Annotated in this window: 65 protein-coding genes and 1 tRNA gene (2 of these 66 cut by a window edge); 35 read left to right on the top strand and 31 right to left on the bottom strand. The window is 64.4% G+C overall.

The annotated features are described in order from the left end of the window. A protein-coding gene (locus PKE80_RS12240) for a PIN-like domain-containing protein (RefSeq protein ID WP_271182683.1) crosses the window boundary here: on the bottom strand, positions 1 to 205 show its 5' portion. 188 nt of this gene lie to the left of the window's left edge; the window shows 205 of its 393 coding nt (coding positions 1-205); its start codon is at positions 203 to 205; the stop codon falls past the left edge of the window. Then, positions 202 to 885: a DUF433 domain-containing protein gene (locus PKE80_RS12235; RefSeq protein ID WP_271182682.1), complete on the bottom strand. Its 684-nt coding sequence runs from the start codon at positions 883 to 885 to the stop codon at positions 202 to 204. The genes PKE80_RS12240 and PKE80_RS12235 overlap by 4 nt, the downstream gene beginning before the upstream one ends. Positions 886 to 1,231: 346 nt before the next feature. On the opposite strand from PKE80_RS12235, the gene PKE80_RS12230 reads away from it, so the two are divergent. Next, positions 1,232 to 1,537 (top strand): hypothetical protein, encoded by a 306-nt coding sequence (locus tag PKE80_RS12230; RefSeq protein WP_271182681.1) that lies wholly within the window; start codon positions 1,232 to 1,234, stop codon positions 1,535 to 1,537. A gap of 398 nt (positions 1,538 to 1,935) precedes the next feature. Here the strand turns inward: PKE80_RS12230 and PKE80_RS12225 are convergent, their stop codons facing one another. From PKE80_RS12225 to PKE80_RS12190, 8 genes are all read right to left on the bottom strand, one after another. Continuing rightward, entirely contained in the window at positions 1,936 to 2,124 is a 189-nt protein-coding gene (locus tag PKE80_RS12225) for a hypothetical protein (protein ID WP_271182680.1), read from the bottom strand. 205 nt (positions 2,125 to 2,329) lie between these two features. Further along, on the bottom strand, positions 2,330 to 2,518 hold the full coding sequence (locus PKE80_RS12220; protein ID WP_271182679.1) for a hypothetical protein: 189 nt from the start codon (positions 2,516 to 2,518) through the stop codon (positions 2,330 to 2,332). A gap of 20 nt (positions 2,519 to 2,538) precedes the next feature. Continuing rightward, complete coding sequence (locus PKE80_RS12215; RefSeq protein WP_271182678.1) at positions 2,539 to 2,727, bottom strand: hypothetical protein; 189 nt, start codon at positions 2,725 to 2,727, stop codon at positions 2,539 to 2,541. Continuing rightward, a complete protein-coding gene (locus PKE80_RS12210) occupies positions 2,724 to 3,167 on the bottom strand; it encodes a hypothetical protein (protein WP_271182677.1) in 444 nt (147 codons plus the stop codon). Before PKE80_RS12210 ends, PKE80_RS12215 begins: the two co-directional genes overlap by 4 nt. Then, positions 3,164 to 7,399: a thermonuclease family protein gene (locus PKE80_RS12205; RefSeq protein WP_271182676.1), complete on the bottom strand. Its 4,236-nt coding sequence runs from the start codon at positions 7,397 to 7,399 to the stop codon at positions 3,164 to 3,166. The genes PKE80_RS12210 and PKE80_RS12205 overlap by 4 nt, the downstream gene beginning before the upstream one ends. A gap of 2 nt (positions 7,400 to 7,401) precedes the next feature. Continuing rightward, a complete protein-coding gene (locus tag PKE80_RS12200; RefSeq protein WP_271182675.1) occupies positions 7,402 to 8,097 on the bottom strand; it encodes a hypothetical protein in 696 nt (231 codons plus the stop codon). A gap of 278 nt (positions 8,098 to 8,375) precedes the next feature. Further along, complete coding sequence (locus tag PKE80_RS12195) at positions 8,376 to 8,813, bottom strand: hypothetical protein (protein ID WP_271182674.1); 438 nt, start codon at positions 8,811 to 8,813, stop codon at positions 8,376 to 8,378. Beyond that, positions 8,810 to 9,022: a plasmid mobilization protein gene (locus tag PKE80_RS12190; RefSeq protein ID WP_271182673.1), complete on the bottom strand. Its 213-nt coding sequence runs from the start codon at positions 9,020 to 9,022 to the stop codon at positions 8,810 to 8,812. Before PKE80_RS12190 ends, PKE80_RS12195 begins: the two co-directional genes overlap by 4 nt. A 189-nt stretch (positions 9,023 to 9,211) precedes the next feature. On the opposite strand from PKE80_RS12190, the gene PKE80_RS12185 reads away from it, so the two are divergent. Together PKE80_RS12185 and PKE80_RS12180 are read left to right on the top strand one after the other, a co-directional pair. Beyond that, complete coding sequence (locus PKE80_RS12185; protein ID WP_271182672.1) at positions 9,212 to 9,643, top strand: lysozyme inhibitor LprI family protein; 432 nt, start codon at positions 9,212 to 9,214, stop codon at positions 9,641 to 9,643. Then, positions 9,640 to 10,125, top strand: coding sequence for a hypothetical protein (locus PKE80_RS12180; RefSeq protein WP_271182671.1), 486 nt, complete (start codon positions 9,640 to 9,642; stop codon positions 10,123 to 10,125). The genes PKE80_RS12185 and PKE80_RS12180 overlap by 4 nt, the downstream gene beginning before the upstream one ends. A gap of 20 nt (positions 10,126 to 10,145) precedes the next feature. On the opposite strand, the gene PKE80_RS12175 is transcribed toward PKE80_RS12180, so the two are convergent. Then, positions 10,146 to 10,325: a hypothetical protein gene (locus PKE80_RS12175; RefSeq protein ID WP_271182670.1), complete on the bottom strand. Its 180-nt coding sequence runs from the start codon at positions 10,323 to 10,325 to the stop codon at positions 10,146 to 10,148. A 163-nt stretch (positions 10,326 to 10,488) separates the two neighbouring features. Beyond that, positions 10,489 to 10,701, bottom strand: coding sequence for a response regulator transcription factor (locus PKE80_RS12170; RefSeq protein ID WP_271182712.1), 213 nt, complete (start codon positions 10,699 to 10,701; stop codon positions 10,489 to 10,491). A 559-nt stretch (positions 10,702 to 11,260) separates the two neighbouring features. Between PKE80_RS12170 and PKE80_RS12165 the strand changes: the two genes are divergently transcribed. Beyond that, positions 11,261 to 12,340, top strand: a complete 1,080-nt coding sequence (locus PKE80_RS12165) for an IS630 family transposase (RefSeq protein WP_271182669.1) — start codon at positions 11,261 to 11,263, stop codon at positions 12,338 to 12,340. A gap of 236 nt (positions 12,341 to 12,576) precedes the next feature. Here PKE80_RS12165 and PKE80_RS12160 read toward each other — a convergent pair whose 3' ends face one another. Continuing rightward, the gene (locus PKE80_RS12160; RefSeq protein ID WP_271182668.1) at positions 12,577 to 12,702 is read right to left on the bottom strand and encodes a hypothetical protein; all 126 of its coding nucleotides are present in this window, start codon (positions 12,700 to 12,702) and stop codon (positions 12,577 to 12,579) included. A gap of 433 nt (positions 12,703 to 13,135) precedes the next feature. Here PKE80_RS12160 and PKE80_RS12155 point away from each other — a divergent pair, with 433 nt between their 5' ends. The 6 genes from PKE80_RS12155 to PKE80_RS12130 all read left to right on the top strand — a co-directional run bounded on the left by PKE80_RS12155 (position 13,136) and on the right by PKE80_RS12130 (position 16,008). Then, the gene (locus PKE80_RS12155) at positions 13,136 to 13,366 is read left to right on the top strand and encodes a hypothetical protein (RefSeq protein WP_271182667.1); all 231 of its coding nucleotides are present in this window, start codon (positions 13,136 to 13,138) and stop codon (positions 13,364 to 13,366) included. Continuing rightward, entirely contained in the window at positions 13,363 to 13,809 is a 447-nt protein-coding gene (locus PKE80_RS12150; RefSeq protein WP_271182666.1) for a hypothetical protein, read from the top strand. Before PKE80_RS12155 ends, PKE80_RS12150 begins: the two co-directional genes overlap by 4 nt. Next, positions 13,806 to 14,570 carry a hypothetical protein gene (locus tag PKE80_RS12145; RefSeq protein WP_271182665.1) on the top strand — a complete coding sequence of 255 codons (765 nt, stop codon included), beginning with the start codon at positions 13,806 to 13,808 and terminating at the stop codon, positions 14,568 to 14,570. Before PKE80_RS12150 ends, PKE80_RS12145 begins: the two co-directional genes overlap by 4 nt. Position 14,571: 1 nt before the next feature. Next, on the top strand, positions 14,572 to 14,796 hold the full coding sequence (locus PKE80_RS12140) for a hypothetical protein (protein ID WP_271182664.1): 225 nt from the start codon (positions 14,572 to 14,574) through the stop codon (positions 14,794 to 14,796). 2 nt (positions 14,797 to 14,798) lie between these two features. After that, a complete protein-coding gene (locus tag PKE80_RS12135; RefSeq protein WP_271182663.1) occupies positions 14,799 to 15,053 on the top strand; it encodes a hypothetical protein in 255 nt (84 codons plus the stop codon). A gap of 301 nt (positions 15,054 to 15,354) precedes the next feature. Then, positions 15,355 to 16,008: a hypothetical protein gene (locus PKE80_RS12130; protein ID WP_271182662.1), complete on the top strand. Its 654-nt coding sequence runs from the start codon at positions 15,355 to 15,357 to the stop codon at positions 16,006 to 16,008. Positions 16,009 to 16,045: 37 nt separating this feature from the next. Here the strand turns inward: PKE80_RS12130 and PKE80_RS12125 are convergent, their stop codons facing one another. From PKE80_RS12125 to PKE80_RS12110, 4 genes are all read right to left on the bottom strand, one after another. Next, entirely contained in the window at positions 16,046 to 16,597 is a 552-nt protein-coding gene (locus PKE80_RS12125; protein ID WP_271182661.1) for a hypothetical protein, read from the bottom strand. 41 nt (positions 16,598 to 16,638) lie between these two features. Further along, the gene (locus tag PKE80_RS12120; RefSeq protein ID WP_271182660.1) at positions 16,639 to 16,854 is read right to left on the bottom strand and encodes a hypothetical protein; all 216 of its coding nucleotides are present in this window, start codon (positions 16,852 to 16,854) and stop codon (positions 16,639 to 16,641) included. Between the two features lie 224 nt (positions 16,855 to 17,078). Beyond that, a complete protein-coding gene (locus PKE80_RS12115) occupies positions 17,079 to 18,818 on the bottom strand; it encodes a flotillin family protein (protein ID WP_271182659.1) in 1,740 nt (579 codons plus the stop codon). A gap of 39 nt (positions 18,819 to 18,857) precedes the next feature. After that, positions 18,858 to 19,475, bottom strand: a complete 618-nt coding sequence (locus PKE80_RS12110) for an OB-fold-containig protein (protein WP_271182658.1) — start codon at positions 19,473 to 19,475, stop codon at positions 18,858 to 18,860. 454 nt (positions 19,476 to 19,929) lie between these two features. On the opposite strand from PKE80_RS12110, the gene PKE80_RS12105 reads away from it, so the two are divergent. From PKE80_RS12105 to PKE80_RS12085, 5 genes are all read left to right on the top strand, one after another. After that, a complete protein-coding gene (locus tag PKE80_RS12105; protein WP_271182657.1) occupies positions 19,930 to 20,133 on the top strand; it encodes a hypothetical protein in 204 nt (67 codons plus the stop codon). A 289-nt stretch (positions 20,134 to 20,422) separates the two neighbouring features. Continuing rightward, a complete protein-coding gene (locus PKE80_RS12100; RefSeq protein ID WP_271182656.1) occupies positions 20,423 to 21,070 on the top strand; it encodes a YoaK family protein in 648 nt (215 codons plus the stop codon). 164 nt (positions 21,071 to 21,234) lie between these two features. Next, positions 21,235 to 21,534 carry a hypothetical protein gene (locus tag PKE80_RS12095; RefSeq protein ID WP_271182655.1) on the top strand — a complete coding sequence of 100 codons (300 nt, stop codon included), beginning with the start codon at positions 21,235 to 21,237 and terminating at the stop codon, positions 21,532 to 21,534. A 432-nt stretch (positions 21,535 to 21,966) separates the two neighbouring features. Next, positions 21,967 to 22,623 (top strand): hypothetical protein, encoded by a 657-nt coding sequence (locus PKE80_RS12090; RefSeq protein WP_309298986.1) that lies wholly within the window; start codon positions 21,967 to 21,969, stop codon positions 22,621 to 22,623. 100 nt (positions 22,624 to 22,723) lie between these two features. Beyond that, positions 22,724 to 23,641: a hypothetical protein gene (locus tag PKE80_RS12085; protein WP_271182654.1), complete on the top strand. Its 918-nt coding sequence runs from the start codon at positions 22,724 to 22,726 to the stop codon at positions 23,639 to 23,641. 111 nt (positions 23,642 to 23,752) lie between these two features. On the opposite strand, the gene PKE80_RS12080 is transcribed toward PKE80_RS12085, so the two are convergent. Further along, positions 23,753 to 23,829, bottom strand: a tRNA-Arg gene (locus tag PKE80_RS12080). Between the two features lie 91 nt (positions 23,830 to 23,920). Between PKE80_RS12080 and PKE80_RS12075 the strand changes: the two genes are divergently transcribed. The 13 genes from PKE80_RS12075 to PKE80_RS12015 all read left to right on the top strand — a co-directional run bounded on the left by PKE80_RS12075 (position 23,921) and on the right by PKE80_RS12015 (position 36,756). Beyond that, a complete protein-coding gene (locus PKE80_RS12075) occupies positions 23,921 to 24,421 on the top strand; it encodes an MmcB family DNA repair protein (RefSeq protein ID WP_271182653.1) in 501 nt (166 codons plus the stop codon). A 417-nt stretch (positions 24,422 to 24,838) separates the two neighbouring features. Next, positions 24,839 to 26,269: a DEAD/DEAH box helicase gene (locus PKE80_RS12070; protein ID WP_271182652.1), complete on the top strand. Its 1,431-nt coding sequence runs from the start codon at positions 24,839 to 24,841 to the stop codon at positions 26,267 to 26,269. A 206-nt stretch (positions 26,270 to 26,475) separates the two neighbouring features. Continuing rightward, positions 26,476 to 27,216, top strand: coding sequence for a sterol desaturase family protein (locus PKE80_RS12065; RefSeq protein WP_271182651.1), 741 nt, complete (start codon positions 26,476 to 26,478; stop codon positions 27,214 to 27,216). A 47-nt stretch (positions 27,217 to 27,263) separates the two neighbouring features. Beyond that, positions 27,264 to 27,626, top strand: a complete 363-nt coding sequence (locus PKE80_RS12060; RefSeq protein ID WP_268957450.1) for a DUF2141 domain-containing protein — start codon at positions 27,264 to 27,266, stop codon at positions 27,624 to 27,626. A gap of 40 nt (positions 27,627 to 27,666) precedes the next feature. Further along, entirely contained in the window at positions 27,667 to 28,968 is a 1,302-nt protein-coding gene (locus PKE80_RS12055; protein ID WP_271182650.1) for an MFS transporter, read from the top strand. Between the two features lie 92 nt (positions 28,969 to 29,060). Further along, the gene (locus PKE80_RS12050) at positions 29,061 to 30,392 is read left to right on the top strand and encodes a PAS domain-containing protein (RefSeq protein WP_271182649.1); all 1,332 of its coding nucleotides are present in this window, start codon (positions 29,061 to 29,063) and stop codon (positions 30,390 to 30,392) included. Between the two features lie 175 nt (positions 30,393 to 30,567). Next, entirely contained in the window at positions 30,568 to 31,929 is a 1,362-nt protein-coding gene (locus PKE80_RS12045; protein ID WP_271182648.1) for a M48 family metalloprotease, read from the top strand. 181 nt (positions 31,930 to 32,110) lie between these two features. Further along, positions 32,111 to 32,809 carry a DsbA family protein gene (locus PKE80_RS12040; RefSeq protein ID WP_248006054.1) on the top strand — a complete coding sequence of 233 codons (699 nt, stop codon included), beginning with the start codon at positions 32,111 to 32,113 and terminating at the stop codon, positions 32,807 to 32,809. A 36-nt stretch (positions 32,810 to 32,845) separates the two neighbouring features. After that, a complete protein-coding gene (locus PKE80_RS12035) occupies positions 32,846 to 34,009 on the top strand; it encodes a sensor histidine kinase (RefSeq protein WP_271182647.1) in 1,164 nt (387 codons plus the stop codon). Positions 34,010 to 34,055: 46 nt separating this feature from the next. Further along, entirely contained in the window at positions 34,056 to 34,853 is a 798-nt protein-coding gene (locus tag PKE80_RS12030; RefSeq protein ID WP_271182646.1) for a LytR/AlgR family response regulator transcription factor, read from the top strand. A gap of 332 nt (positions 34,854 to 35,185) precedes the next feature. Next, entirely contained in the window at positions 35,186 to 36,046 is an 861-nt protein-coding gene (gene nadC, locus PKE80_RS12025) for a carboxylating nicotinate-nucleotide diphosphorylase (protein ID WP_271182645.1), read from the top strand. Beyond that, positions 36,043 to 36,438, top strand: coding sequence for a ribonuclease T2 family protein (locus PKE80_RS12020; RefSeq protein ID WP_271182644.1), 396 nt, complete (start codon positions 36,043 to 36,045; stop codon positions 36,436 to 36,438). The genes nadC and PKE80_RS12020 overlap by 4 nt, the downstream gene beginning before the upstream one ends. An 18-nt stretch (positions 36,439 to 36,456) precedes the next feature. Next, entirely contained in the window at positions 36,457 to 36,756 is a 300-nt protein-coding gene (locus tag PKE80_RS12015; protein WP_271182643.1) for a hypothetical protein, read from the top strand. Between the two features lie 31 nt (positions 36,757 to 36,787). Here the strand turns inward: PKE80_RS12015 and PKE80_RS12010 are convergent, their stop codons facing one another. Beyond that, the gene (locus tag PKE80_RS12010) at positions 36,788 to 37,243 is read right to left on the bottom strand and encodes a nucleoside deaminase (protein WP_271182642.1); all 456 of its coding nucleotides are present in this window, start codon (positions 37,241 to 37,243) and stop codon (positions 36,788 to 36,790) included. Positions 37,244 to 37,356: 113 nt separating this feature from the next. Between PKE80_RS12010 and rpmB the strand changes: the two genes are divergently transcribed. Then, a complete protein-coding gene (gene rpmB, locus PKE80_RS12005; protein ID WP_008831830.1) occupies positions 37,357 to 37,641 on the top strand; it encodes a 50S ribosomal protein L28 in 285 nt (94 codons plus the stop codon). Between the two features lie 100 nt (positions 37,642 to 37,741). Here rpmB and PKE80_RS12000 read toward each other — a convergent pair whose 3' ends face one another. From PKE80_RS12000 to xseA, 4 genes are all read right to left on the bottom strand, one after another. Further along, positions 37,742 to 38,584 (bottom strand): esterase-like activity of phytase family protein, encoded by an 843-nt coding sequence (locus PKE80_RS12000; RefSeq protein ID WP_271182710.1) that lies wholly within the window; start codon positions 38,582 to 38,584, stop codon positions 37,742 to 37,744. A gap of 217 nt (positions 38,585 to 38,801) precedes the next feature. After that, the gene (locus PKE80_RS11995) at positions 38,802 to 39,692 is read right to left on the bottom strand and encodes a M23 family metallopeptidase (protein ID WP_271182641.1); all 891 of its coding nucleotides are present in this window, start codon (positions 39,690 to 39,692) and stop codon (positions 38,802 to 38,804) included. Positions 39,693 to 39,702: 10 nt separating this feature from the next. Continuing rightward, a complete protein-coding gene (locus tag PKE80_RS11990; RefSeq protein WP_008830887.1) occupies positions 39,703 to 39,906 on the bottom strand; it encodes a DUF2093 domain-containing protein in 204 nt (67 codons plus the stop codon). 27 nt (positions 39,907 to 39,933) lie between these two features. Next, positions 39,934 to 41,424 (bottom strand): exodeoxyribonuclease VII large subunit, encoded by a 1,491-nt coding sequence (gene xseA / locus PKE80_RS11985; RefSeq protein WP_271182640.1) that lies wholly within the window; start codon positions 41,422 to 41,424, stop codon positions 39,934 to 39,936. Between the two features lie 5 nt (positions 41,425 to 41,429). Between xseA and purD the strand changes: the two genes are divergently transcribed. Together purD and PKE80_RS11975 are read left to right on the top strand one after the other, a co-directional pair. Beyond that, positions 41,430 to 42,713, top strand: coding sequence for a phosphoribosylamine--glycine ligase (gene purD, locus PKE80_RS11980; protein WP_271182639.1), 1,284 nt, complete (start codon positions 41,430 to 41,432; stop codon positions 42,711 to 42,713). After that, positions 42,706 to 43,191 (top strand): hypothetical protein, encoded by a 486-nt coding sequence (locus tag PKE80_RS11975; protein ID WP_271182638.1) that lies wholly within the window; start codon positions 42,706 to 42,708, stop codon positions 43,189 to 43,191. The genes purD and PKE80_RS11975 overlap by 8 nt, the downstream gene beginning before the upstream one ends. Before the next feature lie 105 nt (positions 43,192 to 43,296). Here PKE80_RS11975 and PKE80_RS11970 read toward each other — a convergent pair whose 3' ends face one another. Both PKE80_RS11970 and PKE80_RS11965 read right to left on the bottom strand, forming a co-directional pair. Continuing rightward, positions 43,297 to 43,818: a 3'-5' exonuclease gene (locus PKE80_RS11970; RefSeq protein WP_271182637.1), complete on the bottom strand. Its 522-nt coding sequence runs from the start codon at positions 43,816 to 43,818 to the stop codon at positions 43,297 to 43,299. A 13-nt stretch (positions 43,819 to 43,831) separates the two neighbouring features. Beyond that, on the bottom strand, positions 43,832 to 44,824 hold the full coding sequence (locus PKE80_RS11965; RefSeq protein WP_008830882.1) for an adenosine kinase: 993 nt from the start codon (positions 44,822 to 44,824) through the stop codon (positions 43,832 to 43,834). A gap of 434 nt (positions 44,825 to 45,258) precedes the next feature. On the opposite strand from PKE80_RS11965, the gene PKE80_RS11960 reads away from it, so the two are divergent. Next, positions 45,259 to 45,717, top strand: a complete 459-nt coding sequence (locus tag PKE80_RS11960) for a hypothetical protein (protein ID WP_271182709.1) — start codon at positions 45,259 to 45,261, stop codon at positions 45,715 to 45,717. Positions 45,718 to 46,023: 306 nt separating this feature from the next. Here the strand turns inward: PKE80_RS11960 and PKE80_RS11955 are convergent, their stop codons facing one another. The 3 genes from PKE80_RS11955 to pdxH are packed head-to-tail and all read right to left on the bottom strand — an operon-like array spanning position 46,024 to position 47,819. Further along, positions 46,024 to 46,203, bottom strand: coding sequence for a hypothetical protein (locus tag PKE80_RS11955; protein ID WP_271182636.1), 180 nt, complete (start codon positions 46,201 to 46,203; stop codon positions 46,024 to 46,026). 60 nt (positions 46,204 to 46,263) lie between these two features. After that, complete coding sequence (locus PKE80_RS11950; RefSeq protein WP_271182635.1) at positions 46,264 to 47,199, bottom strand: cation diffusion facilitator family transporter; 936 nt, start codon at positions 47,197 to 47,199, stop codon at positions 46,264 to 46,266. Then, the gene (gene pdxH, locus PKE80_RS11945; protein ID WP_271182634.1) at positions 47,196 to 47,819 is read right to left on the bottom strand and encodes a pyridoxamine 5'-phosphate oxidase; all 624 of its coding nucleotides are present in this window, start codon (positions 47,817 to 47,819) and stop codon (positions 47,196 to 47,198) included. Before pdxH ends, PKE80_RS11950 begins: the two co-directional genes overlap by 4 nt. 170 nt (positions 47,820 to 47,989) lie before the next feature. Between pdxH and PKE80_RS11940 the strand changes: the two genes are divergently transcribed. The 3 genes from PKE80_RS11940 to fabI are packed head-to-tail and all read left to right on the top strand — an operon-like array spanning position 47,990 to position 50,681. Continuing rightward, positions 47,990 to 48,925 carry a DnaJ C-terminal domain-containing protein gene (locus tag PKE80_RS11940; RefSeq protein WP_271182633.1) on the top strand — a complete coding sequence of 312 codons (936 nt, stop codon included), beginning with the start codon at positions 47,990 to 47,992 and terminating at the stop codon, positions 48,923 to 48,925. Next, positions 48,915 to 49,856 (top strand): YihY/virulence factor BrkB family protein, encoded by a 942-nt coding sequence (locus PKE80_RS11935; RefSeq protein ID WP_271182632.1) that lies wholly within the window; start codon positions 48,915 to 48,917, stop codon positions 49,854 to 49,856. Before PKE80_RS11940 ends, PKE80_RS11935 begins: the two co-directional genes overlap by 11 nt. A 21-nt stretch (positions 49,857 to 49,877) precedes the next feature. After that, complete coding sequence (gene fabI / locus PKE80_RS11930; protein ID WP_036525594.1) at positions 49,878 to 50,681, top strand: enoyl-ACP reductase FabI; 804 nt, start codon at positions 49,878 to 49,880, stop codon at positions 50,679 to 50,681. 186 nt (positions 50,682 to 50,867) lie between these two features. Here the strand turns inward: fabI and PKE80_RS11925 are convergent, their stop codons facing one another. The 3 genes from PKE80_RS11925 to PKE80_RS11915 form a co-directional block, all read right to left on the bottom strand. After that, positions 50,868 to 51,722 (bottom strand): sulfite exporter TauE/SafE family protein, encoded by an 855-nt coding sequence (locus tag PKE80_RS11925; RefSeq protein WP_271182631.1) that lies wholly within the window; start codon positions 51,720 to 51,722, stop codon positions 50,868 to 50,870. Between the two features lie 236 nt (positions 51,723 to 51,958). Further along, on the bottom strand, positions 51,959 to 52,534 hold the full coding sequence (locus PKE80_RS11920; protein ID WP_271182630.1) for a hypothetical protein: 576 nt from the start codon (positions 52,532 to 52,534) through the stop codon (positions 51,959 to 51,961). A gap of 162 nt (positions 52,535 to 52,696) precedes the next feature. Next, a protein-coding gene (locus tag PKE80_RS11915; protein ID WP_271182629.1) for a demethoxyubiquinone hydroxylase family protein crosses the window boundary here: on the bottom strand, positions 52,697 to 52,904 show its final stretch. Its footprint extends 314 nt past the window's final position; 208 of the gene's 522 nt are visible here — the last part of the coding sequence; its start codon lies beyond the right edge, outside the window — the gene reads right to left on this strand; its stop codon occupies positions 52,697 to 52,699.

Raw genomic sequence — 52,904 nt, 5'->3', positions numbered from 1 at the left:
AAGGCCGCTTTTTCGCGATGTTGCGGTCGCCAGTTAGGACGCACCATCGCCCCTCTTTGCCAAGTAACTCAATCCACTCTTCGTCTTTCAGACTGCCTGTTCCGAACTTTTCGCGGATGTGCACAACGGTGTGCACACCCTCGAAAAAGGCTCCAAGACCTCTGGCAAGCCGAGGTGGGAGGTTATTGTCGACGAGGAGCTTCACGCCGCCTTGCGATTACCAATCCTGGCTTCGTAAGCCAGAGCATCGCGGATAAGCTTAGGACGGATCTCATATACCTTCGCGGCCGCCTCAATCGAGCCCTCAGCTTCCACGATTTCGACGACGCGAGCAGTCGTTATGCCGCTATCTGCCAGGATAGGCTGACCGAATGACCGAGCAGGATCCGCGACCACAGTCTTCTTCCCATGCAGCAGCCACCAGCGCTCCGCGCCCGAGGGGCCGAAATCGAGATCTTGGAGCGTAGGTTCAACGACGCGCTTGAAAACACCCTGACTTTTGCGAAGATCGATAAAGACCGGCTCGTCCAATCCCCGCGTAATTTCCAAGAAGATCGTCCTCCCGTCGGTCTTAAATTCCTGCGTCGAGAACGGGCGCTCGTCGCCGATGATCAAACGCGCGCGCTCGATGCAATTCCGAATTGTAGGCAGGCCGATCCGCCTTCCGCGAAGAGCATTCACAATTCGCGCCTCAACCAAGTCACGGAAACCAAGCAAAACGCCTTCGTCATCAGGGGTGTACTGGGGCTTCCACAGTGCCGCCTCTGCCTTGTCGTGGTGCTGATACCCCAGCAACCAACGACGCAGAGTGGCTGGACTCATCCCGACCATGCGGGCTGCTTCCAAAGGCGTATATGCGCCAATACCGAACTCTGCGTCTCTCATGGATGCTGTATAGGCACAGGACATCTCACCACGCCAAGGCTTTTGCGATGCCCAGCAGCATTAATAGCATTTGCGGGTAATGCGGGGTTTTGCGGGTATTATCCCAGCTCTTATATCTATTTTGTCACTGACAAATCCCCGCGTTAGGTAGGGAACATACCCGCAGATACCCGCATTACCCGCAAATCAGGGCCGGGCCATGAGCCTTCACAGTGTTGGGGATTCTTCCGGCCAACCTTGTTCGCTGGGACCGACTGTGCCCCAGTTCGTGCTGGTCACAGCCGTCTAGCGCCCGCCGGATTGACCGCTACGATACTCCCGATTCGGTTGGAGGAGGGGCGTGTTGATGCCAAATGGCGCATGGATGGTCAGGGTGAGGCACAACAAGGTCTCGGTGGGCATCTTCACCTGTGACCCAGACGACCTCGCCGACCTTGTGGATCAGGTCTGTGAACCGGGTGCCTGCGAATACAAGCCGATGCCGCCTGGTGGGTTTGTCTTTGGGGGCGAGGTCGTTCTGCATCAACTTGATGAAGCGTCCGAAGACACAGCCGTACATTTCAGTGACGCCTATCTCACTGAAGAATGGGTGCAACACGCCTATGAGGACGATGGCGACTGGTGGCCCATCCTCATTGCGGAGAACGACTGAGTATGTGGTGGCATGTGGCATGCGGGGCCCTCGCCGAAGGCAAACGCCTCGCGATCACCTACGACGGGTTAACTCGGGTCGTCGAGGTACATGCTGTCGGCACGACCGACGATGGCAATCCCATCATGCGGGCATGGCAGGTCCGAGGCGGCAGTCGGAGCGGAAGTCCTTCATCTTGGCGCCTATTCCGTCTTGACCGAACTTGGCAGTATGCCGTGCTCGACGAAAAGAGCGAGGCTCCTCGGGTCGGGTACAAGCGAGGTGACGCTGCGATAGCGCGCATACGCTGCCAGATTTAAACCGCCGCAGTTGCAAGGGCCTGCTGGATAGGCAGGCTCGCAGTTGACCGCGCAATCGGACCAGTGCCCCGTTTCGGGTGCCTCTTGGCTCATATGCTTTCACATGCCCACAATCCGCCGCAGCACGACCGCATCATTCGCCCCGAACGCGCCATGCTCAGACTCATAGGCAGCAATCGTGCCCTCACGGGTCTGACCGACATGCTGGACCACCCGGTGCCACGTGCGCCCGACCGGCGGGTTCATCGAAACTTCCAAGGCCTCGATACGGCGGATGTGGTTGTTCATTGGACAGTCCTTTCCTGAGGCAACCCCTTCGAGCGGCCATCGACTTGCTTGAGAATATGCCCCCACAGCCCTGACTTCTCTGTCGCGTTGCCTCCGGGCGCGAGTAGCCATGCCGTGGGATCGGCCTCGCGCGACAGGATGGCTTCGACCAACGCAGCGTCCGACATGCTGCCGCCCAAAGCTTCCAGTCTCTCTAGGCGAGCGCTCAGCCGAGGCATTGGTCGGTCTGGACAGCAAATGGGGGCCAGCGGCCATCGTCGAAGGTCGTCACGGCAATACGGCCTTCGCCGCCGCCAGGCACGACACCACGAAGCTGAATGCAGGTGATGGGTTCGGCCGACGAAGGTTGCGTCGCTTCCAGGCGTTCGACACGGCGGCGGATGGGGTTGGTCATGGTCGTTCTCCAGATTGGGTTCAGTGCAGTCGGGGAATCGGCTTATCGATCCAGACAGTGAGCGCGGCAGTGATGGGATCAGCCCCGCCGTCCGCCAGATGACGCTCTCGGGCTTGGTCCAAGGTCTCTCCGGCGTAGACGAGCACGGTAACGACGCCCGACGACGCAAGGGTCGTCTCCAGCTTCGAAATCCGACGTTCAAGGTTCATGCCCGCTTCTCCTCCAGTGCTGCGATGCGTGCCTCCAGATCCCCAGCCTCGACCAGCGACTTGTGAGCCGTCAGGAGAGCCATGACGCGCCCGGCCTCGTCAGGGGTTACCTCGCCCTCCGAAACCGCCTGCAGCAGCGCACAGGATGCCGAGACGGTATCTGCCGCCGTCTTGATGGGCGGGAGGTCAAACGTGATCGGGGCATCCTTGCGGGGAGGCGCAATGCGATCCAGGCAAAGGCGCATCGCGGTGGTGTCCCCAGCAAGGGCCATGTCGATAGCCTTCCTCGTCAGACCCTCGTGCTCGCCCTCCAGCAGCGTTTCGATCGCGCGCGTGGTCCTGTGCCGCGCGCCTTTCGGTTTGCCCCCGTGCTGGTTGCCTGCCGCGAAACGGCCATCGGAATTTCGCCCGGTATTTTCCGGGTTCTCCGTCGCGCTCATCGGCGAGAATCCAGATTGAACCCGGGCGGCGGGGGCGGCATCCCTTCCAGCGGATTGCGCAAGCCAGCGCCTTTGGCGCCGCCAAGGACGGGAGCACCGAAATAGCCGGGGAACGTGGTATGCAGATGGCCGTCATGGATCAGTTGGCGGGCCTGAGGGTACTTCTGCCTCACCTGTTCCCGGAGCCATTCCATGGACTTGCCGGGAGGGGGCAGCATGTCGAGCGCAGAGCCATCGAGATGCGCGCTGTTGTAGGCCGGACGATAGCCCCTGCGGCGAAGATCATCCTGATACTCGGGCGTCCGGTAGCCTGAGGTGAATTGAACACCGGGGATCGCTGATTGCAGATCCTGATAGACGTTCACCCCGCCGCTAGCCCCATCGATCGAGAAGCCGGGCGGAGGTGGAGGCGGTGCATCGACGGCACCCTTGGCAGCCGGGCCGCCGAACAGTTGCGCACGCGCTGCCTGCCGAGCGAGCTTCACGACCTTTGCGGCAGCATCCTCCTTTGCCTCGTCATCCATCTGGCCCCACTGCGGGGTCGAGACGAGCGCCGTCATCGCCTGGTGCGAGGACTGACCCGCCATCGCCACGTAGCGATCGTATTCCTGCGGCGTCAGTTCACGGTCGCCGATCTTCTTTGACGGATAGCCCGGCGCATAACTGAGCTGCAGCAGCGCCTTGTTGACGGGATCATTGAGCGCGGTGCTGACTGCCGAGGGCGAAAGGAAGTCCGGGCCAATGCCGCCCTCGCTCCTGATCTCCTTGCCCCAGATGTCGCGCCGGGGAAGCAGGGTTTCGCGCATGCCGGGGATGCGAGCCTTCAGGGCCTCGCCCATCGTCTCGACCTCACGCTGGGTCGGATCGAGGGTGCGGGCGGTGCCCGCAACGATGTTGGGCACCAGTAGGGAGCCAACGAGGCGCTGCATCATGTTGTCGGCGTTGCGCTCGGGGTCGCTCAGGGCTTCCACGAAGCCAGTCGCACCGGAGAGCCAGGTCTTGTTCGCAAGGTTCCCGAGGATGGAAGCTACAAGCAGTGTCGCCTTGTCCTCCTTCTGCCGGTCGCTCATGCCTTCGGGCAGGGTCGCCATATCGGCCGCCACGCCGATCGTGGAAGAGAAGGGATCGAGGCGGGCATAGCTGTAGTAGGTATCGCCGACCTTGACGCTGTAGGGCTTCCAGCCATCGGCATAGAGTAGCCGGCTCTTCTTCGGGTCCGAGGGCGCCGCGCCGGTAATCATGCCGCTCTGGGCCGCGTCGTACATCGCCGCGCCAAACCCGGTGCCGACGAGAGCCTTCGCCATTGCCAGATCGCGGCGCGCACCGCCGGCCACGTAATCCTTGCGCCATTCCGCCAGCAGCGGGGCGGCCGGGGAGCGCTCTGTCGCGAACTTGAGCAGATTCGTGGGCGTGCGGATGAACGGCAGGAAGAACTTCGTGACGATACTGCTGTTCGCCATGTTCGAGACGCCTTGGGCAAACGGCCCGAGCTTCGACTGGAAGGTGACGTAGCGCCCGTAATCCTCGGCGGAGTGCAGCATCTCATCAGTCGGGTTCGCCACGAGATCCGCAATCCGGTTGGCCGCCTCGTCGCCCTTCAGGCCCTCCTTGTGAGCCATCCGGGCTGCGATGCCGTTGAGTTCCATCCGACGCGCGATGCCTTTGAAGAACTCGTCCTCCGCCGTCAGCAAGCGGGTGGGCGTTCGGATCACTTCGCCCGCCATGCCTGGGATGGCCTTGTATTCCTGCCCTTCTACCTTGCTGACGAAGTCGGCAGGCTCGCCAGTACGCAGGGCACGCGAGAACAGACGGGCGCCTTCCTTTGCCCCCTGCACCAGCCCGAACATGCGCTGGCCGACCTCAGTGCCGGTGATGCGGTCCAGATCGGCGCTAGGGAGCACCTGACGGGCTTTGCCGATCGCCGACGCCGCTGCGTGTTCCGGCACCTGCGCGAGCGCCGTCAGCGTGTTGGAAGTGATGTTGACCGCGTGCGTCTGGGGAAAGGACAACAGGAAGTTGACGTACAGCTCAGTCAGCTTGTTCTTCCACGTCGGCTTGAGCGCCTTGTCGATGAGAGCGTTGAACTTGCCCGGCTCCAGTTCCTGCGCATCGAGGATGACGTTTGCCACGTCCTGAAGGGTGTCCTTGCCACCACCGCCACGCACCATCGCGGAAAGCACGTTGCCGCGCACGGCTCGGCTGTCGGCCATCATGCGGAACTGCGCCAGCGCCCGCCCGGCCTCAGCCGTCGCGCCCGCTACCTGTTCCTGAATGGCGACGTGCCGCACAAGCTTCTGGCGAAACGCAGCCAGCAGTTCATCGCCGGGGCTGTCCATGCCTTGGATGCGCTTCGCGGCGTTCACCAGTTCGTTGCCAGACTTCGCGAGGATCTGACGGGCGGCCAAGGCTTCCTCGGCGTTGAAGGCCTGCCCCTGGCGACGAGCCATCAGCGTCTCGGGCGTCATGTTCAGGTCAGCGGCGAGCCGCGCCGTCTCTTCCTGCGTCACCCGGCCGCGCGTGGCGGCATCAAAGCCAATCTCGCGCTCCACGGTCGTCAGCGCGCGGGAGATGTCCTGCGGGGTATCCAGCTTGCCGAGGTTGATGTTGCCCGCAAAGTCGGGAGCAGCAGGCCAGTCTTCGCTTGCAGCGATCGGCAGCACATCGCGCGGCTGAATGTCGCTGGCGCGCGCCTGCACCTGCGCCTCACTGAGCGGCTGACCCATCGGCTGCGGCCGTTCCATCGCGAGGTAGTCGGGCTGTCGCACTTCCTGCGAGATCGACGGCGACGGTTCCGCAGCCATGGGCATTGGAGCATCGTCCATCCTGAAACCAGGCGGGGGAGGAGGAGGCGCGTCCTGCATGGGAGCCGGAACGAGATCGTCGAGCGCGCCACTGGTCGGGGCGGCGTCATTGAAGCCTCGACCGAACATGCGGCCCACGAGCTTTCGCGCGCGGGGAGCACCATACTCCAGCAACTTGCCGCCCGCGACGCCGAGGGCAGCGCCCATCGGCACGCCGACCGCAGCCCCAAGCGCGCGTTCACTGACGGAGCCCTCAGTGCCGAGGAAACCCGTGGCGCCGCCATACGCAGCGCCGACGCGGGCCAGTTCGCCAACAGTCTTTGCTCGGGCACCGAACGGCACGAGGAGGCCGCCGGTCAACTCACCGCCCACGGTGGCGTAAGGGTGGGCGAAGTCGTCGAACCCAAGGATCGAGGCGTTCTGCTGCTGGTTGTTCGACCAGATGTCAGCGAGGCGACGATCACTGTTCCAGACGTTCTCGCGGCCTTCTGTGCCGCCCAGCATGTCTACGAAGGCCCCCGCCTCATCGAGGCCGCTGGCCAGCGCCCCAGAGCCTACACCGCGCGCATATGCACCGAGCGCGCCGTCGCCCTGATCGGTCAGAGGCCGAACGTAATCCTTGTAGCCTGCGGTGGCAGCGAGCCCGGTCTTCTCGATCTGCTCCCGCGCCCGCGTCACATCGGCGGGATCGGTGATGAACCCATTCTCCCTGGAGAATCGCACGACCTGCTCGACCGGAACCGTGGCATCGTTGACCATGCCAAGGAAAGCCTGCTCGACCTCGGGGCGCATCCCGGCGAGCGGCGTCGGCGTATCCCACCACTGCGCTACGGTTTCGTGTGATGGCGCAGGGAGAGGCGCTTTGCGATAGTCGGCGGGCATCTGGAATTTCGTGTCGTGGATGCCGAGGCCGTTGAGGCGGGCCAGGCGCTCCGCCTGCATGTATTCAAACCGGCGCTGGGGATCGGCAGCGAGGAAATCCGGGGCGGCAAGTGCGTTGCCACTCCTCGCCAGCGTAAGCCCGGCATCCTTCCCGCCGATGTCGATCGGCGCGACAGGACGGCGAAAGGACATGCCGACAGGGGAACCGATCGTCTGCGGCCCCTCGGTGAGCAAGCCCCCGAAGGCGTCACGTGACTGTTGTCCGATCGGAAAGGCGCGGCCCGATCGATCCCAGCCCTGCTGCGACAGTTCGGGCGCATCGACACCCCACAGCCTCAGGTTCTGCCCGGAGGACAGCTTTGCCGTGTCGCCGTCAACGGGGCGCACGACGATGTCGCCGGAAAGCGGCGGCAGGGTTGGCGCCTTGGGCAAAGGCTGATCGATCTGGAAACCCGGCGGCGGAGGCGGTGCGGCGGGTGCAGGCGCTGCCGACGACAGCGGGGGCGTGCCCTTGCCATCCAGACGAAAGCCGGGAGGGGGCGGCGGCAAGCTCACGTGGCGGGCACCCAGTCGCTGCCGTTCCATTCCACCTTCTGTCCGTTGGGCCCGGTCGCAGTCGGACGCCCCGACGAACGGCGCCCACCGCCAGACCCGGCGGTTGACAGACGGGGCGGAGGCGCATGCGTGTCGCGATAGGTCGGGCTGCCGCGCAGTTCCATCCGGTTGCCCTGGCGAACATCCTCCAGCTTGAGGCGGTTTCCTGATCGCAGGGCTTCCAGATCCCTATCGCCCTGAAGCGCGGTCGGACCGTTCGCCCGCAGCACGTAATCGACCATCGCCGTGTTGTAGCCAGGCGTGCCGGGCTGGAGACCCTGAAGGCGGGCGTATTCCTCGAAGTCCGGGGCGCCGTGGTAGATCGAAGCCGTCTCGCCCGTCGCGGGGTCGTAGGTGAGGCGATCCCGACCGATGGTGAAGGGCGCGGCAGCGTTGAGATCTGCCCCGTTCTGGCGCGACCAGTCCTCATGCTTCCACCGTTCGACCGCTTCCTGGGCACGGCGGCGGCTATCCTGCGATGAGTTACGGCGATCGGCCATGTTCTGGATCATGGCGTTGGCCCCAGCCTGGTTGCCACCTGCGGCCATCAACGCCGGGCCGACGATTGAAGCGATCGTCGCCCAGGTGGATTCCTTCTTTTCCGGCTGCACGAGGCGGGCAAGCGCGGCGTCGTAGTCGAAGGGCTGACGCATCGAGCCGCCCAGCGGGCTCGGCTGCTGAGCGCTATCGACGGGGACAGGACTCGCCTGAGAGCCAGCAGACTGCCCGCCAAATCCGCGACCGAACATGCCGGCTCGGGGGGGCGCATTTGGCGTGGGCATCGGGATGTTGGGCATGGGCGCGTGAGGTGTCGCCACGCTGCCATCCGCATTCCACGTGCCCCCGCCGTAGCCGCCGATAACTCCCGGTAGACCGATGTTATTGAGAAGATCCGGCGAGAGGCCGGGGATGTTCGTTTGGGTATTCCTCATCAGACAATCCCTCCCATCAAGGGCATGGCATCGGCGAGTTCGCGAGCGAGGAGAGCAGCGCGGGGGCTGGTGGCGGTGCTCAGACCGAGCAACACGTGCTCGGCATCTTTCGCGCCAGCATCAGCAAGACGCGAGGCAATGGCCAGCATCTCCGCGTCGGCATTGTCGGCCCAGAAGGCTTGATCGGGATGTTCGTGCGCGAGGTCGGAAACACACCCGAGCGCATTGAAGAGCAAACCGGCGTCGCTTTCATCGCCAATCGCCGCTGCAAGCCTTGCGAAGGTCAGACCCTCCATCAGGGCAAAGGGATCGTCGTTCGTCCTGAACAGCGTGATCCCGGACACCGCCAGTTGCCGCAGGGCATCAACATCGCCCCGCGCAGCACGCGGGAGAAGGGCGTAATCAGCCGAGGCCTCGATTTCGCCGGGCGCGGTCAATGGAGGTTGACCTTCTCGCGCACCATGGCGCGCAGGTATTCGGAAAGAGAGCACCCAGCGCTTCGGGCGCGTTCGCTTAGAGCAGCGACCACCGCCTCATTGGCACGGAATGTGACGTGCACGTTCTGCATTTTCGGCTCCACTGTCATCTCGACGTTGAGTGTTCCAACTGTAACACAAAGGGCCCGAAACTCAAGGAGTTCAGCCATTTCTCTATCCTTCGCCACCGTCCGCAAGCGTTCGGATCACGAATTTTTTTGCGGCGTGCGAATTGGCCGCTGTAGCTTTGGCCACGAAAGGTCGGGCATCTTCACAACGCCATCGGCATTATGTCGGCACCGACAGCTTAACGGGCTGCGCGACGCCCTGGCTCGCTTTGCTGCACCAACGGAGACGAGATGAGATTTTGCACCCAAGCGATCGCTTTATGCTGCGCCATCTCGGGAACGATGCCGGCTGCGGCAGCTGATCGGGAGGAGGACAGCACCGCCATTGCCCTGTCGCACTGCCTGGATGAACCGGCGAACAGTTCCACGGCTGGGCAAACTGGTTGCGTCACCACAGCGGAGCGTCGCTATGACGCCCGCATGAATGCTGCCTATCGAATCCTTATGGGCCGCTTGCCTGCAGCCTCGGCATCTCGCCTACGAGAATCGCAGCGTGCGTGGTTGTTGTTCCGCGATGCGGAGAGGAAGGCCCAAGCCGAGCTTTTCGGCCAGCGTCGCGGAACGATGTTCGTACCGATGGAGGCCGACGCCAGCGCGACTATGATCGGCGACCGGGCACGACTGCTCGAACGCTATGCCCGGATATTGGAGATCGACCCTTGAAGAGCCTGTTTCAAGCGATGTCGCCGCTCTTTCTGGCGCTGGCCGCAGGCCCGCTCCCGGCCGTAGCCAAAGCTGACGGATGGGCAGTCTGGGAGAGCGAACCTTTCCCCTTCTCGATCTGCTACCCGACCGATATTTTTCAGCAGCGTAGGGTGTCGGACACGGGTCACGCAATCGCGTTGGAATCGGGAGACAGCGCACAGCTGATCGCCGGGAGCATCGACTACACCCGCGAGACGCTGGCTGAGCCGCTCCGGATCGAGCAGGAAAGGCTGACCCATGTTGCCCTGATTGCACGGGGTAAGAACTGGTTTGTCGTTTCCGGGACGCGGGTTGACCAGGCCCTCTATACGAAGGCCGTCAGGGTCGGCGACCGGCTGATAGCGATGCGGTTTCGCTACCCCGAGAGCCTTTCAGCCAAGTATGCTCCGATCGTCGAGCGAGTCGCGGAATGCCTCAAATTTCCTGAGGATGCCTATTGAGGATTCCGGGGTGGTCGCGCCTACCAGCCCCGCAACGCTATGATGCGCGCTTTGATGGTCCTGCCATCGCGGCGCGTGCGGCCGGTGTGCTTGTGGTTCTTAAGGCTGATGCCGCCGCCGATGACGTCTTCGGAAGCTTCGGCTTTGCCGTCGATCGTCAGGTCGCAGGTAAGCTGTTCGTGATTTGCAGTTCGTGCCATGACGGGACCATGGCGCGAGGATCACCGTCTTTCGCGGGGCTGCATTTCGCTGAGTGATGAGCGAAATACAGCCCCGTGCAGATTATCAGAAGACATGGCGGCTTTTATGCGCGTGTGGCGCCAGGGCCGTTGTGCGCCCCTGAACGCAATCAGCAATCGGGTTTTAGATTAGACCGCCCGATACAACGTGCGCGATCATTTGAGCACGATTGCGTGCCCGGGTTTTCAGCCGGACGTTTTCGATATGTCGCTCTACTGTGCATGGCGCGATTCGCAGGTTCAGGGCTGCCTCCTTTGCCGAATATCCATCAGCGACGAGGCGGACGACCTCAACTTCTCGTCTGGTCAAAACCGGTCCATCATTAGCAAAGCGCATCATTATTACCCCCTTTTATTAACTGACTTATAAAGGAGGTAAGCAGTTTCATAATGCAATTGATATGGTGAAATCACCTATAGCAACGATTGCATTGCCTATTTCTGGCATAAATTTTTCAAACAGCAAGTTGAACTAGTGAACACTTTAGCGAGTTTCATAACTTAAGTTAAGTATTTTTTCGCACCCAGTCTCGCTGCCAAGTAGCTATAGCCGAAATCGAATCGTCCCAGACAGGAAGTGCTCAGTCAATGTTCAAGGCAAAGGACAGTGGGCATCTGTCAGTTCAGCGACTTTCCAACGTCACAAGGAGAGCTCTGGAGGCTCTCGATCGCTGCGTTCGTGAAAGCGAGCGCCAACTCAGCTATTTCCCGAGGCAAGGTGACGTTGCCCATTTCGCTACGTTCGAGTTGTTCGGCGATACAGCGTGCTACCGTCTGAGCAATTTCGAGCGTAGGTGCGTCCATGTCCAACATTTATAAGCTTTCTAGTGGTCAAGGTCTGACAGAAGAGTCCTGAAGTGGATTCCCGAAGCTTGCCGGTTGTGCGATGAGGGTGGATGCGCAGCGGTATCTCAATCAGCCTTTCCCCATGCGACCGAGACCGGCTCGATCGGATCATCAAGGACCGCAACTCGGCGCAGAAGCATTCATGGCGCGCCGAGATCGTGGTCCTGACGAGCGAGGGTGTCGGCACCAACGAGATCATGCGGCGAACTGGGACTTCGAAGACCTGCGTATGGCGATGGCAAGAGCGCTTCATGCAAGAAGGAGTCGAAGGACTGCTTCGCGACAAGACCCGTCCGTCGCGGATCCCGCCCTTGGCTCCCGAGGTGACCGACCGGGTCGTTGCTCGGACGCTCGAAGATCCGCCCGGCGAGACCACCCATTGGACGGCGCTGATGATGGCGAGCGAGGTTGGGATCAGCGTCAGTTCGGTGCAGCGGATCTGGCGATCTCATGGCCTGCAACCCCACCGCGTTCGCCAATTCAAGCTATCGAATGATCCGAAGTTTGTCGAAAAGCTTCGCGATGTCGTCGGGCTATATGTCTCGCCGCCCGCGCACGCGATCGTGCTGTCATTCGACGAAAAAAGCCAAATCCAAGCGCTCGATCGCTCGCAGCCTGGCCTCCCGCTCAAGAAGGGACGGGCCGGAACCATGACCCACGATTACAAGCGCAATGGCACAACCACGCTCTTTGCTGCGCTCAACGTGCTCGATGGCACCGTAATCGGCCGCAACATGCAGCGGCACCGTCATCAGGAATTCATCCGTTTTCTGAACCTGATCGAAGCACAGGTGCCCGCAGGAAAGGCGATCCACGTCATCCTCGATAACTACGCTGCCCACAAGCATCCCAAAGTGCGCGAGTGGCTCGGCCGCCACCCGCGCTTTACCTTCCACTTTACGCCAACCTCATGCTCATGGCTGAATGCCGTTGAGGGCTTCTTCGCCAAGCTGACCAACCGCCGTCTCAAACGCGGCGTCTTCCACTCGCTCATCGACCTCCAGGCGGCCATCAACCGCTTCCTTGCCGAGCACAATGAAAGCCCAAAGCCATTCGTCTGGACCGCAGACCCAGATAAGATCATCGCCGCCGTCAGGCGCGGGCATCAAGTGTTAGATTCCTCCCACTAGATGAGCAATCGATTTAACAACAACATATATGTCCGCTTGTTATCATATTTATTGAGAAAGATTATGTCCGTATCATACAGCAAATTTTGATGATCGGTAAAAAATAGCTCGATATTCTAATTACAGGTATTGCTCATTAAGAAACAGAAATGCGCATTATATTGTCAAATTTGGTGGCTGTGCTGAGCGATCAGGATTGACCAGCCCAGCTGGCACCAAGGAAAAGGACGCTTGCCTCAGTTTTCGTTCGCCGGCAGCGCATAATTGCTGATCAGGACCTCGCGCGCCGGGCGCGAGACCGCGCCCACGGTGTAGGTCGTGTCGATCGCGCCGACGGTGAAGCGACCGAAAGTCCCACGCACGCCCTCGTTGTCATTCAGCGACTTGAGGAACTAGCCCTTGATTGCCCCCGGTCGCTTCGCGAGCGTCACCGCCAACGCCCAGAAACACTTCTCATAGCCGATCACCAAGGGCTCCTGATCGACCATCACGACACTGATAACCCGCATCCCTTGGGTTCGGTCAATCGATCCCGAGAGCCCTCTTGACCAGGCGGCGGATGGCCTCCGGTCGGGAGGGCTGGTCGGGCTGCTTTTTTGCCCAAGCGTCTGCCGCCTCAAGCACCTCATCAGGAAGTCGCACCACGGAAGTAGGGGCCTTAGATGGCCTCCCCCTCTTTTTTGTAACAGAAATTCCTTGACCGGTCATCGAGAATTACTGTAACGAATAATCAGGCCGGATGGAAGCGCCAACTTCCGCCCGGCCCTAACCGAAACCGATCACTAGGAGATCGATATGGCTAAAGCCCGAGTACCGGCGGATTCCGCCGATAGCAATGTCGTGCCTTTCCGGCAGCGGACCGGAATTCCGGCCTACGCGGCTGGCGTCGCACCTTTCGACCCTTTCAATCCCGCCCATGTCGAAGCATGGAACGCTCTCTTCCAATTAGGCTGGAGTGAGGCCAAGTTCCGCGACAAGGAACGTCGTGAGCGCGCCAACCACACCGGAATGGAGGTGGTGCGATGAACCGGCGCAAGCTGCTAATCGCCGCGATGGTGGCACCCATAGCGACAGCCTTCCTTCCTTCCAGCGCACGAGCCCATGCTGACGATGCCCAAATTCTTGCGGCATGGTCCGATCGAAGCTCGGCATATGATCGCTACCACAGCCTTGACCGCACGGTTGCCGAAGGGCCCCAAGGTGATGCCATTTGGGCTGAAATCGACCGCGCGGAGCAGACCATCTGCGATGCTGTTGCGATGACTCCTGAAGGAGCGGAAATCCAGCTATGGGTTGCATTCCACCACACCGTGGGCGGGACCGTAGCCGACGATGATGCCATCCGGCGTCGAGATCTCAATCACTTCCAAGCGCAGTCCGAAGATCTGGATTGGAACGAGCGGATGGCCGTCGCCGCGCTAACGTCGATCCGCAACCTAAGCGCCGTTAGCGAGGAGGCTCGGGCATGACCTTCCAGTTCAAGCGCCATTCCAGCAGCGGTGACGTGGCCGAGGTCGCCTATGAACTGCCGGCATTGCCCGCCGGTGTCAGCGGCGATCTTTACCGCGCGATCCAGCGCTATGGCGAGGCGGTCAGAGAAGGGCCGGACGATGCTGATGAAGAGGCATTCCTGGCCGTAAAGGCATTCGACGCCAGGAACGTTCAGGACGTCATCGCAAAGCTGTTGTACCAGCTTCACTTCAACCATCGGGGCTTGGACGGGGAAACCAACACCCTCGTCATCATCGAAAACAACGAGACCGCAACGGCCGCGATCGAATTTGCCGCCGTCGCGCTGGATGAGCTTTATCGTCAAATCCCACAGTGTTGGGAATCGGCGCGCAAAGCCTACCACGCTGCGGTGCTCGCCGAAAAAGAGTACGATGACCGAGCCTGGTCCCCGGCCTACCACGTCTCAGAGGCGGGCGGCCCTCCAATCCCGGATGCAGTCAATTCCGAGTATGAGCGTCTGCAAGAAGTCCGCACGACCGCCGAAGACGTGCTGCTTACCGTCCCGGCGCCTTCCATCTCGGAATGGGCGATCAAATATCTGATCTGCTTCGACAACGGGCGCGAATGCACTGGGGCGGTGGACCTTCTATGCTCCGAGGCCAAACGCCTGCTCGGAATTCGTGAGCGGGAGCAGGACGCGGTAGATGACCTGGTGCTGCTTCAGGATGTCGCCGTCTGGCAAGCGAATGCGTCGGCCTCGGTTGGCGAGGAGGCGTGACATGGCGACCCAACTCGCATTCGACGCTCCGGCATGGATGGCCCGCTTCAAGGAAGCTGGTGGCGCCTACGTCCTCGCCGACGACCACCTCCACCTCTGGCCCTCACCCGGCACGCGCAGTCACGGCGAACGCGCGGAGACGTTTGCCATGGTTGTCGGTCTCTCGAACGCCGATCGTCAGCAACTCGCCGAGCACCTCCGCTCGGCTACGATGGTGGAGGGCTGAACATGGCGCTTCTGACCATCACCACGGCGGGTCTGCGCCCTCTGCCGCTTGGTTTGCTGTCGCAGTCGATCCCGCTGCTTTCGCGAGGGGAGCTGGAGGACGTGATCGAGCGACTGATCGACGAACTGGACCACCGGGACGGCGACCACGATCTGGAGCCTGAGGAGGATGTCTGCCTCGCTGGCGACGATGGCTGTGCTCCCGTTTATCGCCATGGGCGGATGCACTGGGGCGGCGATCAGGAGGAGGGGGTGTGAGTTTCCCTACTTCCTCCATCGGCGACCTACCCCAATCTCCAAGGATCAAATTGATGAACGTGAAACCCAATCAGTGCCGCTCCTCGGGCGATGCGACAACCAAAGCTGTCCGTGACTTCATTCGAGCCGGTGGCCGTATCCTCATCACCCCTGACGGCGAACTTACCGAAGGCGGCGGGCTACCCCGCGCTTTCACGCATGGCTCTGCGGCTGAAGCAGACGAACACCTTCGCGCGGGGCGGGCGTACCTTGTCGCACGGGCAACTCGCGGAGGTGACGCACGGATTATGAGGGCAGTTCGATGGCTAGGGCGGCGCACCGAAAACGGTTGGCTGAGCTTAGGGACATCGGGGGCCAGTACCCGAAAGCGAGGCTTCCACTGAACGAAACGCAGCATCTGCTGCCGATGGCGCCCTGGTCACTGCCGGATCAGGGCGTTTCGGCGCGCGTACCGCAGGTTCACGACTTCGCGGCCAGCCTCGCCATGTCCAACGAGCAGGCCGACGCTGGCTGGTGGGTCGAGCTATACCGCAAGGCGTTCCCGACTATGATCTCCGCTGTCTCGGTGCGCGATGATGGGTGGGCGCAGCGCGGCGGCATTGATCGCGTCATCACCCTGGCTTGCGGTCGAACCTACACCATAGACGAGAAGGTTCGCGCTGCCGATTGGCCCGACATTCTTCTGGAGCAGTGGAGCGACGAAGAGCGCCGCAAGCCCGGCTGGGTGCAGAAGCCATTAGCTTGCGATTTCATCGCCTATGGGTTCGCGCCGTCGCGGCGGTGCTATTTGCTGCCGGTTGTGCTTCTCCAGCGGGCTTGGCGCCACAATGGGCGCCAGTGGATCGAGCGGTTCGGACAGCGGAGGGCGCTGAATGTCGGATACGTCAGCATCAGCGTGCCGGTGCCGCTGCCGGAGATGGCGCAGGCGCTTTTGCAGGCGATGTTGGTTGAGTAGCCGTTCCGCACATTGGCGCGGGCCGGTTCACTCCAGGCTATGGCCAACCCGGGATGGGTGTACGCTTATGGGGCGGCGGCTCCAGCGGATCCGGTAAATAAAGTCTCTCCTCACCTCGGTAGTACCGAACCGTTTCTTCCTCATACATCTGATGGGCGACATCAGCGAAAAATGCAGACCAAGCATGAAGGCTTGGAAGGTCGATGGCCATCGCGGCTCGATCTGTTCTGAGGTTGATCGCGGCAGGCCCCCGCGCGGTCATTCCGATGTACCCGTGAGCCAAAGCATGCCGATCATCCTTATATTCAGGGATGCCGGCCTCCAACCGATGCAACTGGAGATCCCGTCGGCCTCCATCGCGCAAAACGAGTTTGCGTATGGCTTTGAGCTTGTCATCCAGTGTCGCCCGATAGGCGCGATCCCGGTCAATTTCCTGACCAGCCTCAAAAGCCAGATGCCACCAGAGCTTGGCCATGACGGTATCGATCGCGCCCCATGCGATTACAATCCGCCCCACTAGTTCGACGATTTCTCGCTCAGCCGCACTTTCACCATCTGGTCTGTGATACCACCGCTCCTGCCCTTTCAATGCAGCCCCTTCCTTGATGCTCCCTGCCGCAGCACGGAGAATTAAACGTCCTTCGGTATAGGCCGCCCGAGGTATGAGGTCTCACCCTGCCTGCGAGCTTCCCAGGCATTCGTGCGCTCGCGAGCATAGGCCTTCTGCACCCGGACCTTACTGATGCCGTACCGCTCGGCAAGCTGGCCGTAGGTCGCCCCGTCGATCACAGCGACGTAGATCGCGGCGTTCCGTTCGTGCTCAGGGCTTAAATTTTCGGCAGTCATCGATGTTCTCCAGTCGCTCAGGCCAATCAAACCCGCGCCCAACTCGGCTATCTAATCGACGCCGCTCCTCAATGAGACTCCGCTCTTGTCGCCCAACTTTCGCTAATCCCCCGCCACCGAAGCGATGCAGCGTCACTTCTACGAAATCGTCTCGACCGCACCGTTGCCGGTCGGACGTCAGGGACCGATGTGGGAGCCGGGCTGGGGCCGGCTCCCTGCAAGATTCAGGCTACGTCCGGCTCGGGATTGGCAGGCGCCGGAGTGGGTGCGGTGCCAGGCGCGGCAACGGCAGGGGCGAGCGCCGCTTCCGCTACGCCGCTGGCGGCCAACATGCCGTTCAGCGAACCGCCGTTCATGCCCAACTCGGTCATGAGGCTGTCGATCAGCGGGCCGCCCACGCGATAGCGCATGGCGGCGGAGACGGCCGCGTCGGCAAGGTTCTCGTTCGCAGCAGGGCCGCCGCGCTCGCCGGTGGCGGCATCGCCGTGCAAGCCCCGGGCATCGAGGATGCTGATCCTGTCGATGTTTTCCATCGGCTTGCTGGCCGCTGCGATGATCGCGGGCAGGGCTTCCAGCACGGCCTTGCGGACGAGCAGCGCGGTCTGCGCTTCATTGAGCAGGTTGGTCGCCTCGTTGATCGCAGCCTGGCCGGCGGCATCGACGGCGAAGGCGGCTTCGCGGCCCTGAGCACGGACCTTCTCGGCGTCGGCCTCGGCGGTAGCTTCGGTGCGCAAGGCGCTGGCGCGGGCTTCGGCAGCTTCCTTCTCGGCCGTGGCGGCGACGGTGATGCCCACTGCCTCTTCCTGCGCGCGCTGGGTGGCGGCGATGACCGCTACGTTCTTATTACGGTTGGCGATTTCGGTGGCCTTGGCCGTCGCCACGCTTTCCTCGGCCCGGACGGCGAGCGCGCGCGCCTCGTTGGCGGCGGCAGTCGCGGTCGATTCCTCCTCGGACTTCTGCGCGGTCTGCACCGCAGTAGTAATGCGGGCGATCTCGATGGTGCGGTCCCGCTCGATGGTGGCGGTCTGGATCGCGCCGTCGCGCGCGATCGTGGCGGTCTGGATGATCTTGTCCGCCTCGGTCTGGGCCACCGTCTGCGCCTGGCTGGCGGTGATCCGCGCGATCTCGGCAAGGCGCGTCTGCTCGGCTTCGGCGGTGGCAATCGCGGTCGCCTGCTCGGCACGGCGGGCGGAGAGCGTCTGCTCCTGCGTCAGCCGCGCCTGCTCGGCCGCCTGGGCGATCTCCAACGATTGGTTGTTCGCCTCCAGGTTGCGCTGCTCGATCTCGACACGGTTGGTGGCGACGATGTCGTTGCGGATCTTCTTACGTTCCTCGATCGTGCGGGTGAGCACGGTCAGGCCCTCAGCATCGAAGGCATTGTTTTCGTTGAAGTGTTCGAACGCAGTCTGGTCGAAATGCGTGATGCTGACCGATTCGAGCTGGAAGCCGTTCATGTCCAGGTCGGTCATCAGCGCTTCTTGCACCTTCTGGATGAAGTCGGCGCGGTTAGCGTGCAGGTGCTCCATGGTCATCGTAGCGGCGACCGAGCGGAGAGCGGAAACCAGCTTTCCATCAAGCAGGGACTTCACCGCATCGGGGCTGTTCACCGAATCGCCCAGCGTCTGCGCGGCGGCGGCTATCGACTGGGCATCGGGCTTCACCTTGATGTGGAACAGGCCGATCACATCGACGCGCAGCTTGTCGAGTGTGATGAGCGCGTCCTTGTTGAGACGGGAGACTTCCAGCTTCACCGTGGTCAGGCGCACCTGCATCAGTTCGTGCAGCACCGGGATCACCATGATGCCGCCGTTCAGCACCACCTTTTCCCCACCGAAACCGGTGCGGATCAGCGCAACGTCCTTGGTCGCGCGGCGATAGAGGCGTGTCAGGATGATGCCGATCACGATGAGCGCCAGCAGCACGATGCCGGCGTAAATCAGAACGTTGAGTAGCGAATCAGGCACGTTGGACCCTTCCCCAGTTTGCTGCGCGACCGCCGTGCATCAGGGCAGTCGCAAGGACGCAGGCCGATCGGGCACTGCGAAGAAAACTTGCCCCTCGCGCCGGACCAGCAGTGCGGTCTCGCCCGAGGGGATGGCATCAGCATCGTCGTGCGGCTCCACCATCACGAAGTGGGCTTGGCCGTGGCGGTCCACCACCTTGGCGCGAGCCGGGGCACCGCGACGGGCGGTGCCTTCGAGGATAGTGCCGCGCTGCCGCAGCAGATCGTCGGTGGAGATCACCGTCGTCTCGAAACCTGGCAGTATGCGCGCCAGGCCGTCAGCGGCGAAGGTGTTGAGCGCGGCACCTGCAACCAGAGCGCCACCCGAGGCCCCCAGCCAGGGCAGCGGGGCGCCGCCGATCGCGGTCATGCCCTGTTGCAGCGCGATGCCGGCCAGCGTGAAGCAGCCGAGCAGCGAGGTGAGCCAGATCAGGATCGGCAACTCGCCGCCCAGGCCCAGCCAGCTGAGCATCCCGCCATCGGCGTCCCCGCTGAAATCGCCGTCGAGATCGAACTGGCCGAGGCCCAGCCCAATGGCTTCGATCAGGCCGATACCGATCATGAGCACGAAGGAGAACGCGAAAGGGAGGTAGGCTGGCGTCAGCATCTGCGAGAACATCACGCGTAGGCTATCATGGGGAAATGCGCCTGTCATGTTGAACAGGCAGGGAAAAGTGCGATCATCAGGAGGTGGTGGCAGCCTATTTCCATGTCACGCCGATGAAATTATTGCGCAGAACATGGTTTACTGCGCGTTGAGCCTATTTCTTGCCAAACTAGTACGCGAAGACTTGGCGCTCGGCCGTTTAACGGCCCGCTCCGCTTGGGGACGGCGTGCGGCGGTTGTGCCAGCGCTGGGCGGGTTTCGAGGCCGTAGTAGAGCGCTACCGATGCCAGCAGCACCAGCGCAAGGAAGGCGCTCGGTGCAGCGATCATGCTTTCGGCATCGGCCCCTAGAGTAGCGATGGATGCGCTGGTTGTATGCCGTCCGCACATTTGGCCTTGCAAGCTTTTAACTGGCCCGGGATGCCTACGAGCGCATGGTCTTCGTCAGCATCAGGAGGACAGGCCAGATGAAGAACCAGTCGTTCCGGGAAATTACCGAAGACGACATCGCGGCAGCGCTTGACGGAGCCTCGTTCGAAGGCTGGCCCGCCGATGAGACAGAACTCCTGGAACTGGTCAATATCGTCATCGACACCGCGCAGGCGGCAGAGCTTGGCCAGTTAATCGGCGCTGCGGATGAACCATACCGCTTCCTCGCACGGGTCAGGTAGGCGCGGCGATCCCCTGCAAGTCGCCGCGCCGTGCGCGCTAATGGCCGATCTCATCCGAATGATTACGCACTTGTGCACATTGTGAGCCCGTTTGCGGCGAGCGGAGCCAGAGCACTCGATTGCGGGCCTGCTTAGGGCTTGTGGCGGTGGAAGCCCTTGCCGGTGTGCGACTGCATATGGTTCAATATCCCCGCGTCCGTTGCCGGGCGGAGGCAAGGTGAAAGGTAAAGCGACATGACAGGTGACTTGCCGAAGTTTCAGAAGCACTGACTGAGCCGGTCAGCCGACGATGATCGCCTATGAGAAGCGGTTCTGGGTGTTGGCGGCGATGCTCGCGGCCTTGGCTGGCTTCGTTGACGCAATCGGGTTCATCAGCCTCGGCGGCTTTTTCGTATCGTTCATGAGCGGCAATTCCACTCGCGTCGCGGTCGGGCTGGTTCGGGATATACCGGCAGCATTCATTGCTGGATTTTTGGTCTTGTCGTTCGTCTTCGGCGTGATCGCAGGAACGTGCGTCGCGTCCCGCGCCACCCGGCACCGAAAACCCGCAGTGCTGGCGCTCGTGACAGTGCTTCTCACCGCCGCCGCATCGTTAAGTGAAGTGGCTTCCCACCTGCCGGTCGCAATGGTTCTCGCGGCGGCTATGGGCGCGGAGAATGCCGTGTTCCAGCGCAACGGCGAAGTTTCGATTGGGGTGACCTACATGACCGGTGCCTTGGTCAAGCTGGGGCAGCATATCGCTGCGGCTCTCATGGGCGGCCCGAAGTGGAATTGGGCACCTTACTTGATCTTGTGGGCATCCTTGGTTTGCGGGGCTTGCTTGGGCGCCTCCACCTTCATCCGGGCCGGTAACGTCGCGATCTGGATGGCGGTGGTCGCAGCCGCATCAATGACCGCATATGCTGCTATGGCAGGCCCATCGAAGCGCGCACCATAGCGTTGCCGGGCTGGTGCGCGCGATAATCCCGGAATCCGCAGGCCCGGCCCACACCGAAGGCCCACTGACGCAGGATAACCCGATTTGCGATGAAGCGTTTTTTTCTAGAGATGGATCGAAAAAGGGGATGATGCGTTTCTCATGTGAAACCTATCGAGGTAACCATGAACGCAATCAGCAACATCCATGCTTTTCCGGACACTGCTGGCTATAGCCGCTCGCTCTGCGCGGAGATTGAAGCTCTCCATTCCTTAGTGCATGCGGCTTGCCCGCCATCAGCTGTAGTCAGCGTCTGCTTTGATGGGCACTTCAACCTGTTCGTGGATGTTCGCTCCCTCGAAGAAGCTGCCACGGTAGAGGCAATCCTGCCTGATCTGGCTGGCGGCGCCTTCCGTGACCTTCGCAGAGCCGGAACCCCGCACCAGCCTTTTCGCCACCGGGTGGCTGCGACCATCGTAGCCTGATTACTCGCCGCCAAGAATTCTCGGAACTTGTTCGACCATTCCCGAGTTCATTCGGCAAAACATAAAAGCATGCGATCCTGGGCCCGGCCGCGCTTCCACCACCGATTGCCGGTTGGGCCAACCTCTTCCAAACATCCTCATACATAATACGGGGCTGGCACCGACCGATGTCGTGACGGCCATCCCACTTGCCATTCCGGCGGGCGTGGCCGCTCCTGCAAGCCGTCCCGCCCGCTTTGAGGGCGGATAAAGTGATCGGCGAACAATAGCGTTCAGAGAATAGCTCCGCAGCCGCTTGAGTTCTGACCCATCGCTGGGCGACCGCCACTATTAAATTTTTGCAATCCAGACTTACCTATTTATTTTCGATCAACCGGTTCCGAAGTATTTCCGGCGCGCATGCGAATGATTCGCTGCAAACGGGGGAATACCATGAGGACTATCTACAAGCTCGCGCTGCCTTGCGCGGCGCTGATCACGCATCCTGTCGCCGCGCAGACCACTGCTGCTCCTGTCGCTCCAGTTCAGACCGCCGTCGTCGCATCCGCCGCGACCATCCTGCCCGCAGCACGGCCTGACATCATGCGCGCCGGCCTCGCCGTCGCTCTCGTCACGCGTGAGGAACTGACGACCAAGAAGAAGAAGCTGCGGGTGGGCCAGCGCTTCCAGATGGAGGTCGCCGAGAACATCACGCAGAACGGCGTCGTCGTGATCCCGTCCGGTACGCCCGCGATCGGCGAGATTACCGAAGTTCGCAACAAGGGTATGTGGGGCAAGTCCGGTTACATCGGCGCGCGTGTCGTCTCGCTCAATCTCAACGGTCGCAATGTGCGTCTGTCCGGCACCTTCGATGACAAGGGCGTCACCGGCACGGGCGGCGTCGTGGCAGCCATCGCACTCGTTCCGATCGCAGGCTTTCTCACCACCGGCACCAGCGCGTTCATCGCCAGCGGATCGGCTGTGAAGGGCTTCCTCGACGAGGATCTCGCGTTTCAGGCCGTGCAGCCGCAGGTCATCTCGGTGCCCGCAGCGGTTCCGGCCGTGGCGCCTGCCCCTGCGGTGCTGACTACGGCCTCGGTCACCAAGTAAGTCCGATGCTTTCCTACCCTCGCGGCTCACGGCTGCGGGGGTAGCCGACTACGCAGAGTTCTGGCGATATGGTCGCCTACCAAAATCCTTGGGAGAGATGATGAAGCCTGCGCCAGGACAAGGCCCGCTGTCTCACACCTTGCGCGCCCTCCTGATCTTGCCCGGCGTCGCATTGCTCGCCTCGTGCGGACAAGAGCCTTACACCTCCCCTGCCGGCTCCCTGAATAATCGTTCAGTGCTTACGGGTAGCCCATACGGGGTTATGCCGCCACTGCCGGAAGGCGAAAAGGTGGCCTATGAAGGCGCGCAGCTGCAACGCATCGCAGATAAACTCACGGGCGGTCGAGTGGCAGAGTTTGTCGCGTACCGGCGGACCTTCAGCGTCTTCCGTGACGAAGAAGCGCATCGCTTCTTTCCAGCACCCCGTGCCGGGACAAATCCGGGTATTTGCGAAGTCCGGCCATTTGATGTCGTCCAGGATCTGGCCAAAGGAGTTCCCAAGGTCATCCAACAAGGCTGGAGCGATACGCTTTATGGCGTCACGGGTAGTGTCTCGCCTTTCCCTGGCTCATGGCCAACGGGCTATGAGGGACGCTTGAATGCTGCTTGCGCCTCGCGCCGTGACGTTGGATGGTGGTTCTGGGCGGAGGACCGAAAGCAAGCCTACTTGGCTGCTCAACTTGCAGATCAGGCGGTGGCGTATGCCCGGCATGGTGGCAGGTTGCCCTTCTCGCTTCAGTGCATGCCCTATCCGCCGGATTGGCAAGGACCGGGCCCAAGGTGCGCATCGGACGCTCGAAAGACCCTCTCGAGCATTGACCCGAGGACCATCGTGGACGTGAGGAGTTGCGTCGATGAGAAGACCCCTCATTGCATGGAGATCTCGCTACCGAAGGATCCGGCAGGCTACAACATCGACACCGATCAATGGTCGCTGCGCATCAGCTACCAACCACAGGGTCGGTCACTCAAAATCTCCAAAATCGATCTCGTCGATAGCGTCCGCATAATTGAGTGAGTTGCCCCACCCAAGGCGTCTATCACGCTGAAGTGAGGGACATAATGTGGGAACGCATCCTGGGCCGTTCCAATAATTCCATTATATCTCAACACCTTAGTGGAGATTTAATGGTGCACCCGACAGGATTCGAACCTGTGGCCTCTGCCTTCGGAGGGCAGCGCTCTATCCAGCTGAGCTACGGGTGCAGTGCCAGCGCGGTTAGCAGACGCAAGCGGGGCTTGCCAGCGCCAAATGCGATGACTTGTCAGTTCTCGATATGTTCCTATGATGGCGATCATGGCCGAAGCTGATTCGCTCTCCCTCGCCCCTTCGCATGGGCATACCGCCGTGGACGTGGCTCGCGGGATCGCCCGGCTGTTCGCCCGCAACGGCATCTGGTGCATGCCGGAAATGCCGCTGCGCTGCGGACGGCGGGCCGATCTCATGGGGATCGACGCCAAGGGGCACGTCATCATCGTCGAGATCAAGGTGGCGCGCGCGGACCTGCTCGGCGACGGCAAGTGGACCGACTATCTCGACTACTGCGACCGGTTCTACTGGGGGCTCTCTCCTTTGCTGGACCGCAGCCCGCTGGAGAGCGAGGCGTTCCTGCCCGACAGTTGCGGGGTGATCGTGGCCGATGGCTACGACGCGGAAATCCTGCGCCCCGCTCCCCTGCGCCAGCTTGCCGCCGCCCGGCGCAAGGTGGAGACCGAGCGGCTGGCGCGTGCCTCGCTGCGGCGGCTGGTGACGCTGGGCGATCCACATACGCTGCAGTGGGGGAATGAAGGTGGTTGAGGCCGAAGCTAAGCTGGAACAAAACTTGCCCTTGGCACGTCATTGCGAGCGCAGCGAAGCAATCCAGGGCGGCTCTACACTGCCCTGGATTGCTTCGCTGCGCTCGCAATGACGAAGAGGGCTCAACTGCACCGCCTCGATTTTCGCAGCGAGTGGGCACTTCTGCAACTTATCCGCAATTTTCTTGCGCTTTGCCGTAATTCACACTAAGTGACCCGCCAGCAACCGGCGTGCGGGGTCCGCCCCGCCGCAATCCGAGAGCAGCGTGAGGTCGCGGCATCCAGCCAAGACCGGCCCGGACTGGCGGTTGCGACCAACTAGCTTCCTTCCTCACGCAGGGTCGCCGCAACGACACCTCGCTGTGCGCGCGCCTTTTTTTCAAAAGCCTTGCGCGCCCCGCACTTTTGAAAGTGACGCATGTCCTATTTCTCCGAACTTGGCCTCGCCGAGCCGATCCTCCGCGCGCTCGCCGTCAAGGGTTACACCGATCCCTCGCCTATCCAGCGCAAGGCGATCCCCTCGCTGCTCGAAGGCCGTGACCTCCTCGGCATAGCGCAGACCGGCACCGGCAAGACCGCCGCGTTCTCGCTGCCTTCGCTCCACCGCCTCGCGCAGGACCCCAAGCCGCGCCAGAACGCCGGCTGCCGCATGCTGGTGCTCTCGCCCACCCGCGAACTCGCCGCGCAGATCGCCGAGAACATGCGCGGCTACGCGAAGTTCCTGAACCTGACGGTCCAGTGCATCTTCGGCGGCGTGCCCGTGGGCAAGCAGGCCCGCGCGCTGGAGCGCGGCGTCGACATCCTCGTCGCCACCCCCGGCCGCCTACTCGACCTGATCGACCAGCGCGCGCTGACGCTGCGCCACGTCGAGATCTTCGTCCTCGACGAAGCCGACCAGATGATGGACCTGGGCTTCATCGTCCCGCTCAAGCGCGTCGCCGCGCTGCTGCCCAAGACGCGCCAGAGCCTGTTCTTCTCGGCCACCATGCCGCAGGCGATCGCCGACCTCGGCCGCCAGTTCATCAACGACCCGGTCAAGGTCGAAGTGGCGCCGCAGTCGACCACCGCCGAGCGCGTCGAACAGTTCGCCACCCACATCAACCAGGCCGAGAAGCAGGCGCTGCTGACCCTCTCGCTGCGCGCGGGCCTTGCGCCTGACGCCGAGGAGAAGGCATCGCACGGCGCCATCGACCGCGCTCTGGTGTTCACCCGCACCAAGCACGGCGCCGACCGCGTCGTGCGCCACCTCGTCGCCGCCGGCATCCCGGCCGCCGCGATCCACGGCAACAAGAGCCAGGCCCAGCGCACCGCCGCCCTCGGCGGCTTCCGCCAGGGCACCGTGCGCGTCCTCGTCGCCACCGACATCGCCGCGCGCGGCATCGACGTCTCGGGCGTTTCGCACGTCTATAACTTCGAGATCCCGAACGTCGCGGAACAGTATGTCCACCGCATCGGCCGCACCGCGCGCGCCGGCGCCACCGGCGTCGCGATCAGCTATGTCGCGCCGGACGAAAAGCCATACATCCGCGACATCGAGCGCCTGACCCGCGTGAAGCTCGACCCGCTGGCGCTGCCGGAAGACTTCCAGAACCAGGCCGCACGCCTGCCCGCACCCTCGCGCAAGGTGGAGCAGCCGCAGGGCGAGCGCCGCCAGGGCGGCGGCGGACAGCGCGGCGGCAACGGCGGCGGCCGTGGCGGCCAGCCGCGCCGCGATGGCCAGCGCAGTGACCGTCCGCAAGGCGAGCGTCGTGAAGGCGGCGAAGGCGAAGGCGAGCGCAAGCGTCGCTTCCGTCCGCGCGGCCCCAAGGGGCTGGGCGCGCACAAGGGTGCGGTGAAGCGCGCAGGGTAAGATGAAATAAAGGGAATCTGGGGCCATTGCCCCAGACCCCGTTACTGTCGTCGTTGTTCGCGCAGCTACCTAGCGCGCTCCCTGCAATGGGCAGCACCGCGAAGCTGCGCGCGTGACCACGGCAGTATGGGGGTCTGGGGCCTTTGGCCCCGGGTTTCCTCTTTTTATCTTCCCCTTCCCCTCCTGAGGGCATACTCCCCGCGCCCATGGCGCTCGACGCTCCCCTTGTTGCGGTGCTTGTTTCCGCCTTTGCCATGACGGCAATCGTGGGCGTCCGTTATCTCCTCACGTCCGGCCTGTTCGCCTGGATCACTGCGCGAGTGCGGCCCGGCCATTACAAGGGCTTGGACCGCCAGATCCGCGGCGAGATCGCATGGTCGCTCGCCTCGGCCGCGATCTACGGCATTCCCTCAGGCGTCGTCGCATGGGGCTGGCGCGAGCATGGCTGGACGCGCATCTATACCGATGTGCACGACCGGCCGCTCTGGTGGCTGCCGGTTTCGGTGCTCGTCTACCTTTTGCTCCACGACACGTGGTTCTATTGGACCCATCGCTGGATGCACCGGCCACGGGTATTCCGCATCGCCCATGCCGTCCATCACGCCAGCCGCCCGCCGACGGCATGGGCGGCGATGAGCTTCCATCCCGTCGAGGCATTGACCGGGGCCGTGGTGATCCCGGCACTGGTGCTGCTCGTGCCGATCCACGTCGGCGCGCTGGGCGTGGTGCTGACGATCATGACGGTGATGGGGATCACCAATCACATGGGCTGGGAGATGTTTCCCCGTGCCCTCGTTCATTCGCCGCTCGGGCGCTGGCTCATTACCGCCAGCCATCACCAACGGCACCATGAAAGCTATCGATGCAACTACGGCCTCTATTTCCGCCACTGGGACCATCTGTGCGGCACCGATGCCGGACTGTCACAGGCGTTCTCGCGGCCCTAAGCCTGGTCGTATTGCTGGCCGGGGCGACGGCGCCGCAGAACACGGACGTGTCGGTTTCGGTGACGGACATGCGCTCGGCAAAGGGGCAGGTGCTGGCCTGCCTGACGACGCGGCCCGATGCTTTTCCCGATTGCGAGAAGGACCCGCAGGCCCGCAAGCTGACGGTCCCGGCGGCAAGCGACCTCCATTTGGACTTCGGCGCGGTGCCGCAGGGCCGCTATGCAGTGTCGCTGATTCACGACGAGAACGGCAACGGCAAGCTCGACACCCGGCTGATGATCCCGCGCGAAGGCTACGGCTTTTCACGCGACGCGCCGGTGCGCATGGGACCGCCGAAGTTCGCGCAGGCCGCGTTCGATGTCGCGGGGGAACCTGTCCGCCTGGCGATCCGGATGCGATATCTGCTCTGACCGACTTGCCCCCGCCACCGCCGCGCCTTACGCCTGAAGTGTGAGACGGGAAGAGGACAGGATCGAGGAGGCCGTCGAAAAGACGGTCGAGGTGGCAACGGCGGACCTCGTGCCGCCTCCGCCGACGGGCGCGTTCTCGCCTTTTCGCTATCCGGTGTTCCGCGCGATCTGGACCGCCAACTTGTTCTCGAACCTCGGCGGCACGCTGCAGGGCGTTGCGGCCGCCTGGATGATGACCGAGCTGACCGCCTCGCACCAGCTCGTCGCGCTGGTGCAGGCATCGGCGACGGTTCCGATCATGCTGTTCGGCGTCTTCGCGGGCGCCATCGCCGACAACTATGACCGCCGCCTCGTCATGCTGACCGCGCAAGTGGGGATGCTGGTGGTCTCGGCCGCGCTGGCGGCGATGGCCTACGCGCACATGCTGACGCCGTTCCTGCTGCTGGCCTTCACGCTGAGCGTCGGCATCGGCACTGCGCTGAACTCCCCGGCATGGCAGGCCTCGGTGCGCCAGCAGGTGGAGCCGCGCGAGCTGCCGCAGGCGATCGCGCTCAACTCGATCTCCTTCAACATCGCCCGTTCGGTCGGCCCGGCGCTGGGCGGATTGCTGATTTCCATTTGGGACGTATCGTTCGCCTTCGCTTTCAATGCGATAAGCTACATCGGCCTGATCGGCGTGCTGCTGTGGTGGAAGCCGCCGCCGCGCCAGATCGAGCGCCGCCCGATCCTGCCCGCCGTGGGCGTCGGCATCCGTTACTGCGCCACCAACCCGCAGCTACGCCGCATTCTGGCGCGCTGCTTCGCGCTCGGGTTCAGCCTTGCCGCCTACCAGTCGCTGCTGCCGACCGTGGTGAACGGCCCGATCCATGGCGATGAGCTGGACTACGGGTTGATGCTCGGCCTGTTCGGCATCGGCTCGATCACCGCCGCCCCGCTGACCGGGCCGATCCGCCGCAGGATCGGGCTCGAGGGCATTCTCGCGATGGGCGCGGCGATGTTCGTGTTCTCGCTGTCGCTGATCGCCGAGGTGGACCGCATCGCCTACGCCCTGCCCGCCGCCTTCGTATCGGGCATGGCCTGGGTGATGATCCTCACCACGCTGAATACGGCAGTGCAGCTGCGTTCCCCGGACGCGATCCTCGGCCGCTGCCTGTCGATATACCAGGCGGTGACCTTCGGCGGCATGGCGCTGGGATCGTGGACCTGGGGCATGCTGGCCGACTGGAAGGACCTGCCCTTCGCCCTGCATGCCGGATCGATCTTCCTGATCGTCTCCTTCGTGGCCCTGCGCATCCTCGCCCCGCTGCCCAAGCCGGGCGAGGGAATCGTCAAGCAGGCCTGATGATTCCGGCAAGCTCCACGGGCGCAACTTAATCCTTATTACACCAAGTTGCGCCAGAACCGGCCCTCTACAGGGGCGAGTCGGGATTCGACATGGACAGTTTACACGGCGAGTTTTCGGGTGAAGGCGATTCCGAAGGGGACGACGTCACCGCCGCCGCCCCGGTCGCCAAGCCGGGCAACGACGAGCGCCGCATGCAGGTGCGGGCCTACAATTTCTGGGCGAGCCTGCTGGGGGAGAAGACCTTCCCCGACATCGCCGATCTCGATCCCGCCAACTTGCCCGATTTCGGCCCGCGCAGCGTCCTACTCGATTTCACGGACGGGATCGAAGATCCCGCCATCGCCTATGTCGGCGCGATGCTGGTGCAGGAGTGCGACGCGCAAGGGACGATCCGTCGCCTTGCCGATGTGCCCAGCGGCTCGCTGCTCTCCCGCATCACCGACCACTACATGCAGATCCTCGCCAATGAGGCGCCGATCGGGTTCGAGGCCGAGTACGTCAACCCGCAGGGCATGACGGTGCTCTATCGCGGCATCCTGATGCCCTTTTCGCGCGACGGGCGGCGGATCGACTACATCTACGGCGTCATCAACTGGAAGGAGAGCGCCGAGCCGCTGCCTCCCCGCCGCCAGTCGAGCGACGACGAAGAGGAAAGCCGCCCCGCCATGCTGCGTGCACCCGAACCGCTGACCGACTGGGCGGACGGGCCTGCGGATTTCGGCAGTGGCGACTTCTCACTCCCCGCGATCGATGCCTATACCCCGATGGAGCTGCCGAGCCCCGGCTTCTCCTTCGAGGTCGAGCCGACCTCCTTCGTCGATCACGAGATGGGCCTCGCCGACTGGCTCGCTTCCGCGCGCGAACTGGCGCTGCTGGCCCGGCGCAGCGAGGAACGCTCGCACCAGGCGCTCTACGACGCGATCGGCCGCGCCCACGACTTCGCGCTGGCGGCGCGGGATGCCCCGGAAGATCTCGCCGAACTGATCGAGGATGCGGGGCTGAAAGCGCAGGAACGCGCGCCGCTGTTGCCGCTGGTCAAGCTCGTGTTCGGCGCCGACTATGACAAGACCCGCCTGACCGAGTTCGCCACCGTCATCGCCCATGCCGGACGGATCGGCCTCGCGGTCGGCACGCTCTCCGCGCATCTCGCGGCGACGCCCGGCGGCGTGAAGGCGCTGGTCCGCGAGGAACGCCGCCTGCGCCGCGAGGAAGCGGGGAGCGTCCCCGCGAATGCCCGTGAACGCCTCGCCAGCGAACTGCGCGCGATCGAGGCACGCCCGCTGGCGGAACTCGATGGGAGCGGCGAGGAATTCACCGTGCTCGTTGCGCGGCGGCTGCCCGGCGGGGAGATCGTGCTGGTCGGCGAAGTCAGCGACGACGAAGCGCTGCTGCAACGTGCGGCGCGGCGGTTGCTGGGCTGAACCACCCTCGTCATTGCGAGCGTAGCGAAGCAATCCAGGGCAACACTACGCCGCCCTGGATTGCTTCGCTACGCTCGCAATGACGAAAGAGGCGTGGGCCTCGACACCTCCACCCCAACCGTGCATGCATGCGGCTTCATCGCCGGTTAAGCCCCCGGGGTCCCCAAGAGAACCGATGCCCAAGCTGCGACTACCTGCCCTGCTGTTCGCGATTCCCGCGCTGCTCGGGGCCTGCGCCGCTTCCGCCTCCGCCCAGTCGATCCTGCGCGATGCCGAAACCGAAGCGCTGCTGCGCGACATGGCCGCGCCGCTGGTCAAGGCCTCGGGCCTGAGGCCGGGCGACGTCGACATCGTCCTCGTCAACGATTCCTCGGTCAATGCCTTCGTCGCGGGCGGGCAGGCGGTCTACGTCAATTCCGGGCTCATCGACGAGGCGGACACCGCCGCCGAAGTGCAGGGCGTGGTCGCGCACGAACTCGGCCACGTGACCGGCGGCCATGCGGTGCTCAACATGGGCGGCAAGGGCGCGACCAATATCTCGCTGCTCTCGCTCCTGCTCGGCGCGGCGGCGGCGGCTGCGGGCGGCGGCGAGGCGGCGATGGGCGTCATCATGGCCGGCCAGCAGGCGGCGATGGGCAAGTACCTCGCCTATAACCGCTCGCAGGAAGCCTCGGCCGACGCGGCGGGCGCGCAGTATCTGTCGAAGGCCGGGATCAGCGGGCGCGGCTCGATCGCCTTCTTCGAGAAGCTCCAGAACATGGAGTTCCGCTACGGCTACCGCCCCAAGGACGGCGACGAGTTCTACTCCAGCCACCCCCTTACCGGCGACCGCATCGCCACGCTCAAGGATACCTACGAGAAGGACGCCGCCTGGGAAAAGCCGGACGACGCGGCGATCCAGAAACGCTTCCTGCGCGCCAAGGCCAAGCTCTTCGGTTTCCTCGCCGAGCCTTATCAGGTCCTGCGCAAGTACCCGATGACCGACAACTCGGTCCCCGCTCGTTACGCCCGCGCCTATGCCTTCCATCGCGAATCGAAGTTCGCCGAGGCCCGCGCCGAAACCGAGGCGCTGATCACCACCGATCCGAACGATCCCTATTTCCTGGAACTCGACGGCCAGATCCTGCTCGAGGCGGGCAAGCCGGCCGAAGCGCTGCCGATGCTGCGCAAGGCCAACACGATTTCCGGCAACACGCCGCTGATCGCCACCCTTTTCGGACACGCCCTGATGGCGACCGAGGACCGGGCGAACTACAAGGAAGCGCAGGAAGTCCTCAAGACCGCCGCCGCGCGCGACCGGGAAAACCCCTTTACCTGGTATCAGCTGGGCATGATCTACGCCGCCAACGGCGACATGCCCCGCGCCTACCTCGCCAGCGCCGAGCAGCAGGTGCTTTCCGACCGCATGGAGGAAGCGCTGCGCAGCGCCCAGGCGGCCGAAGCGGGCCTCCCGCAAGGCTCGCCCGACTGGATCCGCGCGCAGGACATCGAGATGCAGGCACGTGCCGAACTGGAACGCGACAAGAAGCGGCGCTAGATGGCTTCGAAATGCTCCCCTTTATCCCCCACCCTTTCGTCATTGCGAGCGCAGCGAAGCAATCCAGGGCGGTTTGCGCTGCCCTGGATTGCTTCGCTGCGCCCGCAATGACGAAGTGTTGTCAGAAACAGGCGTCGGCCGAGTTGGCTGCCCCCAAGCACTACGGAAACGTTCTGGAATCATGAGTACAGCCGGCAAGTTCGCAATGGGCATCGTGGGACTGGCCGTCGTCGGCGGCGCAGGCTGGTACGGCGGCCGCATCGCCGTGCAGCACGTGGTCCACGACTATATCCTCGAAAACCCCGAAATCCTGCCACAAGCCATGGACGAACTGCGCCGCCGCGAGGCCGCCAAGGCGCTCGGCGGAGTCCGTCAGGCGGTCGAGACGCCCTTCCCCGGCGCCGTGCTCGGCAATCCGAACGGCAAGGTCACGCTGGTCGAGTTCTCCGACTATGCCTGCGGTTACTGCCGCCAGAGCCTGCCCGACGTCGCCCAGCTGATCGCGAAGAACCCGGACCTGCGGATCGTCGTGCGCGAACTGCCGATCATCAGCCCGCACAGCCCCGATGCCGCGAAGATGGCCCTGGCCGCCGCCGAGCAAGGCAAGTACGCCCAGTTCCATGATGCCATGTACAAGGCCGGGCAGGTCGATGCGCCCACCATCGAGGCAGTCGCCAAGTCCATCGGCCTCGACATGGACCGCGCCCGCCGCATCGCCGCCAGCCCGACGGTGGAGGCCGAGCTTGGTCGCAGCATGGAAATGGCCCAGCGCCTCGGCTTCTCCGGCACCCCCAGCTGGATCGCGGGCGACAAGCTCATTCCCGGCGCGGTCGGCTTCGATCAGTTGTCGGAAGCCGTGAAGGCCGCACGTGGCGCATGATTTGAAACCTTTGCAAGATCGTCTAGGCTCTTCCGCATGAGCGTCCTGCCGATCCAGCCCATCCCCTTCTTCGCCAACAAGGACCGCGCGTTCTGGCGCCTGCAGCTGATCGGCTGGGGCGGCGCACTGATCCTGCGCTCGATGTCGTTGCTGGCCAACAACCTGCCGCTGACCGCGCTGGTACAGCCCGTCATCGCCACCATCACCGGCTTCTCCATCTCGCTGGTGCTCTCCGTGATCTACCGCACGCTCATCAGGAAGCGGGCGCTGGTCACGTGGGGCCTGACGGTACTGGCGCTGCCGGTAGCGGTGGCGCTGCATGCGTTCATCGACGGCTGGGTCATTTCTCTATGGCGGGTCGATGCCGACACCAGTTTCGCGCAGATCTTCGTGGGCGTGTTCTACCTCGACGCGACGCTGCTCGGCGCCTGGACTGCGCTCTATTACATGGTGAACTTCTACCTTCAGGTCGAAGAGCAGAACGACCAGCTGATCCGGCTGGAGAACCAGGCCACCAGCGCCCAGCTGGCGATGCTGCGCTACCAGCTGAACCCGCATTTCCTGTTCAACACGCTGAACTCGATCTCGACGCTGGTGCTGCTCAAGCAGACCGAGCCAGCCAACGCGATGCTGTCGCGCCTGTCGTCGTTCCTGCGCTATACGCTCATCAACAAGCCCTCCGCGCGCGTCACCGTGGAGCAGGAGGTCGAGACCCTCCAGCTCTACCTCGACATCGAGCGGATGCGCTTCGAGGAACGACTGCGCACCACCTTCAACATCGATGCTGCCACTACAGCCGGGCTGCTGCCCTCGCTGCTGCTCCAGCCGCTGGTCGAGAATGCGATCAAGTACGCCGTCAGCCAGCAGGAAGCCGGGGCCGAGATCACCGTCGACACGCAACTCATCGGGCCGATGCTTCGCATCACCGTCTCGGACACCGGGCCGGGCTTGCAAAGTCCCACGACCGACAACAGGCTATCGGGCATGACCTACGATGGAGGGGAGCCGGTTTCCACCGGCGTGGGATTGTCCAACATCCGCGACCGCCTGTCGCAGGCCTATGGCGAGAACCACCGTTTTGAAACGATCGAACCGCTGGAAGGCGGCTTCGCAGTCGTGATAGAACTCCCTTTCGAGCGCCGCGAAACCACCGAGGACATGTCCGAACCAGCGCGTCAGCCCGTTCAGATGGCGCGATGAAACAATCTGGCCCCGTGCGCGTTAGCCGCACCGGAGAAAAGCACCTATGACAATCCGCACGATTCTTGTCGACGACGAGAAACTCGCAATCCAGGGTCTGCAACTGCGGCTCGAGAAGTACCCCGACGTCGAGATCATCGACACTTGCGCGAACGGGCGCGAGGCGATCCGCAAGATCAAGACCGAGAAGCCAGACCTCGTCTTCCTCGACATCCAGATGCCCGGCTTCGACGGTTTCTCCGTCGTGAAGGGCGTGATGGAGATCGAACCGCCGCTGTTCGTCTTCGTCACCGCCTACCAGGAACACGCCGTCCGCGCCTTCGAGGCGAACGCGGTGAACTACCTGATGAAGCCGGTCGACGAGAGCAAGCTGGACGACACCCTCGCCCGTGTGCGCCAGCGCCTTTCCGAAAAGCGCAGTTCCGAGGAAGCGGAGAAGCTCAAGACCGTCCTCGCGGAAGTCGCCCCCGACGCGGTGGATCACATGCCCGAGGAAACCGACCCCAACGCCGACCGCTACGAAAAACTCATCAACATCAAGGATCGCGGCCAGATCTTCCGGATCGACGTGGACTCGATCGAGCACATCGAAGCCGCCGGCGACTACATGTGCATCCGCACCGCAGACAACTCGCTGATCCTGCGCGAGACGATGAAGGACCTCGAACGCCGCCTCGACCCGCGCGTGTTCCAGCGCGTGCATCGCTCGACGATCGTGAATCTCAATCAGGTGCGTCAGGTGAAGCCGCATACGAACGGCGAATGCTTCCTCGTGCTCGATTCGGGCGCGCAGGTGAAGGTTTCGCGTTCATATCGGGACGTGATCGCGCGGTTCGTTCACTGAGAATTGAAGGGTAGAAGCAGGGGAGCATAGCCCCCCTGCACCCCCAGTACCGTCGTCGTCGTGCACGCCGCTTCGTGGGGTGCTGACCTCAACCTTCGTCATTGCGAGCGTAGCGAAGCAATCCAGGGCGGCCTTCAACTGCTCTGGATTGCTTCGCTACGCTCGCAATGACGAAATGAGTTGGAGGCGCCGCAGGCTATGTGATCTCCCATCCATCACCCCAGACGCCGCTGCACGCGCGACGACGACAGTTCCGGGGTCTGGGGCAATGGCCCCAGGACTTCCCTTTTCTTCACTCGACAACCTGCAGATAAAGCGCAAATAACCCGGCCATGACCCAGTTCGCGCTTCCGGCTTTCGACCTTACCGCATTCGTCACCGCCACCCTGGCCGAAGACCTTGGCGAAGGTCTTCCCGGCGGCGGCCGTGACGTCACTTCGGAAAGCGTGATCGACGCCGACGCGAGGTTCTCCGGCGTGATGGATTCGCGCGATGCGATCACCGTCGCGGGCCTGCCAATCGCAGCGGCGTTCTTCCGCCAGCTCGACCCGGCGATGGAGATCGAGATTCTCATCGAGGAAGGCGCGCGGGTCGCTCCCGGAACGCAGTTGATGCGCCTGACCGGCAACGCCCGCGGCATGCTGACGGCTGAGCGCAGCGCGCTCAACACCGTGCAGCACCTGTCGGGCATCGCCACGATGACCCGCGAGTACGTGGACGCCATGGCCGGGCACGCGACCCTGCTCGACACCCGCAAGACGATCCCCGGCCTGCGCCATTTGGAGAAGTACGCAACCCGCATGGGCGGCGCGCAGAACCACCGCATGGGCCTGTGGGACGCGGCGATGATCAAGGACAATCACGTCCTTGTCGCCGGCGGTGTCGGCCCGGCGGTGGCCCGGGCGAAGGCGGCGGGCGTGGCGCAGATCATCTGCGAGGTCGACCACCTCGACCAGATCGAGCCGGCCATCGCGGCAGGCGCCCATCACCTGCTGCTCGACAACATGGGACCGGACGTGCTGCGCGAGGCCGTCGCGCTGGTGGCGGGCCGGGTGCCCACCGAGGCATCGGGCGGCGTCAACCTCAGGACCATCGGCGCGATTGCCGCCAGCGGCGTCAGGTACGTATCGGTGGGCCGCCTGACCCAGAGCGCCCCTGCCGCCGACATCGGGCTGGACTTCACGCCCCTGTGAGCCGGGTCGTAAAGCTGGCGGCCGCCTTCATAGCGGCGCTGACCGTGCTTCCGGCTCCGGCGCTGGCACAGGCCTACCAATGCTCCGTCCCGCGCCAGATTGCGCCGGTGAAGCCACTGACACCGGATGGCCCGATACGCCGCACGGCGATCGCGGGCTACACGCTGTCCGCCAGCTGGTCGCCCGACCACTGCAAGACCAGCGGCGATACCCGCTCGATGCAGTGCAACCGCGCCAGTGGCCGCTTCGGCTTCATTCTGCATGGCCTTTGGCCTGAAGCGGCGCGCGGTCCTTCCCCGCAATGGTGCGGGGCGCAGACCGTACCGTCGCCGCAGGTCCTGCGCGAGAACTTGTGCATGACGCCCTCGCCCGGCCTGCTCGTGCACGAGTAGGCGAAACACGGCAGTTGCATGGTCGCCAGCCCGCAGAAGTATTTCCGCGTCAGTGCGATCCTGTGGCGCTCGATCCACTGGCCCGACGCCGATCGACTCTCCCGCAGGCGCGACCTCACGGTGGGCGACCTGCGCGAGGAATTCGTCGCGGCGAATCGGGGCTGGCCGCGCGAGGCGGTGGGGGTCCAGATCAGTCGCACCGGATGGCTGCGCGAGGTTCAGCTTTGCTACGGCAAGGATTTCCGCCCAGCGCGGTGCGGGGCGCGGCAGTTTGGTCCGGCCGATTCAGCTCCGCTGAAGATCTGGCGCGGGTTATAAACGTCGTCCCGGACTTGATCCGGGACGACGTTTATCGTTTGGCCCGGAAGAACCCGCGCAGCATCTCCGCCGCCTGCGCCTCGCCGATCCCCGCATAGACCTCGGGCCGGTGCAGGCACTGCGGGTGCTCGAAGACCCGCGCGCCATGCTCCACCGCGCCGCCCTTGGGATCGGACGCACCGTAATAGACCCGCGCGATCCGGGCCTGAGCGATCGCCCCGGCGCACATCGCGCAGGGCTCCAGGGTTACCCACAGCTCGCACCCTTCCAGCCGTTCGTTACCGAGAAGCCGAGCAGCCGCGCGAATCGCCTCGATCTCGGCATGGCTGGTGGGGTCGTGGCGTTCGCGCGGGGCGTTGCGGCCGGTGGCGATCACACGGCCGTCCTTGACGATCACCGCGCCGATGGGCACTTCGCCGGAATCGGCAGCAGCCTGCGCCTCCTGCAGGGCAAGCGCCATGGGTTCGGGAAGAGGCCAGCGAGTCATTCGTCCGCGCTAGCCCTTCAAAAACCTGTGTGCAACTTGACCTTGGGTAGGGGAATCGGTAAGGGCGCGCCTTCCCGTACTTAACGGCAAGCAATTTTCGAGCGAGAAAGACTATGTCCCGCATCTGCGAACTGACTGGCAAGGGCCGCCAGGTTGGCTGCAACGTCAGCCACGCGAACAACAAGACCAAGCGCGTCTTCCTGCCCAACCTCCAGAACGTCACCCTGATGTCGGAAGGTCTGGACCGCAGCTTCAAGTTCCGCGTCTCGACGCACGGCCTGCGTTCGGTCGAGCACAACGGTGGCCTCGACAACTGGCTGCTGAAGACCTCGGACGCCAAGCTGTCGCCGCGCGCCGCCAAGGTGAAGCGCGACCTCAAGAAGACCCAGGCCGCCTGATTGCCTGCTCCTCCTGACGGGGGAGCGCATCGGGAATACGGGTTTTGAAAAAGCGTGCGAAGCTCTGCTTCGCGCGCTTTTTCGCGTTCTATTTGGATTCTTACTTCGGCCAGGGCAACTGCTTCGGATCGACCGAAAGCTTCCACAGCAGGGTGCGCTGAAGCACCCGCATCGCATTGTCGTCCGACATCAGCCACACGGTGATTCGTCCGTCAGGCCGGGGCACCGCCGCGATCGCCTCGAAATTGTCGACCGGCAGAACGGAAGCTAGCGAGGCAAGAGGCACCGAGTGCCAGACCTTGCCCGGCCGGATCAGGGCGGTGTCGGCAATGACGATCCGCCCGGCGAATCGCATCGGCAACGGCCAGATAAGCCGTCGCATCAGGATCAGTGCACGTCCGTCGGGTAGTAGAGTCATGTCGACGACCGAAAAGTTGTCTGGCCCATCGAAGAAAAACTTCCGGGGATTCGGATGCTCGATCGGATCGCCCGAGAACAGCACCGCTTCGTGGAGACGAGGTTCACCCAACGAAGGCGGTATCTCCCGGATCGCGACGAATCGCCCGTCCGGAAGGCGGGTCATGGCTTCGGCACCGGTATTGATGCCCCACAAAGCCATGGCGCGGGGAGCGACCTGGTCCGTTTCTTTCAGGATCGGGGAAAGCCGGACAATTCTATTGCTGCCCTCAAGCGCGGCCCAATAGCGACCGGTGGCAGGATCGGTCGCGACGGATTCGACGTCCCGACCCGCTTTTTCCTCTCCGGAAGAACTGAACATCAGCCACAAAGCTCGCGCTTTTACCGACCGTTCGCCAGGAGGGGCGAAGTAAAGAGCCCCGCCTGCATCGCTAAAGGCAAGAAGCCTCCCGCCCGGCTTCGCCACAAGGGCCGAATAGCCCGCTACCCTGGGATTCTTCGATCGATATTGCCAGGCTGATTCCATTCGGAATGGACCGAGGTAACGTGCAAGGATCTTATTTGACGGCAGGACCTGTCGCTCGACTTCCAGGCCCGCTATCGGGGTATGCCCGCCCGGCGGCACGGCCGTCCGCCCCCAGGTCACCCATAAAAGCGGAACGGCGAGGGCCAGGAGGGGAATGCTGCGGCGCACCAAGCGTGCTTAGGTCATCTTTGCGGAATGGCAACCGGCCGTTCGACGATCAAGTCATCGGCCCTGTGAACAACAGCGGATCCAGCCGCACGTCATTCCATTTGATCGACCAGTGCAGGTGCGGCCCAGTGGCGCGGCCGGTCATGCCGATGCGGCCGATTATCTGCCCTTGCTTCACATGCTCGCCTTCCTTCACGAGGATTTCGGAGCAGTGCAGGAACGCGCTGTTGAGGCCCATGCCATGGTCGAGCATCAGCAGGTTGCCTTCCAAGGTGAAGGGTTTCTCCGCCGCCAGAATCACGACGCCGTCCGCCGGAGCCACGAAGGTCGCCCCGCTGCCGCCCGGTGCGAGGTCCAGGCCGGAGTGATAAGCACCGGGCTCTCCGCGATAAATGCGCTGCGAGCCGAAGCGGCCGGAAATGCGCGCCTTGATCGGCCAGACGAAGCGCTGCCGCCAGCCTTGCGCGTCATTGACGAGGGCACGCGCCGCCTCGATCCGCGCAAGTTCGGGGCGACGCAGCGCCATGAACGCCTCGGATGGACCGCCGGGCTTGCGGGGGATGTTGACGTTCTCGATCTGCCACGCGCGCGGCGCCACGGAGAGACGCTGCTCGCCGAGCGTGCCGTTGGAATAGGATATGCGCAGTACCGCCTGAGGCCCGGCATCGCGGTCGAAGGCGACGAACCAGCCACCGTCAGGCGCCACCTTCACCGGATTGCCGTCCAGCGAGAGCGAGCGCACTCCGGCGGGCAAAGTCCCGCGCAGCCAGCCGCCTTGCGTCAATTCGCCAACGAACGGGAGGGTCACGGCGCGCGGCGGCGCGGCCGGGGCCACCGGCGCTACGGGCTGTGCGGCGCGCAGGGCCACAAGCGGCAGCGACACGGCCGCAGCGACCGCGATCACCGCCAGCGATACGAGCCCCTTCACGCGGCGCGTCATGGTGGCGGGCTCAGACCTGTCCGAGGAGACGTTTCGTCGCGATCTCGGCGGTCGCGTAGGCTTCCTGGCGCTCGACGCTCCAGTAACGGAGGGTTTCGAGCGAAATCTGCTCGCCGGTTACGGCGCACGTGACGTAGTGGCCCGGGCTGAGCACGCGAAAGCCGTTCGGGCCGTAAGCGAGCTTGGCGGGGCGGTCTGCGGAGGACATCAACATGGGCCTGATCCTAGCAGAGCCGCCGCCTCAGAACAAATCGCCCTGTCGTGGTGGGCTTGAAGACTGTCGCGCGGGCTTGGCCGGTGCTGGCCGCGGCGTGGCGGCCTCGGTGCCCTCTCGCGTGGTGACCGGCAGTTCGCCGTCGCGGAACTCTATCACCAGACTGCCCTCGCGCTCCGCCGCTTCGCGCGTGGTCAGCGCGGCGCCCGAAGAGGACTTCACCAGCGCGTAACCGCGCTGCAGCGGCAGGCGCGGGTCAAGCTGTGGCAGCACCCGGTTGACCGGGGCGAGGGCGTCGCGCGCCAGTGTCCAGCGCCGTTCGAGCAGGCGCGGCGTGAGGCCGATGCGCGCCAGCCGCTCGTCACAGACCTGCACGCGGTGGCGCAGCAGCGGCAGCGACAGACGGCCCGCGACCTGTTGCAGCGAACGCCCCTTGGCGGTGGCGCGGTCCTGCAGGCCCCGGCGCAGGCGTTCGGACAATTCGTCCAGCTTCTGGGCCTTGGCGGCGAGGATCGCCTCGGGTTTGGGCAGGCGCTGGACACGCGCCTCAAGCCGCTCGCGGCCGAGCACCACCGGGCGCAGCGCGCAGCGGCGCATCCGCAAGCCCATCTCGTCGATCTGGTTCACCAGTTCGGCACGCACCGGCACCGCCATTTCCGCAGCGGCGGTGGGCGTCGGCGCGCGGCGGTCGGCGGCATGGTCGCACAAGGTCGTGTCGGTCTCGTGCCCGACCGCCGAGATCACGGGGATCGTCGAATCGGCGACGGCGCGCACGACGATCTCTTCGTTGAAGCTCCACAAGTCCTCGATCGAACCGCCGCCGCGCGCGACGATCACGAGGTCGGGGCGGGGAACCGGCCCGCCGGGCTCGATGGCCGAGAAGCCGCGCACCGCGTTCGCCACTTGCGCCGCCGCGCCCTCGCCCTGCACCAGCACCGGCCAGACCAGCACCCGGCTGGGGAAGCGGTCGGCCAGACGGTGGAGGATGTCGCGGATCACCGCGCCGGTGGGCGAGGTGACGACGCCGATCACTTGCGGCAGATAGGGCAGCGGCCGCTTGCGTTCAGGCGCGAACAAGCCCTCGGCGGCGAGGCGGGCGCGCAGTTTTTCGAGCAGCGCCAGCAGCGCGCCTTCGCCCGCGATCTCCATCGTCTCGATGACGATCTGGTATTTCGAGCGGCCGGGATAGGTCGTCAGCTTGCCGGTGGCGATGACCTCGACGCCATCCTCGGGGCGGAAGGCGAGGCGCTGGGCGCCGCCTTTCCACATCACCCCGTCGATCACCGCCTTGTCGTCCTTGAGCGCGCAGTAGAGGTGCCCGGAGGCCGCGCGCTTCACGCCCGACAGTTCGCCGCGCAGGCGCACGAAGCCGAAGCGGTCCTCCACCGTGCGCTTGAGGAGATTCGAAATCTCGCTGATCGAGAGCGGCGCGGCGTTGTCCCCGGCCGACTCCTTCGCTACCAGCCCCCCCGAACGACCGTCGTTGTAATCATCGTCGTAGAATTGATCGGAAGGCACGGGAAATGAACATCCTGCTACTGGGCTCGGGCGGCCGCGAACATGCGCTGGCCTGGAAGCTGGCGCAATCCCCGCGCTGCGATACCCTGTGGGCCGCCCCCGGCAACCCCGGCATTTCGGGCCTCGCGACGTGCATCGACCTCGACGCGACCGACCACGCCGCCGTGCTGGCCTTCTGCGAGGTGAACGTCATCGGCCTCGTCGTCATCGGCCCCGAGGCGCCGCTGGTGGACGGCCTTGCCGACTCGCTGCGCGGCGAAGGCTTCGCGGTGTTCGGCCCCAGCAAGGCAGCGGCGCAGCTCGAAGGCTCCAAGGGCTTCACCAAGGACTTGTGCGCCCGCGCCAATATCCCGACCGGCGGCTACGAGCGCGTCTCCAGCGAAGCGGCCGCAATGGCCGCACTGGCCAGGTTCGGCGCCCCCGTCGTCATCAAGGCCGATGGCCTCGCGGCGGGCAAGGGCGTCACCGTGGCGATGACCATGGACGAGGCCGAAGCCGCCGTGCGCGACATCTTCGCCGGGCGCTTCGGTGAAGCGGGCGCGGAAGCGGTGATCGAGGAATTCCTCGAGGGCGAGGAAGCCAGCTTCTTCGCGCTGACCGACGGCTCCACCATCGTCCCCTTCGCCTCGGCGCAGGACCACAAGCGCGTCGGCGACGGCGATACCGGCCCCAACACCGGCGGCATGGGCGCCTACAGCCCGGCCAAGGTGCTCACCCCCGAACTGCAGGCCGAGGCGATGACGAAGATCATCGCGCCGACCGTGCGCACCCTCGCCAACGAGGGCATGCCCTATTCCGGCGTGCTGTTCCTCGGCCTGATGCTGACCGCCAAGGGGCCGCAGTTGATCGAGTACAACTGCCGTTTCGGTGACCCGGAATGCCAGGTCATCATGATGCGGCTCGAATCGGACCTCGTCGAACTGCTGCACGCCTGCGCCGAGAACCGTCTTGCCGCGATCGAGCCGCCGCGCTTCTCGGACGACGTCGCGCTGACGGTGGTGATGGCCGCCGACGGCTACCCCGGCACCCCGGCCAAGGGCGGCGCGATCCGCAACGTGGCCGAGGCCGAGGCGGAGGGCGCCAAAGTCTTCCACGCCGGCACCGCGCTGAAGGACGGCGAACTGGTCGCCAGCGGCGGGCGCGTGCTGGCAGTCACCGCCCGTGCGGGTAGCGTGACCGAAGCGCAGGCCAAGGCGTATGCTGCCGTCGATGCCATCGACTTCTCCACCGGCTTCACCCGCCGCGACATCGGCTGGCGCGAAGTGGCGCGCGAAAAGAGCCATGCTTAAGCACGCCGACCCGATCCTGAAGCTGTGCCTCGCGCTCGGCGCCCTGATGGGCGGGGCGGGCGTGGGGTACTACTACGGCATCTACCTGCCCGCGCAGGACATCCACCAGCAGACGCTGGCGATGGCGGAGAAGCAGTCGAAGGCCGCCGAGCAATCGCGCGCACTGGCCGAACGCGCGCGGCGGGAACAGGAGGCCCAGGCGGCCTACGACCAATGCACGGATCTGGCCGAAAGCGCTTATCGCCAGCGCTGGACGCAGGCCTGCCAGGCGATGCACGACGCCGACCAGGCCGCCTTCGACGACTGCGCCGACGACCTGTTCAGCACCCGCAGCGGCTGCCTCGCCAAGCACCCGATCCGCCCGGCGCAGGACTGCGCGCTGCCTTCGCAGGCGGCGCAGTCGCTGTCGGCGGCGCGGGATCAGAGGAAGGCGCAGTGCGCGGGCCAGTTGCAGGCAGCGCAGCGGAGTGGGCAGTAAAACGTCGTCCCGGACTTGATCCGGGACCGCTAGCCGTGAACAGCCTTGCCATCGACGGGGCGCCTCGGCGATGGCCCTAGCCTAAAGACAGCCACCGGTCCCGGATCAAGTCCGGGACGACGGTTCCACCTCGCCGTCCACCAGCAGCTTGACCACCATCGCCAGCCGCTTGGCATCCTCGCGTGCCAGATGTTCCTTGGGGAGCAGGCGCTTCGCCTCTTCCAGCGCGGCGACCACCTGTGGGCGCGAATAGCCGCCGTCCTTGAGGAATTCGCCGAGGTAGTACACCGGAAACGGCAACTTCGCGCCCACCGCCTGACACAGCACTTCGAGCCAGAATTCGTCGAGATCGGCGTCCGCATAGACCGGGCACCCGGCCACGAATTCGGCCATTTCCGCCAGAACCTGCGCGGGTGGCAGGCCCTCGTCGTCGAGCATCTGCCGGCTGATGCCGTGCAGCGCCTCGGCCTCGTCCGACCAGTCCCAGTAGCGCCAGGCCTCGGCGGGCTTGATGAGCCAGGCCCGGTTCGAGCCGTCGATCCGCGCCACCGCGACTTCGATGGGATAGGACTGCCCATATTCGGGCAGGCAGCTCGCTTCGAAGTCGATCAGCGCGGGACAGCTCAAACCGGGTATCTCCTTACATACGTGCAGCGACGAAGTCCGCGAGGTCACACTCAGGACGTGCGCCGTAGTGCGAGATGATCTCGCTCGCGCAGATTGCGCCCATCTTGAGGCTTTCCTCAAGCCCCTTGCCGCGCACGTGGCCGTAGAGGAAGCCCGCCGCGAACAGGTCGCCCGCGCCGGTGGTGTCGACCACGCGCTCGATCGGCTGCGCGGCAACTTCGGCACGCTCGCCGCCCGAGAGCGCCACGGCGCCCTCGGCGCCCTTGGTGACGACCAGCACCGCAACCTTGGCCGCCAGCATCGCGATGCCGTCCTCGAACGAAGACAGGCCGGTCAGCGTCGCCAGCTCGGTCTCGTTGCAGAAGAGGAGGTCGATCAGGCCATCGTCGATCAGCGACAGGAAATCGCCGCGGTGCATATCGATGATGAACGATTCCGACGGCGTGAAGGCGATCTTGCGGCCGGCGGCGCGCGCCGCCGCGATCGCCTTGCGCATCGCCGCGCGCGGCTCGACCGGGTCCCACAGGTAGCCTTCGAGGTAGAGCACGGCCGCCTCGGCGATCGTCGCGTCGGCCACCATGTCGGCGGACAGCAGGTGCGAGGCGCCGAGGAAGGTGTTCATCGTGCGCTGGCCATCGGCGGTGACAAAGATCAGGCAACGCGCGGTCGGCGTCTCGCCGGCGCGGGCGGGAACGTCGAACTCGATGCCACCGGCGCGGATGTCATGAGTGAAGACCTCGCCCAGCTGGTCGTCGGCGACCTGGCCGATGAAGCCGCACTTGGCGCCCAGCGCGGCGAGGCCCGCCAACGTGTTGGCGGCCGACCCGCCCGAGACTTCGCGGGCCGGGCCCATCGCGTCATAGAGGGTGCGGGCCTGATCGCCGTCGATCAGCTGCATGCCGCCGCGCACCAGGCCGAGTTCCTCGATCTGCGCGTCCGAGCAGTTGCCGATGACGTCGATGATGGCGTTGCCGATGGCGATGACGTCCAGACGGGGTTGCGTCATGGGGTGGGTAAGTCCTTCAGTGGAGGCCGGAAACAGGTCCGGGAATTTCGATTGCCCGAGCGACTAGCGCGCGGCCGGATGCGCTGCAAGGTGACGCAGGTTTACACGGTTGACACGGTCCAGAGGGAAAAGGTGTCACCTTGCGGCGATTTTGAGCCATTTCGGGCCCGAAAGTGTCACCTTGTAAGCCCCGATGTGTCACCTTGTGCCGCAAAGGTGTCACCTTGTGCAGGCGATGTGTCACCTTGCAGGCGCAAAGTGTAACCTTGCGCGCGGCGCAAGTTGACAGGTGTGGCATGGGGGAAATCCGAAACATGGCGTCAGGATACCCGGGCCCCGCACTTGTAGGAAAGCCGCCGTTCCCCGCAGGTGCAAGCGCTCCGGGCGCTGGCCCGTTGACTCGGCCGCGCCGCCGGGCGATGCCGCAGGCGATCATGAGCACGACGTCTTCCCCCCTGCAGCCCCGCTTCCTTCTTCCGCTCGGTGCGGCTGCGCTGGCGCTTGCCCTGTCGGCCTGTTCGTCGACCGGCGGCAGCGTGGCGAGCACGCCCGCGCCGCCACCCGGCAAACGGATCAAGGGCGTCCCCGTCACCCGCCAGCCGACCCGCGCCGCACCGCGCGACGCCGCCGTGCAGATGGCGCCGGGCCTCGAAGGCGTGATCGGCGCCAACCAGGGCCAGCTCACCCGCATGTTCGGGGAGCCCCGCCTCGACGTGTGGGAAGGTGACGCGCGCAAGCTGCAGTTCACCGGCACCGCCTGCGTGCTCGACGTGTTCCTCTATCCCAGCACGACGTCGAAAGAGCCGCACGCCACCTACGTGGAAACGCGGCGTTCCTCGGACGGGCAGAACGTGGACCGGGCGGCGTGCGTGGCGGCGCTGCGACAGAGGTGAGGATCGGTTCTGCCGATGCCCTTATTCGTGAAGTGTTTCAGGGCTACCCCGGGATTGGGTGGTGACTTGCGATCACCCCACCCTGACCGCTCAGGCTGATTTGGGTGGAAAGTGTACTTTTCCCGATAGGCTTCGTCATCCTGAACTTGTTTCAGGATCCATCGGGCGGTTGGTGCCGGTGATATTGAGTCGCAAACTGCTATCTCGGTTTGCTGATCGGGAACCTGAACTATCGGCTTGATGGACCCTGAAACAAGTTCAGGGTGACGGTGGGTTTGGGTGGATAGTTGCCGCTCCGCCGAAGCGTTACTGCTTCCTCGAGCGCTTGATTGCTGATGTGAACAGGCTGACCGAGACGATTGCGAGCGCAAGGCCGAGCATCGACCCAAATGCGCCCATGGTCGCTTGGGCAAATAAGGCCAGAACAAAAGCTAAGCAGCCCGCTGTGACCGAAACGCTAATTGGATAATTGTCTAAACCTCGCATGCCGCACACATGCCAGTGGCATCAAACGGCCGCAATGGGGCGTAAGCCGCCACAATTGCATCAACCCACCCGGATCGGCGGCAGCACGTCCAGCCCCGCATCCCCAGCCTCGTCCACAAGCCCTTCCGGGTCGGGATGGATCAGGATCTCGGTGCCGGGAAATTCCGCCTTCAGCCGCGCTTCCAGAGCATCCATCACCTTGTGCGCCTCGCGCACGGTCATGTTCGCGTCGACCCAGACGTGGAACTGCACGAAATCGCGGTTACCCGACGTGCGCGTGCGCAAGTCGTGGACGCCGGTGATGTCGGGGTTGCGGGCGAGCACCTCGAGGAAGCGCTCCTTCTTTTCCGCCGGCCACTCGTGGTCCATCAGCTGGTCGAGCACCTCCTCGGACGCCTTCCAGGCGCCCCAGGCCAGCCACAGCGCGATGCCGAGGCCAAACAGTGGGTCCGCGCCCGAAACGCCGAGGTACTGGTCGATCACCAGCGCCGCGATCACCGCGACGTTGAGCAGCAGGTCCGACTGATAATGCACGCTGTCGGTCGCGATCGCGAGGCTGCCGGTCCGGCGGATCACATGGCGCTGCCAGGCGATCAGCGCGAACGTCACCACGATCGCCGCCAGCGAGACGCCGATGCCGGTGCCCGCCGCCTCGACCCTTGCGCCCGCGAAGAAATCCTCCACCGCCCGCGCGGCGATGCCCAGCGCCGAGATCGAGATCAGCACGATCTGGAACAGCGCCGCGATCGCCTCGGCCTTGCCATGACCGAAGCGGTGCTTGTCGTCGGGCGGGTGTGCGGCGATCCACACGCCCAGCAAGGTCGCCACGCTGGCGACGAGGTCAAGCGCGGTGTCGGCCAGGCTCCCCAGCATCGCGGTGGAGCCGGTGGACCATGCCGCCCAGCCCTTGATCGCGATCAGCAACGTTGCCGCGCCGATGCTGGCGAAGGCTGCGCTGCGGTTCAGAGCGCCCCAAGAGGCCGAGGCGTCGCTCACGGGTAGAGGAGGCTGCTGGCCCAGCCGTCCGGGCCATGCTCGAAGCGGCGGCGCTCGTGGAGGCGATAGGGGCGGTCGTGCCAGAACTCCATCGCCTGCGGGCGCACGCGCCAGCCGCCCCAGTGCGCGGGACGCTCGACCTCGCCGCCCTCGAAGCGGGCACGCACGTCCTCATAGCGGGCGAGGAAGGTTTCACGCGAATCGAGCGGGGCGGACTGGTCGGACGCCACTGCGCCGAGCTGCGAGTCGCGGGCGCGCGAATGGAAATAGGCCTCGGCCTCGGCCTCGCTGACGGGCGAGAGCGTGCCTTCGATGCGGATCTGGCGGCGCAGGCTCTTCCAGTGGAACAGCAGCGCGACCTGCGGGTTGGCGGCGATCTCCTGCCCCTTGCGGCTGTGGCCATTGGTGTAGAACACGAAGCCTGAGGTGTCGTAGCCCTTCAGCAGCACCATGCGCACCGAGGGCTGGCCGTCCGGCGTCGCGGTGGCGAGCGCCATTGCGTTGGAATCGTTGGGTTCCGTCTCGCGCGCTTCATCGTACCACTGCGTGAACAGCGCGAAGGGATCGCCATGCGGGATAACCTCGCGGGCGTCGGTTTCGGAAGGATGCGCTATGGTCACTGTGCGAATTCCTGCGTTTCGAGATGGGAACCCTTGCGCGGATGCCCGGTTGCACGGGAGATGGCCTTGATCGCGGACAAGTCTCCTGTGCGAACTAGGGAACGCAAACGTTCCGCGCAACCTGCGAGAGCGCTTGTCCAAACCCGCCACGCAACCTAGCTAGGGGCATCATGGCAGCAGATCCCTATACCACCCTTGGCGTGCCCCGCGGTGCGAGCGAAAAGGACATCAAGTCCGCCTACCGCAAGCTGGCGAAGGAACTCCACCCCGACACCAACAAGGACAACCCGGCGGCGGCCGCGCGCTTCAACGACGTGACGCGCGCCTACGACCTGCTGTCCGACAAGACCAAGCGCGCCCAGTTCGACCGGGGCGAGATCGACGCCGAGGGCAACCCGGCCAGCCCCTTCGGCGGCGGCTTCGGCGGAGGCGGCTATGGCGGCGGTCCCGGCGGCCAGCGCGGCTTTGGCGGCGGCTTCGGAGCCGAGGAAGGGATCGACCTCGAAGACATCTTCGGCGGCATCTTCGGCGGCGGCGGTGCGCGCGGCGGTATGGGCGGCATGGGCGGCGGTCGCCGCGCCGCGCCCAAGGGCGCCAACGTGAACTACCGCCTTGCCGTGCCGCTGACCGACGCGGCGGAACTCAAGCCCCAGCGCATCACCCTGTCCGACGGCAAGACCATCGACCTCAAGCTGCCTGCGGGCGTCGAGGACGGCACCCAGATGCGCCTTGCGGGCAAGGGCGAGCCCGGCCCCGGCGGCAATGGCGATGCCACCGTCACCGTCCACATCCAGCCGCACGCCTTCTTCCGGCGCGACGGTGACGACTTGCGCCTCGACCTGCCGATCACGCTGGACGAAGCGCTGCTCGGCGCCAAGGTCAAGGCGCCGACGCCTTCGGGGGCGGTGATGCTTTCGGTTCCGGCGGGCTCCAGCTCGGGCAAGGCGCTGCGTCTCAAGGGACGCGGGATGACGCGCAAGGACGGCACGCGCGGCGACCAGTTGATCACCCTGCAGATCACGTTGCCCGAGGGGGACGCAGACCTCGCCGCCCGCCTCGAAGGCTGGCATGACAGCCGCGACGTGCGCGGGAAGTTTGGCGTCTGATCCTGACCATGAGGCGCTGAGCAAAAAGCTGCGGCGCAAGGCGGGACCGGGCACCCGGACCTTCCGCGTAATCGGCCGCGTCGTGTCGGGCACCTGGGACGACGGGTTCATCCATGCGGGCAACCTTGCCTACATGAGCCTGCTGTCGCTGTTCCCCTTCTTCATCGCGCTGGCCGCGATCCTCTCGGCGCTGGGCGAGCAGGACCAGATGGGCGCCTCGATCGACACCATCCTGCGCGCCCTGCCTCCGCGCGTGGGCGACGTGCTGCGCCCGGTGGCCCACGACGTCGCCGCCGCGCGCCATGGCTGGCTGCTGTGGATCGGCGGCTTCCTCGGCATGTGGACCTCTGGCAGCCTGATCGAGACCATCCGCGACATTCTCCACCGCGCCTACGACGCGAAGAAGCGCCACCGCTTCTGGCGATCCCGGCTGGTGTCGAGCGCGGTGATTTTCGGCTCGGTGCTGCTGCTGCTGATCTCACTGTCCTCGCAAGTGCTGCTCTCGACCGCCGAGACGGTGCTGGCGACGCTGTTCCCCAGGCTCGACAGCCTCTCCGAGCAAATGGCGCTCACTACGGCGATGAGCGGAGGCGGCATTTTCGTCTCGATCTATCTGCTGTTCTATCTGCTCACCCCTTCGGCATACCAGAAGCGGCGCTACCGCAAATGGCCCGGAGCGGCGTTCGTCACGCTATGGTGGCTGCTGGTCGCCTGGGCGCTGCCGAAAGTGTTGCAGAGTTTCCTCATGTACGATTTGACGTACGGAAGCCTCGCCGGAGTGATGATCGCGCTTTTCTTTTTCTGGCTTGTCGGCTTAGGGATGGTCATAGGCGCGGAGTTGAACGCGGCGCTCGCGCAGGCGAACGAGGGTACAGGTGTCCCCGTGGAATTCGGCGCGGGTTCCGGCCCGGCGAACGGGCCCAACGATTAAAGTGGTTACAGGAAGAAACGAATGACCGGTCTGATGCACGGCAAGAGGGGGCTCATCATGGGCCTCGCCAACGACAAGTCGCTGGCCTGGGGTATCGCGAAGAAGCTGCACGAACAGGGGGCCGAACTGGCCTTCGCCTATCAGGGCGAGGCGCTGGCCAAGCGGGTGAGGCCGCTGGCGGAAAGCCTCGGCTCCGATTTCCTCATCGACTGCGACGTGTCGAACATGGACGCGATCGACACCGCCTTCGCCACTCTGGCGGAGCGCTGGGAGACGATCGACTTCGTGGTCCACGCCATCGGCTTCTCGGACAAGAACGAGCTGCGCGGCAAGTATGTCGACACCAGCCTCGACAACTTCCTGATGACGATGAACATCTCGGCCTACTCGCTGGTCGCCGTGACCAAGCGCGCGATGGCGATGATGCCGAATGGCGGCTCGATCCTGACGCTGACGTACTACGGCGCCGAGAAGGTCGTGCCGCACTACAACGTCATGGGCGTGGCCAAGGCGGCGCTCGAGGCCTCGGTGAAGTACCTCGCCAACGACCTCGGCCCGCAAGGCATCCGCGTCAACGCGATCTCGGCCGGCCCGATCAAGACGCTGGCCGCCAGCGGCATCGGCGACTTCCGCTACATCCTCAAGTGGAACGAGCTGAACTCGCCGCTGCGCCGCAACACCACGATCGAGGACGTGGGCGGCTCGGGCCTGTACTTCCTGTCGGACTTGTCCTCGGGCGTGACCGGCGAGACGCATCATGTGGACTCGGGTTACCACCTCGTCGGCATGAAGCAGGAAGACGCACCGGATATCGCGCTGGCCTGAGGGCTGGACGATCCGTTGAAATTAAAAAGGCCGGGGCTGATGCTCCGGCCTTTTCCATTTTCGTCGTCCCGGACTTGATCCGGGACCGGTGGCTGTCTTTAGAAGTAAGCGATAGGCAAGGCACCCTGCCGTGGGCCGGGTCGGTCTCGGCCAGCGGTCCCGGATCAAGTCCGGGACGACGAAGTCTCAGCGAACCTCCGCCGCCTTGGCCGGAGCGATCACGTCCACCTTCACCTTCTCCGGCGTGCCGGCCTTCACGAACAGTTGCCATGACGAGACCGCCAGCACCGCCGCCAGCAGCGGCTGCAGCACTTTGTCCGGCGCGCGGGAGGACAGGTAGCTGCCCACCACCACGCCCGGAATCGAGCCGATCAGCAGGTTGGTCAGCAGCGTTCCGTTGACGTCACCCATGATCCAGTGCCCGGTGCCCGCGATCAGCGTCAGCGGCACGGCATGGGCAATGTCCGACCCGACGATGCGCGCCACCGGCAGGCGGGGATAGAGCACGAAGAGCACGGTGACCCCGATCGCTCCCGCCCCCACCGAGGACACCGAAACGGCCACACCGATCAGCGCACCCAGGGCGATCGTGCCGCCGAGTTCCACCATCGGCGAACGCTGTGCGGCGCCGTCATGGGCATGGCGGAACAGCCACTTGCGCCCGATGACCGCGAGCGAAGTCAGCGCCAGAAGGCAGGCCAGCGAGAGGAGAATGACGTGCTCCGTGGACTTGCCGACCGAACCCATCCGGGCCATCACCAGCAATGTCACCACGGCGGCGGGCACGCTGCCCATGGCCATGCGGCGCACGATCTTCCACTCCACGCTCTCGCGCGAGCCGTGAACCGCCGATCCGGCGATCTTGGTCACGGCGGCGAACAGCAGGTCGGTGCCCACCGCCGTCTTGGCGCTGACGCCGAACAGCAGCACCAGCAGCGGCGTCATCAGCGAGCCGCCGCCCACCCCGGTCAATCCGACCAGCAGACCGACGAGCAGCCCCGCGATGGCATGGAAAAAATCGATCGAACCCGTCACGCCCATCGCGAACCCGTATCCTTGCCTGGCTTATGTTGTCGGGCGCCGTTCCAGCCGGTTTGCCCGCCCAAGACAAGCGGAATTCGGGTTTCAGGGGGTGAAGAGGGGCTTGTGAGGCGTCTGCCCCAGCAAAACCGGAACCCTCCTCAACTCGTCATTGCGAGCGTAGCGAAGCAATCCAGGGGAGTATGAAACCGCTCTGGATTGCTTCGCTACGCTCGCAATGACGAAGGTCTGGCGCGTTACTTGACGCTTGGCGGCGGCGGGGTAGCGCCGGCAGCCGCATCCTGCTGCGCCTCCTGGCGCTGGCGCTGCTCGAAGTAGGCCTTCTCCGCTTCCTCGACCCGCGCCTGGTCGGCGGCTGCATCGGCATCGATGGTGGAGAGGCGCTTTTCACGTTCGGCCTGGATCAGTTCGCTGAAGCGGACCTCGGAACCGTTCGCCTTCTCCGCGTAGGCACTGTTGATGAGCTGCTGCGTGCAGCCCAGCCAGCCGCCCGAACCCGTCGGCGAACAGCTCTGCGTGCCGAATCGACCCACGGTTTCGTAAGCCTGAACCTTGTTCGCCCATGCCTCGGACTGGGGCTGGTCGATGCCGCGCAGCGGCTCGGGGATGCGGTAGCGTTCCTCCTCGGGCTTGCGCGCGCAGACGGTGATGTCGCCCGAGGCCGATTGCGGGCACGGATCGTCGCCGTAGATGATCAGCTGGTTGACCTTCTCCCCGCCCGGATCGGTAAGCCCGGCGTCCTGTGCGAATGCGGCGGGCGCGACGGCTAGCGAAAGAGCGGCAGCTGCAGCAGTGAGGAGAAGGCGGGTCATCGGTGGCTCCAGCAGGTATCGGCCCGGAGGCGTCATGATCGGGTCGCACCCGATATAGGCAGGCTACGGGTTGAATGACAGCTTAAGAGCGTTTTCTAATCGGGTGGAAACACCCGATGACTCGGAAAACGCGGCAAATACAACCAGACAACCCGCGAGAGGTCAGATCCGTTCCGACAGCTTGATGGCCACGCGGCAGCCCATGCGGATCGCGTGGAACAGCAGCGGATAGGCCGGGGCCTTCTCCGCGCCCGCCGCCAGCGCGGCATCGCGGTGCTCGCGCTCCTCGTCGCGGAACTTCAGGATTGCGGCGCCCAGTTCGGGGTCTTCGTCGCCCAGTTCCTCGAGCTGCTCGGTATAGTGGCGGTCG

The organism is Novosphingobium resinovorum, assembly GCF_027922145.1.
GTDB classification, from domain to species: domain Bacteria; phylum Pseudomonadota; class Alphaproteobacteria; order Sphingomonadales; family Sphingomonadaceae; genus Novosphingobium; species Novosphingobium resinovorum.
Note: the sequence above shows the minus strand (reverse complement) of the source record. Positions and strands in the feature narration are given on the sequence as shown.

What these genes read in the sequence shown, in the direction of transcription:
- PKE80_RS12235 (WP_271182682.1), bottom strand. Translation starts at nt 885, where the DNA reads ATGAGAGACGCAGAGTTCGGTATTGGCGCATATACGCCTTTGGAAGCA.
- PKE80_RS12230 (WP_271182681.1), top strand. Translation starts at nt 1,232, where the DNA reads ATGCCAAATGGCGCATGGATGGTCAGGGTGAGGCACAACAAGGTCTCG.
- PKE80_RS12225 (WP_271182680.1), bottom strand. Translation starts at nt 2,124, where the DNA reads ATGAACAACCACATCCGCCGTATCGAGGCCTTGGAAGTTTCGATGAAC.
- PKE80_RS12220 (WP_271182679.1), bottom strand. Translation starts at nt 2,518, where the DNA reads ATGACCAACCCCATCCGCCGCCGTGTCGAACGCCTGGAAGCGACGCAA.
- PKE80_RS12215 (WP_271182678.1), bottom strand. Translation starts at nt 2,727, where the DNA reads ATGAACCTTGAACGTCGGATTTCGAAGCTGGAGACGACCCTTGCGTCG.
- PKE80_RS12210 (WP_271182677.1), bottom strand. Translation starts at nt 3,167, where the DNA reads ATGAGCGCGACGGAGAACCCGGAAAATACCGGGCGAAATTCCGATGGC.
- PKE80_RS12200 (WP_271182675.1), bottom strand. Translation starts at nt 8,097, where the DNA reads ATGCGTCAGCCCTTCGACTACGACGCCGCGCTTGCCCGCCTCGTGCAG.
- PKE80_RS12190 (WP_271182673.1), bottom strand. Translation starts at nt 9,022, where the DNA reads ATGGCTGAACTCCTTGAGTTTCGGGCCCTTTGTGTTACAGTTGGAACA.
- PKE80_RS12185 (WP_271182672.1), top strand. Translation starts at nt 9,212, where the DNA reads ATGAGATTTTGCACCCAAGCGATCGCTTTATGCTGCGCCATCTCGGGA.
- PKE80_RS12175 (WP_271182670.1), bottom strand. Translation starts at nt 10,325, where the DNA reads ATGGCACGAACTGCAAATCACGAACAGCTTACCTGCGACCTGACGATC.
- PKE80_RS12170 (WP_271182712.1), bottom strand. Translation starts at nt 10,701, where the DNA reads ATGCGCTTTGCTAATGATGGACCGGTTTTGACCAGACGAGAAGTTGAG.
- PKE80_RS12165 (WP_271182669.1), top strand. Translation starts at nt 11,261, where the DNA reads ATGCGCAGCGGTATCTCAATCAGCCTTTCCCCATGCGACCGAGACCGG.
- PKE80_RS12155 (WP_271182667.1), top strand. Translation starts at nt 13,136, where the DNA reads ATGGCTAAAGCCCGAGTACCGGCGGATTCCGCCGATAGCAATGTCGTG.
- PKE80_RS12150 (WP_271182666.1), top strand. Translation starts at nt 13,363, where the DNA reads ATGAACCGGCGCAAGCTGCTAATCGCCGCGATGGTGGCACCCATAGCG.
- PKE80_RS12145 (WP_271182665.1), top strand. Translation starts at nt 13,806, where the DNA reads ATGACCTTCCAGTTCAAGCGCCATTCCAGCAGCGGTGACGTGGCCGAG.
- PKE80_RS12140 (WP_271182664.1), top strand. Translation starts at nt 14,572, where the DNA reads ATGGCGACCCAACTCGCATTCGACGCTCCGGCATGGATGGCCCGCTTC.
- PKE80_RS12135 (WP_271182663.1), top strand. Translation starts at nt 14,799, where the DNA reads ATGGCGCTTCTGACCATCACCACGGCGGGTCTGCGCCCTCTGCCGCTT.
- PKE80_RS12130 (WP_271182662.1), top strand. Translation starts at nt 15,355, where the DNA reads ATGGCTAGGGCGGCGCACCGAAAACGGTTGGCTGAGCTTAGGGACATC.
- PKE80_RS12120 (WP_271182660.1), bottom strand. Translation starts at nt 16,854, where the DNA reads ATGACTGCCGAAAATTTAAGCCCTGAGCACGAACGGAACGCCGCGATC.
- PKE80_RS12110 (WP_271182658.1), bottom strand. Translation starts at nt 19,475, where the DNA reads ATGTTCTCGCAGATGCTGACGCCAGCCTACCTCCCTTTCGCGTTCTCC.
- PKE80_RS12105 (WP_271182657.1), top strand. Translation starts at nt 19,930, where the DNA reads ATGAAGAACCAGTCGTTCCGGGAAATTACCGAAGACGACATCGCGGCA.
- PKE80_RS12100 (WP_271182656.1), top strand. Translation starts at nt 20,423, where the DNA reads ATGATCGCCTATGAGAAGCGGTTCTGGGTGTTGGCGGCGATGCTCGCG.
- PKE80_RS12095 (WP_271182655.1), top strand. Translation starts at nt 21,235, where the DNA reads ATGAACGCAATCAGCAACATCCATGCTTTTCCGGACACTGCTGGCTAT.
- PKE80_RS12090 (WP_309298986.1), top strand. Translation starts at nt 21,967, where the DNA reads ATGAGGACTATCTACAAGCTCGCGCTGCCTTGCGCGGCGCTGATCACG.
- PKE80_RS12085 (WP_271182654.1), top strand. Translation starts at nt 22,724, where the DNA reads ATGAAGCCTGCGCCAGGACAAGGCCCGCTGTCTCACACCTTGCGCGCC.
- PKE80_RS12075 (WP_271182653.1), top strand. Translation starts at nt 23,921, where the DNA reads ATGGCCGAAGCTGATTCGCTCTCCCTCGCCCCTTCGCATGGGCATACC.
- PKE80_RS12070 (WP_271182652.1), top strand. Translation starts at nt 24,839, where the DNA reads ATGTCCTATTTCTCCGAACTTGGCCTCGCCGAGCCGATCCTCCGCGCG.
- PKE80_RS12065 (WP_271182651.1), top strand. Translation starts at nt 26,476, where the DNA reads ATGGCGCTCGACGCTCCCCTTGTTGCGGTGCTTGTTTCCGCCTTTGCC.
- PKE80_RS12050 (WP_271182649.1), top strand. Translation starts at nt 29,061, where the DNA reads ATGGACAGTTTACACGGCGAGTTTTCGGGTGAAGGCGATTCCGAAGGG.
- PKE80_RS12045 (WP_271182648.1), top strand. Translation starts at nt 30,568, where the DNA reads ATGCCCAAGCTGCGACTACCTGCCCTGCTGTTCGCGATTCCCGCGCTG.
- PKE80_RS12040 (WP_248006054.1), top strand. Translation starts at nt 32,111, where the DNA reads ATGAGTACAGCCGGCAAGTTCGCAATGGGCATCGTGGGACTGGCCGTC.
- PKE80_RS12035 (WP_271182647.1), top strand. Translation starts at nt 32,846, where the DNA reads ATGAGCGTCCTGCCGATCCAGCCCATCCCCTTCTTCGCCAACAAGGAC.
- PKE80_RS12030 (WP_271182646.1), top strand. Translation starts at nt 34,056, where the DNA reads ATGACAATCCGCACGATTCTTGTCGACGACGAGAAACTCGCAATCCAG.
- nadC (WP_271182645.1), top strand. Translation starts at nt 35,186, where the DNA reads ATGACCCAGTTCGCGCTTCCGGCTTTCGACCTTACCGCATTCGTCACC.
- PKE80_RS12015 (WP_271182643.1), top strand. Translation starts at nt 36,457, where the DNA reads ATGGTCGCCAGCCCGCAGAAGTATTTCCGCGTCAGTGCGATCCTGTGG.
- PKE80_RS12010 (WP_271182642.1), bottom strand. Translation starts at nt 37,243, where the DNA reads ATGACTCGCTGGCCTCTTCCCGAACCCATGGCGCTTGCCCTGCAGGAG.
- rpmB (WP_008831830.1), top strand. Translation starts at nt 37,357, where the DNA reads ATGTCCCGCATCTGCGAACTGACTGGCAAGGGCCGCCAGGTTGGCTGC.
- PKE80_RS12000 (WP_271182710.1), bottom strand. Translation starts at nt 38,584, where the DNA reads ATGGAATCAGCCTGGCAATATCGATCGAAGAATCCCAGGGTAGCGGGC.
- PKE80_RS11995 (WP_271182641.1), bottom strand. Translation starts at nt 39,692, where the DNA reads ATGACGCGCCGCGTGAAGGGGCTCGTATCGCTGGCGGTGATCGCGGTC.
- PKE80_RS11990 (WP_008830887.1), bottom strand. Translation starts at nt 39,906, where the DNA reads ATGTTGATGTCCTCCGCAGACCGCCCCGCCAAGCTCGCTTACGGCCCG.
- purD (WP_271182639.1), top strand. Translation starts at nt 41,430, where the DNA reads ATGAACATCCTGCTACTGGGCTCGGGCGGCCGCGAACATGCGCTGGCC.
- PKE80_RS11975 (WP_271182638.1), top strand. Translation starts at nt 42,706, where the DNA reads ATGCTTAAGCACGCCGACCCGATCCTGAAGCTGTGCCTCGCGCTCGGC.
- PKE80_RS11965 (WP_008830882.1), bottom strand. Translation starts at nt 44,824, where the DNA reads ATGACGCAACCCCGTCTGGACGTCATCGCCATCGGCAACGCCATCATC.
- PKE80_RS11960 (WP_271182709.1), top strand. Translation starts at nt 45,259, where the DNA reads ATGAGCACGACGTCTTCCCCCCTGCAGCCCCGCTTCCTTCTTCCGCTC.
- PKE80_RS11955 (WP_271182636.1), bottom strand. Translation starts at nt 46,203, where the DNA reads ATGCGAGGTTTAGACAATTATCCAATTAGCGTTTCGGTCACAGCGGGC.
- PKE80_RS11940 (WP_271182633.1), top strand. Translation starts at nt 47,990, where the DNA reads ATGGCAGCAGATCCCTATACCACCCTTGGCGTGCCCCGCGGTGCGAGC.
- fabI (WP_036525594.1), top strand. Translation starts at nt 49,878, where the DNA reads ATGACCGGTCTGATGCACGGCAAGAGGGGGCTCATCATGGGCCTCGCC.
- PKE80_RS11925 (WP_271182631.1), bottom strand. Translation starts at nt 51,722, where the DNA reads ATGGGCGTGACGGGTTCGATCGATTTTTTCCATGCCATCGCGGGGCTG.
- PKE80_RS11920 (WP_271182630.1), bottom strand. Translation starts at nt 52,534, where the DNA reads ATGACCCGCCTTCTCCTCACTGCTGCAGCTGCCGCTCTTTCGCTAGCC.